The sequence below is a fragment of the Algoriphagus aquatilis genome, from assembly GCF_042657405.1.
GTDB classification, from domain to species: domain Bacteria; phylum Bacteroidota; class Bacteroidia; order Cytophagales; family Cyclobacteriaceae; genus Algoriphagus; species Algoriphagus aquatilis.
In genome coordinates this window covers 176,962-221,881 of the sequence record NZ_JBHSKS010000006.1, presented here as the reverse complement: position 1 = coordinate 221,881, position 44,920 = coordinate 176,962, and the positions used below count along the sequence as shown (strand labels likewise).

The window sequence follows — 44,920 nt, the reverse complement described above, 5'->3', positions numbered from 1 at the left end:
CATTCCACTTGGCAGATCTTATTGCTGGTAAGTTGCTCCTCAGCAGAGCTTACGTCCTCTTCAAACCTGCACGGGATTCTAAGAAATTTTCTAATTAAAGTCACCAACTATTTTTGACCACATTACCCAAATAAAAAAAGGTCTGGAAAAATCCAGACCTTTTTTACCGTATTGAAAATGGTTTTACTTGTAAAGACCATTAAACAGCATCTTGAACGTGCCATGCGACTGTCCGCGGAACGTGATTTCCGGACCGAAAGCATATAGCCTCCCTTTACCCACTTGGGCTTCAAAAGCAGCCACACCATTTTTCAGGTACTGCTGTCCCCAAGCCCAACCGCTTTTCAATGGAGGCTCAGTACCAAACCAAGCCAAAGGTTTCACTCCTTTTAAACCTGCCTCAGGAGCAAGTTTAAAGACTGGGCTGTTGTTGAATAGCACATGCGCTTTTTCGCCCATTCCAAAATTGATCGCAGCAGAATTATCTACCTGCATCTCGAGCACACTTCCGGGAATGTAGTATTTATCTCCGGTAAGGGACTTTTCTTTACCGTCCACGATTTCCACCAAAGCATCGGTCACGGGCAGCTTGAGGTGAGAAGCCAGTGAAGTCGCAGCACCTACGGTGACGATCTGACCGCCATTTTCCAAGAAAGATTTCAATTGAGGAATAGACTTATCCACGGATAGTCTTCCAAGCATGTGATGGTATTCGGCAGGGATATCCTCCTTCTTTGGCTGACTTCCTGCACCATATCCCCCAACTGCACCGGGCATACCGGGGCCGATAAATAAGATCACATCGTATTTAGCATTGAGATTGCCCCCGTCGATTTCCATTGGGAAGATCTGGGTAAACTCAAAGTGAAACTGCTCCAACATCCATCTCACCCAGCCGGAAGGCATAGAACCACCATAATAATCGTACAAGGCGATTCTGGATGGCTTGACTTCTTTGGCGCCAGAAGGCAACCCTTTTGCTGCCACAGGCTTTACGCCGTAGTTCTTTGCTGCTGCTTCGAGTTGCTTTTTACCCGAGGCCGAAATGTAAAATGACCCTGCTGGAAGTCCCGACACCATAGCTTGAGTTCGGTACACTTTTACATTGGCCTTTAGAAGGTCATTTACAGCCAAGAAAGAATCATTCACTCGAGAGTCAAGCAAATAACCGGAAGCAACAGGGAGGGTTGCAGGATCCGGGGTCAGCAGCTGCCCATAGGCCACTCGTTCAAAAGGTCCGTCAAATCCTTCCATGATTCGGTCTACCTCTACTCCCATTTGATACGCCAAGGTCCATCCGGCGGCATCGTAAGGTCTTACCGGAGGGCCTCCCGGATACAAGAAGTCGTTGGGATGATCCTGTGGCTCAAACATATCTAAGACATGTGGCCGGAATGCTTGGGCTGTTTTGACGATGTAAGATCCTTTTGGGTAGGATTTCCCATTCACAGAAAAGTCTGCTGTGGCTTTGTGAACCAAGACTCCGGATTTGATCAATGCATTAAGAAATTTGATGGCCGTAGGAAAGTCGGCTTGATCAGCGGACAAGATATAGCCTCTTGGATCCCTTTTCGCAGGATTCTTATAGACTGAATCATAAAACTGCACCGGGACTCCTGCTCTAAATCCAAAAAAAGCCGCATCCTCATCGTCCGCCTCTTTCTTCTTTTGGGTAGCATCAAAGGATTTTTGAATGTCTGCGGCGTACTTTGGATAGCGAGTCCACGTATCTGTATTTCCTCGATCGATGGACTTTTTACCCATCAGGTAAAAATTATACAGCAACTCATCCCCATGCCGCACTGCATGATTCAAAATCGCATAGTTCATCGATACAGAATAATCAATCGATGTACGGAATGCCCAAGGGCCAGGAGTCACCGGATAGGGAGTACCGTTGTTTGGAATCAGTCGGTCCGGAACCAAAGGGATAGAATACGGAGAAGGATCACCCACAATCTCCGTCAGGATCCCGATCATATTGTGATAATAAGGTGTGGTTCGCAATCCACCATTCCACCACGTGGAAAAGACAGAACCATCGAGTCGGGTATACCCCGGTTTATCCTCCACATGCAGTCGATTGATCATAGCCGCACCCACCGCATCTAAACTGGTGATAATTAGTGGATCAAAGACATGATTAAACGGATCTCGGTAAGGGGGACCTGCTACCACGGTGCCAGCCGGGCCTGCTTGGTGATGGTTGTAGACAATCTGAGGAAGCCACTCTACATATTGCTGCAGGGAAATATTGGTGGATTCCTTCATGTTGTTCATGTAGAAATCCCGGTTATTATCATGACCTACATACTTCTGATAAAGCACAGGGATATTCTTGTTGCGCTTGGCTTTATCCTCATGCATCATGTACCAGTCAGACATGATTTCCATGCCATCGGGATTGACGTGAACCAAAAGAATGATCACTTCATCCAAAATCCTTAACGTTTCCTCATCATTTTTGGAAGCCAACTGATAGAGCGTCTCGATCAACTGCTGAGCCCCTACTACTTCGTTGGCATGGAGTCCGCCATCGATCCAAACGATGGGTTTTCCCTCTCTGGAAAGTGCCTTGGCCTCAGCTTCGGTGATTTCAGCTCTTCCCAGTTTTTGGGATATTTCCTTGTATCGCTCGAGCTGCGCAAAATTCTTGGGAGCTGTAATGATCAACATGGGTTGTTCCCTTCCAAACTCAGTCTTGCCGATGCTGGTATATTTTACCCGATCTGAAGCTGCATCCACTTTTTTGAAATAAGCTTCTGTTTGGGAAAAGTTTGCAAGCATATATGGATCTCCCACATTAAACCCAAAGTGAGATTTAGGGGTGGGCACACTTTGGGCCAATAGCCAAAGCGGAAGAATCAACAGATTCAACAAGAAAAGGGTGGTTTTTTTCATAAGTATTGTCCTTGAAGGGAATACGCTAAAATAAGGCATTGCTCAACTCAATCAGGTGAAAAAGACGTATCCTTTAGAAAATTTACAGGATCGGAAAAATGAATCAATAAGCAGAAAAACCAAATCAACCCATGGTGGAAAAAGAGTTAGGTCATTTTATCATTTTTTACTTGGAGAGATTGCTGATAGATTAGCCCGTCCTCCAAAAATCATTACTTTTGTTTATCTGTCTTTTCAAGCGTTTCCACCACCAATTCCTGCAAAATCTATGTCCGAGGTAAAAATCTTTGCCGGCACAAACAGCCAAGAACTCGCTCAAAAAATTGCCAAAAGCTATGGCAAAAAGCTGGGTGAAATGACCATGTCGAAATTCAGTGATGGCGAGATGTCTCCGAGTTTTGATGAGTCCATCCGAGGCTGTACCGTCTTTATCATACAGAGCACCAATCCCCCCAGCGACAATTTACTGGAGCTCTGCTTGATGATCGATGCTGCGAAAAGAGCAAGTGCTTATAAGGTCTGTGCGGTCATTCCCTATTTTGGATATGCACGTCAAGATAGAAAAGACAGACCACGAGTTTCAATCGCAGCCAAACTTATTGCCAACATGCTTACCTCGGCGGGCGCGGATCGGATCATGACTTGTGACTTACACGCCGGTCAAATCCAGGGATTTTTTGATATCCCATTGGATCATTTGAATGGTTCTGCTATATTTGCGCCCTATTTGAGCACACTTCGGCTGAAAGACATGATCTTCGCAGCCCCGGATGTGGGAGGTGTGGCAAGGGCGAGATCCTTTGCAAAGCACTTCGAGGTAGAAATGGTCGTCTGTGACAAGCACAGAAAAAGAGCCAACGAGGTAGCATCCATGCAAGTCATCGGCGACGTGGAAGGCAAAGACGTGATTCTCGTAGATGATTTGGTAGATACAGCAGGTACGCTTTGCAAGGCTGCTCAGATCATCATGGAAAAAGGAGCAAATTCTGTAAGGGCCATCGTTACGCATGGAGTACTTTCAGGAAAAGCTTATGAAAACATTGAAAATTCTGTTTTGGAAGAACTTGTCGTGACCGACACACTTTCTCTCAAGCAGCAATCTTCGAAAATTAGAGTACTGACCGTTGCTGAGTTGTTTGGCAAAGCCATACACGCCGTCACAGGACACACATCGATCAGTTCATTATTTATTTAAGAACCAATTTTAAATACAAATACATATGAGAACACTAGAGATTATAGGGTTTAAAAGAGCAAATCTCGACAGTGCCGCTTTGAACGAAATCAGAGATTCCGGTAATGTACCCTGTGTAGTTTATGGTCCAGGTATCCCTGAGCAAGTTCATTTCTATTCCCCAGCGATCCTTTTCCGCGACTTGATCTATACCCCAGATGTTCACTTGGTTGAGTTGAACATCGAAGGCAGAATCATCAAAGCCGTATTGAAGGAAGCACAATTCCACCCAGTAAGTGAAACCTTGCTTCACGCAGATTTCATGGCTTACACGGAAGACAAAGCAATCAAATTCGAAATTCCTGTGAAAATCGAAGGTAGCTCTCCAGGTATGGCAAAAGGTGGTAAAATGGAATTTAAGACCAGAAGATTGAAAGTAAAAGGTTTGGCTAAAAACCTTCCTGACTTCATCGTGGCTGATATTTCCAACCTTGATCTTGGAAAATCTTTCAAGGTAGGTGAATTGAAGGCTGAAGGATATGAAATCCTTACTTCTCCAAATGTGTCTATCGTGACTATTGGTATTCCAAGAGCGCTCAGAGGCAAGAAAGGAGAATAATCCTGACTCCGAAATCAACAAATCCTGCCCAGCAATGAGCAGGATTTTTTGTTTAACACTAGATCGAATCCAGACCTGTCAGGTTTTTGAAACCTGACAGGTCTAATCAACCCTTATAGCTTCAGCATGAAATACCTTATTGTAGGATTGGGAAATATAGGTCCGGAGTACGAACTCACCCGCCACAACATCGGCTTTTTGACACTAGACCGCTTGGCTGATAAGGAAGGTGTGACCTGGAAAAGCGAGCGCTTGGCTTTTAAATCCGAAATCAAACATAAAGGCCGATCCCTGCATTTGATCAAGCCAACCACCTACATGAACCTGAGCGGAAAGGCTGTCAACTACTGGATGAAGGAACTCGCTATCCCAAAAGAAAACTTACTTGTCTTGGTGGATGACATGGCCATTCCTTTTGCCAAGCTTCGAATGAGGGCCAAAGGAAGTGCTGCGGGGCACAACGGATTAAAGAATATCGAAGAACTGTGCGGTGGACAAGACTACCCCAGACTTCGGATGGGAATTGGTGACAATTTCCCAAAAGGACGGCAAGTAGAATATGTTTTGGGGAGATTCACTCAGCAGGAATTTGACGAACTGCCTTCCATGATGGATAAAGCCATAGACATGGTTTATGGCTTTTGCACAGCGGGAATCGCACAAACCATGACACAATACAACGACTGAAATGAAGGGAGATTTGGATTTGACCAATTCTCCCTCTTTCTTTGTGACACTTCAGGCAACTGATTTATAAAGAAGAGGCGAGAGACTAGGCTCGATGACCCTCTGGCAACCATCCCTGCCAAGGAGAAAGGTGCCAAGTCCTACCCAAAGCGGGAACTATAAATTGGCGAGATTCAACTCTACCCCACTTTCTGGTTCGGTTTTCTTCTTTGGGGAAATTCTTTTTCAGTTTCCAAGTACCCAATAGCATTCAAACCGACCAAACCCATGTCTCATTTCGAAACCGATGCCATCCGCATCCAGCGCCGATCCGATCTCAAAGAACACTCCTCACCCATTTTCATCACTTCCAGCTTTACCTTTGAATCCGCCGAGGAAGCACGGGCGATGTTTGCAGACGAGATTCAAGGCAATATCTACTCCCGCTATTCCAATCCAAATTCTTCCGATTTGATCGAAAAGGTCTGCCGCGCGGAAGGTACCGAAGACGGAATCGCGACAGCTTCAGGAATGGCTGCCATGTTTGGAAGCATTGCTTCACTCCTACAGCAAGGAGATCACATTTTGGCTTCCCGATCACTTTTTGGATCGACTCATCAATTGCTAACCCGAGTATTTCCAAAGTGGGGTATTACTTCTACTTATGGAGACATTTCGGATTGCCAAAATTGGGACAAGCTGGTGCAGCCTAACACCAAAATGCTATTTTTGGAAACCCCTTCCAATCCGGGCCTGGAAATTATCGATTTGGAATGGGCAGGAAAGTTTGCGGCGGCACACAACCTGATCCTCGTGGTAGACAATTGCTTTGCCACGCCTTACCTGCAGCAACCTGCTAAATGGGGGGCACACATCGTCACCCACAGTGCCACCAAGTATATCGATGGACAAGGCAGAGTTTTGGGCGGCCTGATTTTGGGGAAAAAAGATCTGATCAAAGAGGTGCAGTTTTTCACCCGCCATACTGGACCATCGATCTCACCATTTAATGCCTGGATTTTATCCAAGAGCATGGAAACGCTAGCGGTAAGGATGGACAGACACTGCGAAAATGCCCTAAAAATCGCCCAATATTTTGAAGGAAATCCTGAACTAGATGCAGTTCGCTATCCATTTCTCAAGTCTCATCCACAGCACGACCTGGCTTTGAAACAAATGAAAGCTGGAGGCGGGATAATTACCCTAACACTGAAAGGTGGTTTGGCCCGCGCACAGCGCTTCATCGATCAGCTACAAATGATTTCCATCACTCCAAATTTAGGAGACAGCCGCAGCATCATTACGCATCCTGCATCGACTACTCATAGCAAACTTTCTCCTGAAGAACGTGCACAAGTGGGAATCAGCGACGGACTGGTACGGCTTTCTGTAGGATTGGAGCATTACGAAGACATCTTAAAGGATGTCGAAAGAGCCATCGAAAAATCAAAATAAGCTCGAACCAAAAACGCCCCGAAATTTCGGGGCGTTTTTGGTTTTACCAGGTGGTATGTTTGAGAGAGGGAAAGGCCCGAATTACATCACTGAGACTGATCTGCCCGACCAGTTGCCCATTTTTCAATACAGGAAATCTTCGGATCTGATACTCCAAAAACTTTTGAGCAGCATCAAAAAGTGTCATATCCGGAGACAACGTCATCACATCCCGAGTCATTAACTCATGCACTTTAGCGGGAAAACGGACGGTATTGGTATATTTTCCTTTGATAATCTCCCTAAGGCAATCCACCTCAGAGATAATCCCAATCAATGCTCCACCTTCGTCCACGACAGGTGCACCGGAAATTTTCCGCTTGGTCAAGGCTTCCATCACCTGATCGATCGTATCATCAGGCCCAAAAGTCACCAACTTCGATGTCATGTGGTCTCTCACCAAAATAGGCTGAGCCGGGGTCTTAGGCTCCACCACTTTTACCCCTTGAAAACTTTTTACCATAGTTTTTCCCCTTAGAGATAAAAGAAGCTACTGATTTTCAATGAAAAATGAAAAAATAGAGCCAAATATTCCGAATATTAAATTATTAATTTGGATGAAATAGATAATTACAGAATTTTATTTCAATTGATTCCTCAAAACTACAAAGGGTCTCCATTGTTTGGTAGGTGCCTGATAGAGCTGGTCGAAAGCAAATGTCCCCACAATCAAATCCTCATCTCCATCCTTGTCCAGGTCCCCCTTGGTTAACGTCAGCCAATGATCTTCCAATTGCTCTTTCAAGACAAAAGGGAGGAAGGAATCAGGCTTTTCCTGTTTGAAATAAATCAAGTTTTGATGAGGTTTTTGATTTCGATCGGGAAAAAAAGCAATGGCCACCACATCCATTTTCCCATCCTGGTCAAAATCTCCCACTTCCAATCCAGTCGCTCCATGCATGGGATAAAACCATTTTTCCTCAAATTCACCTGAGTTATCGCGTTCAAAAATTCGGACACCATGGTAATTTTTCAGGATTTGACTCTGATCCGCATTGTCACCATTGACCAATATGAGTTCAGCTTTCCCGTCGCCATTCATGTCTTCAAATCTAAAATCGCTTGATCCAAAGGCAGGCTGAAAACTGACTAATTGCTTTTCCTTAAACTTCCCACCGCCCGTATTTTCAAACAAAACCAATCCCTCTTTTGCTTGAGTCATTAAGACTAGGATATCCAAATCTCCATCCCCATCGTAATCCACTGCCATCGAACGCCTTGCTCCGGGATCCTTTTTGAGAATCACCTCTTGAAAAGCTGTATCCTTGCTCAGATGAAGACTTAATTTACCTAGGTGATTACCAAATTGGGAGATGACATAATCCGGCTTACCATCGCCATTCCAATCAGCCACTTCCACATGGACAGGTCGCATGAGTTTTTCAAATACTGGCTGTGACTTCCAAGCACCATCATTTTTTACAAAAGTAGAAACTGAACCAATCGAATCATTGGCGGGGTCCATCAATCCCATGGTGAGTAACTCAAAAGATTGATCCTCCTTCCAACGGATTTCTACCGGTGCGACTGCAGTGGGGATGGAATCAAGCTGTGAAAATTGATTGGCAGGGTCGAGTTCAAACAATGCCCTAAACCGATGGCCCAACCACAACTTTCCTGTTTTGGGATGGACACGGAGCATGGTCGTCAAGCTTGACCTGACAAAGGGAAAATTAGGCACCTCCAAATTGAACCCCGGAATCCCCACTCGCGGGGCAACCTTGGACTCTTGAGGAAGTGGCATATCCGGAGCATTTTCCAAATAATAAGATTGGAGCTTTTCCCATTTTTCACGGGTTATGAAAGGGATTTTAGAATAAATTCCATCCGGCACCCCTTCATCTTCAGGTAGCGAAGTACCAAAATCCTCCTCCAAGTACAATCCCATGCGCTTGCGCATATCTGGAAGAACTTTTTCCCAGGTGGTTCTATCTAAAACTTCAGGCTCAGGCATCACATGGCACGAAGCACAATAACCCCTCGCCAATTGCTCGCCCGAAAGGTCAAGATCGGATTGAGAAAGCTGATACAAACTTGGTGGAGGCTGCTTTCGCTCTGCGATCTGACCGCAGGCGCTTACCATTAGCATTCCAACCCAAAAACCCCACAATCTTTTCATCTGTATTTACAACACGGTTTTAAATCCTTGTACCAATACAGGATCAATCCCAAAATGTTTGGAATAATCCAAAGGAGCAGAAGAAAATGAAAGATCAGGATTGATAAATTGATTTTCAGAAACCTTGGCCAATTTACAGGAAGCGTGGACTTCCTTCAATAAACCTGTCGCTCTTAGGATAGGCACATGTTCAGCCTTTGTTCCTCCTCCCGGCATGATGATGATCCTATCTTTGGCTTTTGCCAAAAGTTGGGTCACCATGTCCAATCCTTCTGTTAGGGAGTTTTTTCCACCCGAAGTCAAAATCCGATCGAATCCCAAGTCAATGATTTTTTCCAATGAGTCAGACAAATCAGCCGATGCATCAAATGCTCGGTGAAACGTGCAAGGTTTGGCCCCTGTAGCTCTTTTCAGAAATTCATTTGCCTTCTGATCCACATTTCCTTTTTCATCCAATACTCCAAATACAAAACCATCCGCACCCATTTCTCCCAAAATCTGAATGTCCTGTTTCATGACCAACAGCTCTTTTTGGGAATAAACAAAATCTCCTCCTCTTGGACGGATCATCACAAAAACAGGGATATCGACTTCGCTTTTCAAAAAACGAAGCATCCCTGCACTTGGAGTCTCTCCACCCTCAGGAAAATTGGCACAAAGTTCCAATCGATCAATCCCTTGTTCTGCCGCCTCCAAGGCTCCTTGTAGGTTGAAAACCGGCGCTTCCAGTAAAATCTTACTCATGGTTTGAAGTGACTGTTTGCGTCGATGAGGATATTTCCTGACTCAGTGGCTTTGGCAAAGTTAAAACCCGGATGAACGGCATAGGCGCCTACCTCTCCGTATTTGTTGATCGCCAAAAATCCAGCTTGAATGTCTTTTACGTTTTTTGTCTTTGAAACCAATCGCTTGACAGCTTCTTCGCAGGCCTCCTGTGGCGATCTGCCCTGACGCATCAGTTCCACGATCAGGAAGCTACCACAAATCCGGATAATCGTCTCTCCCAAACCGGTGGCAGTCGCCGCACCGACTTCATCATCCACATACAACCCTGCTCCGATGATGGGGCTGTCCCCTACCCTTCCGTGCATTTTATAAGCCAATCCACTGGTAGTACAGCTGCCCGCCAATTTACCATTGGCATCAATACCGATCATACCGATCGTATCGTGATTCTCAATATTGATAATGGGTTTGTATTGACTGGTGACTTTCCATTTGTCGTATTCGATTTGGGCTTTTGGACTGAGCACCTCCTCCTCCAACGGGAAACCCTGAGCAATCGCAAATTGTCTGGCACCCTCTCCCACCAACATGACGTGGGGTGTTTTTTCCATCACCGCCCTTGCCAAAGATATGGGATGCTTAATTTGCCGGACAAAAGCAACCGATCCACAGGACCCATCTCCCGTCATGATGGAAGCGTCAAGTGTGGTAATTCCCTCACGGTCGGGAAGACCCTGAAGACCCACAGAGAGGTTATCCATATCCAATTCGGTATTTCTTACTCCCGCCTCCACTGCATCCAGGATACTGCCCGTTTCCTTCAGCTTGGCCCAAGCGTCTGCATTGGCAGGTACACCGTGATTCCAAGTTGATAGGATTAAAGGCTTCTCTCCGTTCGGTGATTTTTGATCACTTGTCTGAGCGCAGGAAGCTGCCACTCCGGGTAAAAATAAAGCAGATCCGAGGAGGGATTGCTTGATAAACTTTCTTCTTTGAGACATGAAACGTATTTTAGAATCGAGGAGTCAAATTATCAATTTTGGCTAATATAACCCTTCCCGCACGTCCAAATCTCCGAATAAATCCATGAGACCCTATATCCTGAAAGAAGCCAATTGGAAAGATCTGAAAACGTTCCGCTATGAACTCGCCATCTTGCCTTGGGGTGCCACCGAAGCACACAATTACCACATGCCTTACGGTACGGACGTATTTGAAGCTGACGCAATCGCTGCCGAAGGTGCCAGAAAAGCCTGGGAAAAAGGCAGTAAAGTCGTGGTTCTTCCTACCATTCCTTTTGGGGTAAATACGGGACAGTCTGACATCTACTTGGATATGAACATCTATCCGAGCACCCAACTCATCATTCTGAAGGACATCATAGAAGTGCTGAATCGTCAGGGACTGAAAAAACTCTTGATCTTGAATAGCCATGGTGGGAACAACTTCCAACCCATGCTGCGCGAACTAGGTCTAAACTATCCTGACATGATGCTTTTTACCTGCAATTGGTACCAAGCCTTGGACAAGAGTCTTTACTTTGAAGAAGCCGGAGATCATGCCGATGAGATGGAGACTGCCCTGATTCAATACCTGCATCCTGAATTAATCCTACCGGTAGCAGAGGCTGGTGACGGAGAGGAGAAAAAGTCAGTGATCCGAGGTATTCGTGAAAAATGGGCTTGGGCGGAACGAAAATGGTCTCAAGTCACAGAAGACACCGGAATTGGCAATCCGAAAAAAGCAACGCCTGAGAAAGGAAAACGATACTTTGAAGATGTCACTGACAAGGTAGCTGACCTCATCAGTGACATTTGTGATGCTAAACCAGGAGAACTTTACAAGTAATTATTCCATGCTGAAAATGGTGAGTGGAATCATCTCTCCCTTGTAAGTAATCATCAAGGCTGATTTCACCCCTTCTGGCAAATGAATGGATCGGCTGGATTGCGAACCAAAACCTGCCCCAAAGGTCGCATCCACGCGTTGCATTCGTCCATCACTCAGTTCCAACAAAATGGCCATCGCCTCAGTAGGAGGTGTGATGGACTTAAGCTTTGTTCTTTGAGGCTGAAACGCCAAGAGTTTCCCGCGATTTTGGGAAGCCAAATAAATCGCCGAACCATCAAAGGCCGTCACTTTGACCAATGCTTTTGCATCACCAGGCACCATGAAGCCGCTTTCTCGAGTGCTTATGGGTTTAAAATTACCTTTTCCATCCCCCAAGAGCATCCAACCTATAGCTGCATCCAATCGGCCAATGAAGATCTCATTGCCGTAATCATTGCCAACCATCATCACATCCGTGAATCCATCCCCATTAAAATCGTCAGCTACCATGCCATTCATCGGTGCTATCTGAGCGATGGTGGGAAGCTCGTGAACTTTAAATTTGGCATCCCCAAGATTCTCGACCCAAACCGAACGGTCAAAATTTCCGGTCAGGATTTGTGCACCTTGTTTTTCCTCTTCGGTGAAAAAAGTAGCCTCCGTACTTTGTGCAAAGTATTTATAGCGATCAAATTTCCTTCTGAACATCGGACTTTGTCCGGTAAGGTCATCCCAAAAATGACTTGGAAAAGATTGGAAATTACCTCCGATTTTCTCCTTGTAGTAGGCAAAAGTTACCGGATCAATGGAGCCATTGGCATCAAAATCCTTGGCATAAATTTTCAAAGGACGATCAAAAGACGGATGGTGAGGGTTATTTGCCCCCATATTTCCTACCATCCAATCTGTATCTCCATCCTGATCGAAGTCTGCAGTCACTATTGAGTTCCACCAACCCAGGTAATTTTCCAAACCGGTGTTCTGAGCTTTTTCAAAGCGATCTCCCCTATTCAGAAAAACAGTCACCGGCATCAATTCACCAACTACCACCAAGTCGACCTTTCCGTCGGTATTGACATCAGACCACACCGCGTCGGTAATCATTCCCAGATTTTCAATTTCAGGAAGCCATTGCTTGGTACCATCGGCCAAGTTTCCCTGATTATTTTTCAGGAAAAAGCTTTTCTCAGGAAGAGGGAATTTTCCTACCGGTGTACGACCACCTACAAAAAGATCCATAAATCCATCTCCGTCCACATCCGCCCCTCGCACCACGCTTCCATTGGCTTGAACCAAAGAGAAATTCTTATCCAAGGTGAAATTGCCTTTTCCATCATTTAGGTAAATTCTATCCTGATATTCAGGAGCATCAGGCGCAAACTCGGCACTTCCACTCACCAGATAGAGGTCCAAATCCCCATCATTTTCAAGATCAAAAGACAGAATACCCACTTCCTCAAAGGCTGAATTTTCTCCTGGCAACAACTCTTTTTGGGTAAACGAGCCATCTTGATTTTGAGAAAACCAAACTGGGGAAAACCCAGCTGCAGAACCGATGATTACATCTTCCCTTCCATCCCCGTTAATATCTCCAACTGAGAGTACTGGGCCATATTGGGAGAGTTTGTGAGGTAAGGTTCGCTGGATATTGTAGTCAATTTTGTCCGTTTCCTGATGAATGTATTGAATACCCAAGGAGTCAGACACCTCGGCTAATAAAGGAGCAATTACATCCTGATTCCAGACAGCCAAATTACCGGCACCTACTTTTGCATCTTGGTAGGCAACCTCTATCACTTGGTTCACGGCTACTTTGGACAACTTTTGCTCTTTCCCATCCGGCCAAATAACATGAAGCTCTTCCACGGCACTCAGGGAATCCAAACCAAAATGAATGATGGATTCGGTGGAAGACATGTACCCCCTCACCACCTGCATTTCTTGAAACAGAAACTCACCTGTTGGAGTCTTAGCCCAGACTTTAGCGCCTAATCCCTCCGGATTTAGCTTGGGACCTTTAAGTTTGATCCTTAAAAATGCGGGAGCTTTTTTATTTTCATTCAACTTATTTTCAAAGACAAAAGCTGGATCATTGATATTATTGACCACATAATCCAAATCCCCATCTAAGTCCAAATCAGCCAATACTGCACCGTTGGAAAAAGAAGGTTGATTTAATCCCCAGGCATCCCCGGAGTCTTCAAACTTCAAATCACCTAGATTTCGGTAAGAGTAATTGGGAATTTTCACAATCGGAATAGAATCCAAAAGCTGCCTTACCGAAGCGATACTTCCTACATCTGCCCGGTAATTGGCAAAATCTTTATCGGTGATATCACGTGGAAAACCATTGGTAATCAACAGGTCCCTTTTCCCATCATTATCCACATCGGCAAATAAGGGAGCCCAACTCCAGTCTGTCTGATAAACTCCAGCCACCATACCTACTTCACTAAAAGGAACACCTGGTCCATTGTTGAGATGGACCATGTTTCTCACATGCTGATACTCGTATCCAAACTGCTCATTGTTGATATACGTCTGATAGACATTTTTACCGATTGTGGTCTTTTTCCGATAACTATCTTCTCCAAGCATGTCAATGGTAATCAGATCCGGCATTCCATCATTGTTGAAATCTGCCAAATCGGATCCCATAGAAAACTGGCTTTGGTGCTTTAGGAATTCCTTGGTCTTATTCGAAAAAGTACCGTTTTGATTATTGATGTAGAGGATATCATTAGTGATGTAATCATTGCTCACATGGATATCAGGCCAGCCGTCATTGTTTACATCACCGATGGCAAGACCAAGTCCGAATCCTTCGTAGGTAATACCTGCCTCCAGGGTCACATTGGTAAAGGTGCCGTCCCCATTGTTTCTGTAGAACGCATCATTATTCACCGCAGAACCATCCGAGATTTTTGTTCGGAAATTGGTAGGCTTAGCGATGACTTGCTCATTATTCAAGACATATAAATCCAAGTCTCCGTCCAAGTCATAATCCAAAAAGGCAGCCCCCATAGAATTTCCCGGATCTGCGATGCCATATTGATCAGCCATTTCTTGGAAAGTCACATTGCCATCAGCATCCTTCCCCTGATTTACAAAAAGAAGATTATTGCGCTCCCCAGGGCCCTTTTTCATAGCAGTGGCCACATAAATATCAGGAAGTCCATCCAAATTGATATCCACAATCACGCTTCCTGTACACCATTTATCAGGAGCCATTACACCAGCTACTTCAGAGGCATCCTTAAATTTAAATTCTCCCTGATTGAGATAAAGACGATTGGGAACTTGGTTACCTGTGAAGAAAAGGTCCTGAAAGCCATTTTGGTCAAAATCAGCAACTGCTACTCCGCCGCCATTAAAAATGTATTCATCCGTAAGGATGTTGAAACTATCAGACTCTGTAATCAAATTATTAAAATCTATTCCTGTATCCTCAGGTGATTTTAATTCAAAAAGAGTATCACTTTTTTGGCAACTAATCAACACTAAAAGAGATACAATAATCAGGAAATTAAATGGGGTCTTCATAGGAAAATGAATGGATTTTGGGTGAAGAAAATTAGCACTTTCCACCATCCAAATGAAAGAAAACATGGAATAAAAAGCCCCAAAACAAAAAAGAGAAGGCCTTTCGACCTTCTCTTAATAATTAATTCGGTTTAGATTAGAAACCTGGGTTTTGAATCAAAATATCCTTACCCACTAGGTCAATCTGATCCTGAGGAATTGGAACCCACTTATATTTTTCTGTGTACTTAGCACCACCAAGGGCAGAAGCCAATTTCACACCATCATAAGCGAAATAGTAATCCAATTCAGCCTGAGCAGTACCCCAACGCTGAAGATCGTAGAATCTGTGACCTTCCATACCCAACTCAAGAAGACGTTCCATACGTACAGCTGCCTGTGCAGTAGCTTTTACGGTCCAAGGAGCATCATACGTCTTGATGTCGTAGTTAGCAGCGTTAGAACCGTCTCCTCTCTTTACTGGAGAATTGATTGCTCTAGTTCTGATTCTGTTCACATATTCTCTAGCTTTTTCCAAGCTACCTACTTCGATTTCAGCTTCAGCTGCCAACAATAAGATGTCTGCAAAACGGATAATCATGAAATTGATACCGGTATAGCCAGGAGTCCAAGAAGAGTTATCTTGGAAAGTTCCTGCTTCTGATTTAGCATACACATACTTCTTAGGAGAGTAAGGACCTGCATTAGGCTGGTTACGGATCCAAGCTTGACCTGGGTGATCCATCCAATCCAAATAAGGGATACCTCTACGACCTACAGTGTGATCCAAACGAGGATCAAGTGGACCTGCATCCGGTGTGAAAGCCGCACCTGAAGCAATTCCCATATCATTCTTCACTTCATTAGCAGCACTGTTGTAAGTTCTGTCAAGTAGTGGAAGACCGTCTTTTGTACGGAAGGCATTTACGAATGTGAAGCTTGGCTGGAAGAATCCGCAACAGTTACCAGGACCAGCAGGACCGGTATTGTATGGGAAGTTCAAGTCAAATTCCGGGTTAGCATTGTTCACAGAACCCGTATTTGCTGCTGCTTGGTAAGCCCAAACAGACTCCTGATGGTTGTCATTCTTACCACGGAACATGTCGTCATAGTAAGGAACCAAACCATACTTCAAACCATTGGAAGTAACACCATTTGCAATTACGTCATCAAACAAGGCTTTTGCTTTAGCAAACTCTTTGGTGTACATATACACCTTGCCTAAGTAAGCTTTAGCAGCCCAAGCGTTAACACGGCCTACCTGTGGCTGTGTAGCAGGAAGATTTTTGACAGCATAGTCAAGGTCAGCAATGATAAAAGGCCATAGGTCTTTGTCATTCTTCACTGCCTCTAATCCACTACCATAATCCACTGTCTCGTCCACATAAGGAGTTCTGTTGTAATCACGAGCCAACTCAAAGTAGAAATGCGCTCTTAGGAATCTTGCCTGAGAAGTAAGTCTGATCTTATCAGCTGGCGTAACATCTGCACCAGCCTTTGTTAAAAGCCTCAAGACATTGTTTGCTCTTGCAATACCTTCGTAACAAACGTTATACTTGGAACCCATTTCACCACCAGCAGCATCATTTTCGAATCGCTGGATAGGGTTAATGGTCGTGAAGTCACCGGGGTCAGTACCTTTATTTGCCTCTCCCCCTCTGATGCTCCCCCAAACCCAGTTGGAAGGAGACCCTAATCTGTTTCCGCGACCGTTTACCTGAGAATACGCCGCGATCAAAGAGGCATCAATACCAGCCAATGAAGAAAGCTGATTTTCTGACAACTGACCAACCGGCGGAATTTCCAAGAATTCATCGCTACAACTCACTGCTACCATCATCGCTGTAGATGCTAGTAGGGCACCGATTTTTAATTTAAAATTGTTCATTTGTTTAATCTATTATAGTGTCTATAACTCGATTCAAATTATGTTGTTTGGCTTAGAAGCTCAAATTTAGACCGAAAGTCCAACCTCTAGTAACCGGATAGTTACCTACGTCGATACCGAAAGTCAAGTCGGCATCACCACCTACCGCAGGATCTAGACCTTCATACTTGGTCAATGTAAACAGGTTGTTTACAGATGCAAATACTCTGGCTCTCTCCATTTTCAACTTCTGAAGAACACTTGCAGGAGCAGAATAGCCTAAAGTCAAGTTCTGAAGTCTCAAATAAGAACCATCTTCCACATAGAAAGAGTTTGCTACGTTAGAAGTTGAGAAGTTGGAAACTCTTTCAACAACTGGGATTTTAGCATCCAAATTTTGAGGAGTCCAAGCATCATATAGTCTTCTTGAGATTGCAGCACCTTCAAAGGTCTGGAAGAAATCAGTAAACCAACGAGACTGGTTCCAGATTTCGTTACCGATAGAAGTGTACAAATAAGCTGACAAATCAAAGCCTTTGTAACCCAAAGTGAAGTTCATACCTCCGGTAAAATCAGGAACTGGATTACCCAAGAACACACGGTCATCTGGAGTAATTCTTCCATCACCATTTACATCTTCAAACTTGAAACGGCCAGGAGCTGCTCCGTCTTGAACTGCATGAGATCTTACATCTTCTGCACTGCTAAATAGACCCAAGGTCTTAAAGCCGAAGAATGAAGAAAGAGGTTGACCTACTGCATTTCGGATAGGCTGGATACCACGGTAAGATGGGTTAACGGAAGTAATAAAGCTCAAACCAGGAGAAAGGGCAACAATTTCATTCTTCAAAGTAGAACCTGTTACGGTCAACTCATAAGTCAAATCGCTAGTAAAATTACCTCTTGTAGTTACCAAAAGGTCCAAACCTCTATTCAACATTTCACCAATGTTTACTGCAGGAGCAGCAGCATTAGAACCAGCTGTCAAAGGAATTGGAACGGTGAACAACAAGTCTTTGGTGTCTTTTCTCCACCAGTCAAAGATCACATCCAAGCGACCATTAAAGAAAGTACCGTCAAAACCTACGTTTTGGGTTACAGCAGTTTCCCAACGGGCGTTAGGGTTACCGATACGTGATCTTCTGAAACCAATTACAGCACCAGAGTTAGAACCGGTGATGTCGTAAGATGAAGCACCGATGTTACCTGCAAATAGAGAGTACTGGTTCAATGGATCAACGTTGTTTGAGTTACCCATTTCACCGTAACCACCTCGGATTTTCAAATCGTCAATCCAAGTCTGGCTCTGCAAGAATGATTCAGATGAAATTCTCCAAGCTGCAGAGAACGCAGGGAATACACCATATCTTGAGTTTTCACCAAATCGAGAAGAACCGTCACGACGAACTACAGCACTTACGATGTACTTGTCATTGAAGGTATACTTCAATTGACCAAAGTAAGAGTTGAAGTTAACCCCTTTGAATAAAGAGGAGTTTACTTGACGAGTACTTACTGGAAGGTTTGTGATTGTAATGAAATCAGGGTCTGTTGAGAATGGATTTTGACCAACTGCGTTGATATTTCTACCCACACCTGAGTTCAAAGCTTCCTGACCACCCAAGAAGTTGAAATCATGCTTACCGATTTTCTTCTTGTAATTGACAGTATTGGTAAATGTCCAACCGAAGCTAAATCCAGCACCTTCACCGTAACCAAACGCTGAGTTGTTTTCAGAGTTTTCGTACTGCAATCTTGAATAATCCCAGAAATAGAAGTTGTTGTATTGTCCACCAATTGAGGTTCTGAAGGTCAAATCATCAATGATGTCCCACTCACCATATACGTTACCAAACGCGTTAGCATTAAAGTTTCTGTTGTTCAATTGACCGTCACGGCTCGCTACAGGGTTTCTTGGGTTGTTGAAACCTCTAGATGCTGTACCTGCATAGCCACCAAACTCGTCATATACTGGAATGATGGATGGCATACGGAATGCCTGAAGGATGTCGTTTTCGTCATCAGATACACCTCTACCGCCTGTACCACCTTGCTGACCCAATACTTGTCTGTAAGTAGCCTGGAAGTTTTGACCGATTCTGATTCTTTTGGTTACATCAAATTCAGAGTTAGCTCTTAATGAATATCTTCTGAATTGGTTACCAATCATAATACCTGCTTGCTCTTGCATACCAAGACCGATGTAGAATCTTGAAGTTTCAGAACCACCGTTGAATCCGATTGAATGTCTGTGCAATGGAGCTGTTCTAGTCAAGGCAGCATACCAATCCGTACCTTCTCCGGTCATTGCTCTGGTCAATTGACGTACTGTACCTCTTGTAGGGTCAACATTGTACCATTCTCTTTGCTGATCGATCTGAGCCTGAGTCAAAGGCCCTGGCTGACCTGAAGCCACACCAAAAGCACCTGTCTGTGGATTTCTGGTGATCAAGCTTAGGTAATAAGGCATCACAGGAGTTGCACCAGTTCCGAATTGTGGGTGACCATAGGATGGAGCGCGGTTTTGAAGGGCAGCTGTATTTTTCTCAGCCAACCAAGTCAAGTCAGCATACTCCTGAGGATTGGTCATATCCAAACCTGTTCCAGGATCTGTAAAACCATACATACCGTTGTAATCCACTCTCATCTTCTTGTCACGTGCACCACGCTTGGTTGTATAAACGATTACACCGTTAGCTGCACGAGCACCGTAGATAGAAGCAGCAGCCGCATCTTTCAATACAGTGGTAGACTCGATATCATCCGGGTTCAAGAAGTCGGTCGAAGCAGTTGGCAAACCGTCCACGATGTACAAAGGTTCGTTACCGCCGAAGGCACCGAAACCACGAACACGAATAATGGAAGATGTACCTGGCTGACCGTTGGTAATTACAGTAACACCAGAAACACGACCCTGAAGGGTTTGCTCTACGTTACCGGTAGGAATTACAGTCAAATCTTTAGGGTTTACTGTGGCGATCGCACCGGTAGTTTCTCTTCTAGAGTCGATAGAGTAACCGGTTACAACCAATTCAGTAAGGGTTCTTTCATCCGGCTTCATGGAAACGTTGATCACGCTTCTAGGACCTACTACTTGTTCAACAGCAGCATAGCCAATGAAAGAGAAGACCAAAGTAGCTTGGTCATTTGGGACACTGAGGGAATACTTTCCATCAATATCGGTGGCAGTACCGGTAGTGGTTCCCTTCACAAGGATAGACACACCCGGAAGGCCCAAACCGAACTCATCCAGAACCGTACCTGTTACCGTTTTCTGCGCATAGGCAGACGAAACAGATAGGACTAAGAGCGTAAGGCACACACTTAGAATTTTGTAAACATTTTTCATATACATAGATAGATTGGGTAACAAGATTAATCTCAAAAACTTGTTTGTTAATTGATTATGCAATCGTTTGCGATTATTCTTAAAATAATTGCAATAGGGAAGAGCTTCAATTTTACACTTTCTATTGCGACTATACCTGGTCAGACTGACCTGCGAACTAAATAACCTGTAGGCTTGAGTGCATCGGATGATGCTAGGAGAGAGTAGGAATTGACTTAGTCAAGTTTAATCATAGGCTAGAATTTTGGGTTTAATTGTCGTTTCTCAACCGTCAATGTTAAATAATCTAAAAGAAAAATCAAATTTTCTCCGATAAATAAAATTTTGAGATCGGCACCTTTCTGCAAAATAAATGTCCAGAAATACCTCAAAAAGGCTTAATAATTAAGGTTTCATGGTTTTTCTTGGAATTTTAATGAATTGATCCTCTGCGAAAAATTGAATTTTTTTAGCATTTTTTTAATAATTCTCTAATAGAAATCTAATTTGATTTCAATTCATTGAAAAAGCTTGGATCCTTCATCAATTCATCAAAAATTGGATCATTTACTAGTTTTTCAAGCAGGGAGGAATTGTAAGAAATGGCTTTTTTCAGCTGTATAACCGCTATTTCTGCTTGTCCAGATTGAACTGCGATCATTGCCAATCCATAATACCCAAATCCAAATTCTCTTCCTTGAATAACTGATTCTTCAAAAAATTGTGTGGCTTTTATGTAATCATTTAGCATATAATAAGCTAAGCCTTTATTGAATAAGTCTTTTGGATCTTTGGTAGGAAAATCAAATCTCAAAGTTGCCAGTTTATAATCTCCGCGCTGCACGTCCAAAGCTCCTCTCAGCATTTCATTTGAATGGATAAAATCCGGATTTTTAGAGAGCACAGAAGCTTCGGACAATTTCTTGTAGGCTTCCCAATACTCACCTTTCAATGCCAAAATCTGCCCTAAATTATGGAGTGAATAGGCATTGGACTCTATTCGGTAGGCTTGATTCAAAAGTCGCTCTGCTTCTTCCCAAAGTATTTCCTTGGATCCAATATCCAATGTACGCTGTGCTTGCCGCATCCTAACCACCGCCATATTATTATAAGGTATAGCAGATCTGTAAAACTCTGTCATTTTAGAATAGATCAATGCTTTTTCATCCAGACTTTGACTTGATTCCGCTGCCAAAGCCCACTCTGCAAATGTCAGTCTATTCACACCAGAATTTCCTGACATTGCTTCCCTTAACCGATTTGTTTGTTCTAGGTTGAGACCTTGAGCCGGTTTAGCAGTTATCTCTACCTTTGCTGCACGTAATTTTGGAAACAGGTCGCCGGCAAGTTGATTGTATCCTGGAAGTTTTTTTATCCTTTCTCCCTTTTCCAAGAAAGACTCATTATTGAGCAAAATCTCATATAACTCATCTTTCCTCTGCGTGGATATTCCTTGATATTCTTTCAGCAAAAGCCTCAAGTCAAACCAGTCATTCCATCTCGATTCTATTTTCATCACACTGGAAGGAATCTCAGGAAATCTTTGGAGCAAATTCTTTTGAGCTACTTGAGCTCTCATGTTTCCCAGCTGACTATTTCTTCCTTCCGCTTGTTCGGGTGATTGAATTCCGGTGATTTTTACTTGAAGGATAGTGGGATTCTTCTTGATAAAATCTCCGATCCGTTTAAAAGTATCGAGATTTTCTGCACCCGCCTTCAATACAGAAGTACCTGGATTAAAAATCAATTCGAATTCCTGTCTATTTTCAAGCTCACGGTCTATCCCACCTGTCAGTTGGTATAATCCTACTTGAGGAATGGGTTCATTGGGATAAACTTCTCCGAATTTGACCATCAACTGAGGTGAAATGATTCCCTTTCCTAAAATTTTTGATTCAGTAGGAGTAGTTGTTCCTTTTTTTCCTTGGAAAAATTCAAGCTCTAAGAATGCACCTTGCATCCAAGATTCATATTTCACCGAAAATTTCTTCTCGTAAGTAAAATTGGCAACCTGTTTGACAATGGGTAATTCTCCAAACTCAATAGCACCTCCACTTGAATATAGCGTAAGTGTCAATCTTGGGTTTCTAGGTATCAAAACAGATTCTACCGGAATAGAGCCTTTGATGGTGAATCGAATTGAATCACCTTCCAACTTGAGTTTTGTTGGAATCATGTTAGCATCGGATAAAAATCGATTGGTAGAGCCAGTTCGATTTTCCTGACCGTAACCAGCTAGGGATAGCATTAGAAAGAATGATATCCCGTAAAACATTCTGAGGATCAAAGCGATTATAGAATTCAAACTCTTTTTTTTATAATTTCGAAACGACTTAATCACCACAAATCATGGAAAAACTTAAACTATTCTTCGAAGAAAGAGCATTCGGTGTTTGTTCCCGACTTGGAGAAAAGCTCAATTTCCCGATTGACAGCATTAGACTATTCTTTATATATACTTCATTTATCACCATGGGATCACCTATCGTACTCTATGTATCCATGGCAATGATGATGAAAATCCGAAAGTATTTCAGAAAGATGAATAATCCTGTGCTTTTTGATTAAAGGTCAGAGAATTTCCTTTTTCCCAAGACCTTGACGTTAAAAAATAGAAGATTGCAAGGTCCTGATCCAATAGGAACTTGAACTTCAAGACTTTTTTGAGCATACCTCAACCCTATCGACTTAAAAAAATCAAAGTACCCTTTCCAAACAGCGGCAGCAAAGTCATACTTCCCTGACAATAAGTATCCCACGCTCGCCAATGATTCCAAAAAAAGCTTTACGAGGAAAACCCATAAAAATCTAGCTAGACTAGTATTTTTGAAAATCATGCTTAAGCTGTTTCGAATATTCAGGTAGAGTTTTTTTCCACTTCCTCTATCCAGAGTAGCTCCCCCCTGATGATACACGGTGACCTCACCGAGGTAACCAATCTTTCTTCTTGCTCTCCTCAGCCTCCAGCATAAATCGATCTCCTCCATGTGAGCAAAAAAATGCCCGTCAAATCCCTCTTGATCAAAAAAGTCATTTGCATCTATTGCCATACATGCGCCCGAAGCCCAGTCTACAGGAATAGAATCATTATATTGACCTTGATCTCTTTCAAGAATATCCCACATTCTTCCCCTACAATAAGGATAGGCGAATGCGTCTAAAAATCCTCCTCCCGCACCTGCATAATCAAACAAGCTTTTGTCTTTCCATGATAAAATCTTGGGCTGAACAGCAGCATAATCGGTGTTTTTATTCAAAAAACCGATCAGTTTCGAATCCCATCCTTGAGTCACCTCCACATCGGAATTTAATAGGATAAAATACGAATACTTGCCCCTCAGCTCCTCCAATCCCCAATTGTAACCTCCGGTAAATCCAAAGTTTGCCTTCAATTTGATTAGCGAAACTTGAGGATAATTAACCTCCAAAAATTCCAATGAAGAATCTGTACTGGCATTGTCAATAACCCAAATGTCATACACACTGAATGCTATGACCGATGGCAAAAAGGTAGATAAAACCTTTTCGCCATTATAATTAAGTATGACTATGGCACAGGATTTCATAGATAATGGATCTCAATTTTGGATTTGGCAAGTCAACACAAGTATTCTAGCTGCATTGACTATTTTCAAATCATAGGATTACCCGAAAAGATTGCCTAAATCCATGCCAGGAATCGAAGGAATCATACCTTCAGTAGCTGCCTTCATTTCTGTTTTGATCTTTTGCTCAATAGCCTCCATAGCCTTGTTGGTAGCAGCTGCAATCAAGTCTGTCAACATCTCTTTATCCTGAGGATTGAGCAAGGAATCATCCATCTGAATCTTTAGGATCTTTCGTTCTCCATTGACAAACACTTTTACCAAGCCTGCACCGGACTCGCCCTCAGCTGTTAGATGAACTAGCTTGGCTTGCGCTTCTTTTATTTTTGCTTGGGCCTCTTTGACTTTGCCCATCATTCCCATGAAATCAAACATACCTTTCGATTTTTATTACTGACAAATATATCACGATAAATAGAGTCTGTAGGAGGTTACAAACAATACTTTATTTTGCTATTGAAAAATTTTCAACCAAAAAATTCACCCTAATAGTTTTCATAGAAATATTTTAGGCAACTCTCAGAATACTTATTCTGTATAAAAGATTAATAAACCTAATTGCCATGAAAACTATCACACAGCTTGAAAAGGAACAAATTGCTCAGTTGACCTTTGGGAAAAGGGAGGTTTTGGAAAATCCGGATGAAAGAAAAGCAAGAATGGCTGACCTACACCGAGCTCAAACTTTAGGGAATTTACTTCAAACCAAAGTAAAGCTGATTTTTGAAACAGCCGATAGACAAGTATTCCAAGTTGAGACTACAGTTTGGGCGGTAGGTCAAGAGTTCGTGTCCCTCAAAGGAGGAATTTACCTTCCTATCCAATCCATTCTTCAAGTTGATTAACCCAAAAGCGCCAAAGCTTCTTCAATAGTCAAAGTCTCTTGAGTTCCAGTCGCTAGGTTTTTGACAGAAAGCGTTCCCGTACTGATTTCATTATCACCGCAAATCCCCACAAAGGGGATTTCTTTTTTAGAAGCAAATTCAAGTTGCTTTTTGATTTTGGCCACTTCAGGATAGACTTCTGATTTGATGCCGGTCTTTCGAAAACTGTTTAGGACCGAAAGGGCATAATCGAGTCCCTTTTGATCGAAATGAGCCAATAGCAATTTTGTCCCGTTGACCCTGTCGCCAGGAAAAAGATTCAACTCGTCCATCACATCATACAAGCGATCTACCCCAAAAGAAAATCCAACACCCGATACTCCAGGTAATCCAAAAACACCTGTAAGATTATCATATCGACCTCCACCGCTCACCGAACCAATAGAGACTCCATAAACTTTGACTTCAAAAATGGCTCCGGTATAATATGATAGCCCTCTTGCCAGCATGATATCGAACTCTACATGTGCAAGGTCTTCACCCATTTTTTCCAATAGTGAAAAAACTTCCTCCAACTCCTCTACTCCCTTCAAACCTGTCGGAGAATCTTTGAGAAATACCTTTAGAAATTCAATTTTTCCCTTAAGGTCTGTTTCCAGATTGACCAGTGGAGACAGGTTCTGAATGGAAGCCGCCTCGAAACCCCTTTGGATCAGTTCTTCTTGCACTTTTTCCCATCCAACCTTATCGAGCTTGTCAATTGCTACACAGAGTGGGCCTTCTTTGCCGGGTTCGCCGATTGCTTCAGCTATCCCGGTAAGAATCTTTCGATTATTGATTTTAATGCCATAGGAAGTCAAACCCAATTTGGAAAATACCCTACGGATCATCAGGATAATCTCTGACTCACACACGAGACTATCCGTCCCAACCACATCTGCGTCGCATTGATAAAATTCTCGGTACCTGCCTTTTTGAGGTCGATCAGCTCTCCACACCGGCTGTATTTGGTAGCGCTTAAAAGGAAAGGTGAGTTCGTTTCGGTTCATCACCACGTATCGTGCAAATGGTACCGTAAGGTCATAGCGCAAGCCTTTTTCTGACACTTTGGACAAAACCCCTGATGGGCCTTTTTCCAAATCGCCAGGGGTTACATCCTTTGTAAATTCACCGCTATTGAGGATTTTGAATAAGAGCTGATCTCCTTCTTCCCCGTATTTACCAGTCAATGTGCTTAGATTTTCCATTGCAGGAGTCTCCAATTGCTGGTATCCAAAAAGTTGAAAGGTATCTCTGATTGTATCGAGAATGTAATTCCTTCGGAACATCTGAACCGGTCCAAAATCACGGGTACCTTTGGGAAGACTAGGCTTTTGCATGGGGTTTTGAATAAATGGATGGCCAAATTTATCCAAAAATCCCAGAACCACGGGTTTCAACTCGCATTACCCTCAGAATAAAGTCTCAAGATTAGTAGGCAGAAAAGAAATGTTTACTTACTTTTGCGACTCGTTTCGAATTTAAAAATTTAAACATATAAGGCCATGGGCGTAACTACTCTTAAAAGAAAGCTGAAAAGAAAAAGACAAGGTCAAACTGAGCGCGTGATCAAAATCAAGCAGTTGAGCGCTAAGCCTGTGATCAAAAATATAGATGTGGAAGCTATCAAAGCTTCTTTCTCTAAATAATCCAGATTAAGAAAACTAATGGATAGCGGCCCAAAGCCGCTATTTTTTTGAATTATCCTAAGTAAGAAATAAACTCTTTTTGATTAAGCGCCGATTGCCCCTCTTTTGCCCAACTCCACTACCCTGAGATTAGTGACTTTACCCTCACTCAAATCAAAAAGTAACAGGGTACGAATCGGGTGAAAGCCCTGCTGTCCTACAGCTCCGGGATTCATGTAAAGACAATGAAGCTCCCGATCTAATTCTACCTTGCAGATGTGCGAATGGCCGCATACAAATACCTGAGCCTTGCTGCTTTTGATACGCTCTTTGACTCCCTTGGCATACCGGGGTGGTTTTCCTCCGATGTGGGTCATGAGTATTTTAACCCCTTCTACTTCAAATTCAAGCCACTCCGGCAGAATCTCCTGCACCGCAGCATCATCAATATTCCCATAAACCCCCCGCAACATTTTACCCTTCGGTAAAAGATCCAAAATTGAAACGTCCCCAACATCACCCGCATGCCATACTTCATCCACTTCTTTGAGGTGCTCTATCGTTTTGTGATCTAAGTAACTGTGTGAATCCGAAATCAATCCGATTTTTAGAGGCATTTTGAGTTGAAAGCTTGTAAATTTTGGACTCAATTAGCCGTTAGTTTATCCAAAAACCAAATACTTCATGAAAATCAAGATTTCTCTTTTCCTAGCCATGGTATTGATCAGCTTGGGCAGCTTTGCTCAAACCGTAAAGAAGGACTCCATTCAAGTACTGACCATCCAACAGTTTGAAAAAATGTCAGGCAAGAAGAAAACCATGGTGGTCGATGTACGCACCCCTGAGGAAGTCGCTGAGGGGCACCTTGCAGGGGCATTAAACATCAATTTCCTAGGGGAAAATTTCGCTAAAGAGATCCAAAACCTCGATAAGAAAAAAACCTATCTACTCTATTGCCGTTCGGGCAGCAGAACAAGAAGAGCTGCTGACTTGATGCAAAAGTCGGGTTTCAAGAATGTGTACATGCTCGAAGGAGGCATAACTGCTTGGAAAGAAGCCGGAAAACCCACTGAAAAATGAGTACAATCCAATCCATCAATCCTTGGACTGGAGAACTTTTAAAAGAATTGTCGCCCACCAGCCCTAAGGAACTTGAACAGAAACTGAATACGGCCCAAAAGACATTTGAAGACTGGAAGTGGGTATCCCTAGCTGAAAAAGCGGCATTGATGCATGTCGCAGCTAGGATTTTGCGTGAAAAAAAAGAAGATTTTTCCCGAATCATTTCCCTAGAAATGGGAAAAGTAATCAAAGAATCAAGAGCGGAAGTAGAAAAGTGCGCTTGGGTATGCGACTTCTATGCTGGAAAAGCCGCTGAATTTTTAATCCCAGAAGAGCTAAATCTACCGGATGGAAAAAAGGCAAAAGTTATTTACCAGCCACTTGGGGCAATTTTAGCCATCATGCCTTGGAATTTTCCTTTTTGGCAGGTGTTCAGATTTGCAGCACCTACCCTGATGGCTGGCAATGTTGGGCTACTTAAGCACGCTTCCAATGTCCCCCAATGCGCATTAGCCATTGAATCGGTATTTGAAGAAGCAGGTTTTCCAATAGGAACCTTTCAGAGTTTACTGATTGATTCACCTACTACGCTTGAACTCTTAAAGGATGATCGGGTGAAAGCTGTTTCACTGACTGGCAGCGAAAAAGCAGGTGCTGCTGTGGCATCAGTAGCAGGAGCTCAGATCAAAAAATCCCTATTGGAATTGGGAGGAAGCGACCCATTTATTGTCCTGCGCGATGCAGATGTGCCTACTGCGGCAGAAACTGCTGCCAAAGCGAGGATGATCAATTTTGGCCAAAGCTGCATAGCTGCCAAGCGATTTATCGTGGAAGAGCATGTCTACGAGGAGTTTTTGGAGATTTTTACCCAAAAAATCATGGGGATGAAACAAGGGAACCCTTTGGACGAATCCTCGGATTATGCCTGTATGGCACGACCCGATCTGGCTCAAGAGCTTTATAATCAAGTAGAAAAGTCTAAATTGATGGGAGCCAAGGTGATTTTGGGTGGAATGAAGCCAAATTCCGAATCAGCTCAATTTTCACCAACGATTTTGACGGACATCCCGGCCTCAGCCCCAGCATTTTCTGAGGAAACATTCGGACCTGTTGCATCTATCTTCAAAGTCAAAAATGAAGAGGAAGCACTATCTCTTGCCAATGCTACCGAATTTGGGCTTGGAGCCTCACTCTGGACAAGTGATCTCGAAAAGGGAGAGAAATTGGCTTCACGCATCGAAAGTGGCGCTGTATTTCTCAATGCCATGGTGGCATCGCACCCAGCTCTTCCCTTTGGAGGGATCAAAAAATCAGGGTTTGGGAGGGAATTGAGCCGTCAAGGAATCTTGGAGTTTGTCAACCACAAAACCGTTTACTTGGGATAAACACCTTCTGGGACAAAGAACACGGTAATCTTTGCAAATGCCCGATTCCTTTCTATTTTTACGAGCCAAAATTTTGTCTTAAAGCAATGAGAGAAATACAATTCCGGGAAGCCTTGAGAGAGGCCATGTCCGAGGAAATGAGACGCGATAAAAACGTCTTTTTGATGGGTGAAGAAGTGGCCGAATACAATGGCGCCTACAAAGTATCCCAAGGAATGCTGGATGAGTTCGGACCTGAAAGAGTGTACGACACCCCAATTGCCGAATTAGGTTTTGCTGGATTGGGAGTGGGTGCCGCGATGAACGGGCTCAAGCCAATCATTGAATTCATGACCTTCAATTTCTCTCTGGTTGCGATCGATCAGATCATTAACTCAGCAGCCAAAATGTATGCGATGTCGGGCGGAGCTTATTCTGTGCCGATCGTTTTCCGTGGACCCACTGGAAATGCTGGTCAATTGGGAGCCACCCACTCTTCCAACTTTGAAAACTGGTTTGCAAACACTCCAGGACTAAAAGTAATCGTTCCATCAAACCCTTACGACGCAAAAGGCCTGCTTAAATCAGCTATCCGTGACCCAGATCCTGTTATTTTCATGGAGTCTGAATTGATGTATTCTGACAAAGGCCCAGTACCGGAAGGTGAATATTTATTACCTATAGGCGTAGCCGATATCAAGCGAAAAGGAACTGACGTGACCGTGATCTCCTTCGGAAAAATGATGAAAGTAGCTCTCGAAGCTGCCGAAGAAATGGCTAAGCAAGGAGTATCCTGCGAAGTCATTGACTTGAGAACGGTAAGACCTATTGACTATGCCACCTGCGTGGAATCCTTGAAAAAAACCAATCGAGTGGTAGTGGTTGAAGAAGCAAACCCAATCGCGGGCATTTCTTCAGAACTTGCCTACCACTTCCAAAGGCATGCATTTGACTACCTCGATGCACCTGTCATCCGTGTAAACTCCATGGATATCCCATTGAGCTATGCTCCTTCCTACATAGATGTGACTATCCCAAATGTCAGCAGGACAGTAAAGGCAATTAAAAAAGTAATGTATAAGTCTTAATTGACGGACCAAAAAAAAGCCTGGCCACAAGCCAGGCTTTTTTTATGGTAACCCCTAATCTATTTGCAGCTTTGACTTTTTCATAGACATTAGGTTTAAAGCGGTAAGCTTTTTTTTTACGTTTTAATACAAAAAACCCGAACTCATTAAGTCCGGGTTTTTCGTCACCCAATCTATCTAATTAAAATTTCTTTCAAGTATTGGAAGAAGTAGGCTTTTCAAAAATTATCTGTTTCGGACAGGCCCACCACCCTGTTGGTTTTCACCTTGTCCGCCGTTTTCACCTTCCTTCAAATCATCGTTATTGATTGATTTTCTTCTCCTTGGGGCTTGATCCAAACTCATTTTTCCAATTCTATAGGTAAAGTTTATTTTGAAATTCATGTTTTGGATTCTATTCGTGCTGTTTTGCATGATGGTAGGAGTCACGATTTCATTTCTGATCACAAATTCTTTCATCAGGAAGTTTTCAGCACCAAATCCCAATGATCCTCTTTTCTCTTTCAGCTGCTTGTTGAAGTTCAACCCATAGGCTGCAAAGCCGCCGGAAGTTCCCTGAAGCTGAACCTGTCTACCTCTTGCGAAAGAGAAAACCTGAATTTGCCAATCTTTGGGAAGCGTGTAATTGCCGAACATTCTTCCACTGACTACCCAACCTTCATTCTGTGCAGCAAATTGAGGGTTAGTCAATCCATTGTCCAACATAGAGTAGTATAAATCCATGCCTCCATTAAGAGAAAGCTTGTTGTTGATGTTTACATTGAAAAACAGGTTGGTACCCAATGCCTGCTCTCGGCCGATGTTTTCGAAACTGGTAAAAATGATCCCATCATTTCTTACATCTCGGATTGCCTGGATGGAACCTGTGGTGTTCCTGTAGAATCCGGTGAAATTCAAGGTCGTTCCTTTGATAAAGGTGCTGTAACCCAATTCATAATTGTCTGTCAACTCAGGATCCAAAGTCGGATTACCTTGAGAAAGCTGCTGTGGATTGGATGCCTCAATGTTGGGATTCAAGAATCTCAAAGAAGGTCTTTGAATCCTTCTGTTGTAAGCAGCTTTGATCATGTTGCCGTTTTTGAGCTTTCTACTGGCATTCAAACTTGGCACCAAGGTTCCATAAGAAGGGATTTCAGCTTCAAACTCAGTTTTGAAATCCGCATTGATCGTGGTGTATTCGTATCTCAATCCCGGCTTCAAGGTATAGTTTTTCAAAAACTGAAGGGTGTATGATAAATATCCCGCAGTCACATTTTGATCGTAGCTAAACTCATTGCTCAAGGTAGGATCTTCCAATTCTACAAAAGCACCATTTGCACCTTGCGCTTGGAAATAGGCAAAATCAGAGTAGGCTTTTCTAAGGATATTTTTCGCACCATATTCGATGATTTGAGTTCCCTTTTGATCTACTGGAGTCACATAATCCACCTGAACCGTAAATTCTTCGTTCTTGCTTGGGTTAATGTTTTTCAATCTGGAGAGAATATCCTCCATGTCATCTTCAAACAAGGTATTGGTAAATGAATTCTCTCTGTTATTTAGGGAGTAAAGGGTAAGGAAGCTCAATTCTTTTCCTCGCTTTTCAAAGGTCTTGGTGTAGTTCAAGCTTACATCTACCGAATTGGAATTATCAAGTGTATTGATTTCACGATTCTGCTGAGCTCTTAATACATCGTTAAGGAAACTTTGAGTCATGAAGTTCTCCTGCCAGTTTTGGGAGTTACGGATACCAAAGTTTACCGCACCGGTGATGAAATTGTACTTGTCAATCTCGTAATCTACGCCGAAGTTGTATCGACCGAAGATCTCTTGACGCTTGGTATCTGCCGATTGTACGGTTCGTGTAATAGTACCATTAGCACTATTGGTGATCTGCTGGTTTTCAAAACTTCCAAGAATATTGTATCCGGATCTGCCGAATCCTCCCAAAGAAAAGCCCATTTTGCCTTTTCTGGCACTTCCCTGCAATCCAAGGTTAGAACCTCTAAGTCCAGCCCCTGAGTTGATATTCAAGGTCATACCCTGAAGATTGTTTTTCTTAGTCACGATATTGATCACGCCGGAAGTACCCTCCGCATCAAATCGTGCAGATGGAGAAGTAATCACTTCCACTGCTTTGATTTCATCAGCAGGAATCTGTCTTAAAGCATCTGCAATCGAAGATGCTGCAATCGCAGACGGTCTGTTGTCGATGAGCACCAGGATATTGGCACTCCCTCTCATGGACACATTTCCATCCAGATCCACCGATAGCATTGGCACCCTTCTCAAGACATCCGTGGCGTCACCACCGGCAGTGGTTTTATCATTTTCTGCTTTGTAGATGGTACGGTCCACACGTTCTTCGATGAGTTCACGCTGTCCCTGTACCGTCACTTCCTGCAACGCAACCCCTTCATCTGACATAGCGATCTCCCCAAGATTGATATCAGACTCTACAGAATTCACATTTACCGTTCTTTTTACAGTTTCATAGCCAAGAAAGGAAAGTTGTAATTCGTATGTCCCAGTGGTAAATCCAGTGATATAAAACACTCCTTCACCATCTGCCACGGCTCCTGCTGTGGAAACATCTGAACCCGCCTTATAGAGTGCTGCTGTAGCATATCCTACCGGTTGACCGGTTTTGAGATCTTTGGCCACCCCGATGATACGGGTGGGTTCTTTTTTCTCTGGAGTTTGTTGAGCTTGGGAAACACCAAAGCTAAAAAAGCTGAAGAGCGTTACTAGATAAATTAATTTTTTCATGGTTTAGTTTTCAAATGAGGGCACTTGCCTATTCGATACCCCAAAGTTGACCGCATTGTTGCGCCATAAAAAATGTAATAGACCAGTAAGGTGCATTCATCGACAAATACCCCAAATGCAGGGGTCAAGAAGTCTATTCTTCTAATTATCTGCCTTTATAGGCCAAATCATCCTTTTCATGGATGGGATCAGATTATTGGTAGATTTGATTTGAGGCGAAAAAGTAAATTCGCTTAGTTTGGTCATTGTAAATCAAGCGCATGCCCTCACTCACCCCCAAAAAGAACCTTTCTATATTGGTACACATCCTTGGCTGGATCATGCTTTGCGTGGTGTTACTGATCCTTTCTCCCCTTTCCTGGCGAATGGGAGAGGTTGCCCTGCCGGTGCAATTTTGGTGGAAGCAAATTTTCTTGATCTCACTTCTGATCACCATTTTTTACACCAATTCTGGAGTAATTGTCCCTCGTATTCTGCTAAAAGGAAAAAACTACCTATACATCTTAGTCATTCTGGCCGGTGCAGTACTGTTCTATTTGATGATCGTGTACTTCGAACAGTTTTCACTCTATTCGGAAAAAATGCATCAGGTATTTAATCCCGATCGGCCTTTCAACCCAAACAAGCGATGGGTTCCAGGAGATGTATTTCAGCTGTTGCTTTACCTGATTTCGATCGGTCTCAGTACTTCCGTTTCCTTGGTTGAAAAATGGCAAAAAGATGAAGCTATCCGTCGCGAGCTGGACCGTCAGCGGATCGATACCGAACTTTCGTACCTCAAAGCCCAAATCAATCCACACTTTTTCTTTAACACCCTGAATAACATCTACGCACTCACCAATCTGGATGTTAGCAAAGCCCAGGAAGCCTTGCTCAAACTCTCCCGGATGATGCGCTATGTACTCTATGAAAACCAGAAAAATGAAACACTTCTGAGCAAAGAGGTAAAGTTTATTGAGGATTACATGGAGCTGATGAAAATGCGACTTTCGCACAAAGTCAAACTCAACATCCAGATCGATGAACCAAAAGACGATTTGGTTATTGCTCCGATGCTGTTTTTACCATTTTTGGAAAACTGCTTCAAGCATGGTATTAGCTCTCAGCAGGAAAGCGAAATCCTGATCAAAATGGAAATCATGGGGGAAACAGTGTTTTTTGAAACCAAGAACCACATCTTCCCCATCAATCCGGACAGCCCCGAAGCCAAAGAAAACGGAATCGGACTGGTCAACACCAAACGAAGACTCAGTCTCCTCTACCCTGAAAAACACCGGCTAAAATTTGGTAAAGACGAATCCACTAACCAGTATTGGGTAAATCTTACCATCAATCTGGCATGAAAATCAAATGTGTCGCCATCGATGATGAGCCTCTCGCGCTCGAGCTGCTGACCAAATTTATCCAGCAAACCGCCTTCCTTGAGTTGGTAGGTAAATTCTCCAATGCCATCGAAGCCCTTGGATTTATCAATCAAAACGAGGTTCAGCTGGTCTTCATGGATATCCAAATGCCTGATCTCTCGGGGATGGAACTGGCAAGAATCCTAGACGGAAAAAAAAACTCGGACAAGACCCGTATCATCTTTTGTACCGCCTACCATCAGTTTGCGATCGAAGGATACAAAGTGGATGCCTTGGATTACCTGCTCAAGCCCTACAGCTACGAGGACTTCCTCAATGCAGCTACCAAGGCTTACCAGTATTTTGACCGGATCCTCAATCAGGAAAGCGCCAAACCAGTACTTGAATCCAGCACGCAGCCGGAATATATTTTTCTAAAAGTCGAGTACCAACTCGTCAAAGTGATGCTGCGGGACATTACCCATGTGGAAGCCTACAAGGACTACGTGAAAGTGCACCTCAAATCAAAGCCCAACCCACTATTGTCCTTGACGAGTATGAAAAACATGGAGGAATTGCTTCCATCAGACAAATTCATGCGCGTGCATCGCTCCTTTATCGTGGCGCTCGACCATATTGACTCCGTATCCAAAAACGTGATCCAAATCGGCAACCATCAGATCGCCGTCGGTGACAATTACAAAGATCCTTTCTTGGAGTTTTTGAGTAGGTGGATAAGTTGAGTCAGTAGGAAGTTGGAAGTGGTCAGTCTCAGTGGGCAGGTCGTTAAAAGTATGAACGCTGAATTGAGAAGGCTAAAAAACAGATCTACTCCGAATTTTAATTCCCAACCTTTTAGCTTTCAGAATTTAATGTGAAGTGCAAAAGATCGCTTCATCTCAGGTGTGCCCTCCAAAAAAAACTTTGGCTTTGAGTTTTGCTCCTCTCGATGACGATAGATTCGACCACTGTGACTGATCACTGCTTACTTTTTCGGCTTTCTCACTTTATCTTTCTGACTTCCAATGCTGCACTGCGACTGAACACTGAACACTTTCTACTGATCACTACCTTTATCCTATGACCAATTCCCAAAAAACCTTTATGCGCCAAGCCATCGACTTGGCAAAAAACGGGATGCTCGCCGGCAATGGTGGCCCATTTGGCTGTGTGATCGTCAAAGACGGAGCGATCATCGGTCAAGGCTCCAACATGGTCCTAAGAACAAACGATCCCACCGCCCACGCCGAAGTCGTCGCCATTCGGGAGGCCTGCAAAAATCTGAACCACTTCCAACTCGAAGGCTGCGAAGTTTACACTTCCTGCGAACCCTGTCCCATGTGTTTGGGGGCAATTTTTTGGGCAAGACCAGCCAAAGTATACTACGCTTGCACCAAAGAAGACGCTGCCGATGCGGGATTTGACGATGAGTTTATCTATCAGGAAATTGAAATCACACCTGAAAAGCGGCAGATTCCGATGATTGCTTTGATGCGGGAGGAAAGTTTAAAAGCTTTCGAGCTGTGGAAAGAAAAGGGAGATAAGACGCTGTATTGAAGTTGGGGAGTAAGGAAGTTGGGGAGTGGATAAAAAAGTCAGAAAGCTAAAATACCAAAGGAGTCCTGACAAAACCCTCACTTTCTTACTGCTTCGATGAAAAAAGAAAAAAAACCAGCCATTTCTGACTGGTTTTTTTAGACAGAAGCCCACAGCAAAATAGCCTTACTTCAGCGTACAAATAAGCAACAAAGGCGTATTTTGATTTATTGGGGTTTTAAGTTTTTTAGACAGGGCCTGGATTTGAGAAACCGACATCCGCTCAAGCTTTTCTTGGTTTATAGTGAAAATCAATTCTTCTCCTTTCCCCTTTCCAATTAGTAAAAGATCTACCCCCACATCACCAATTTTTATGGTATGGAAGGTCTTGGTTTCCCCTGTACTTTTTTCAATAATGGATTTCAAAAAATCTCCCTTACGAAACGAGCCTAAATAGTACGATAAAACATAGAATTTACTTGTTTCCTCCAAAAGGAATGAATGAACCTTTTTATTCTCGTCATTCTGGATCAAATCAAACATTCGATTTTGATCGTTTGCGACTTGTTTTAATTCCGACTCGGTAATCGAAAAACCCTGAAAATCAACAAACAAATCCTCTTTTCTGGTTAAAAATCTGTCATAGCGTTCTATTTTATTACCAAGAGGATAAACCACAGAAATCTGCTCGTTCAAAACAGACATGGATCGATCATTCCCAAATCCAAGATCCTCAAACTCTTTTTCAATTGGGACTTTAAATTCAAATTCATTAGATAAAATATCATAGGTTAAAAACTTATACCCCGAGCTCCCACTGGTTTGAAAAAGTATTTCATTCCCACTTAAAAACGAAAAGGAAAGCAACGTAAACGCAACTTCTTTTTTAATTGGAATCTCCCTCGAAAAGGCAAAAGATTCGGAATACACGATCATCTTCCTTGATTTCCTATCCAAAATAAAAATCTCATTGCTTTCAGGGTTTACCTTGAAGTCCCAGATTTCCAGATACTCACCCGGACCTTCTCCCAGCGAATGAATTACAGGCTTAAAAACTCCTTTGGAACTTACCAATCCAACCTGCTGTCTTTTGCCATCCAAGATTAAATAACCTTCTTCATATGGGATGAATCTGTAGACTGCCAATGGTAATTCTTCTCCGGAAAGATTCAAGGGCTTTGCCTTTGAAAAGACATCTTCAAATCTGATTGTTTGAGATTTGGGCAAAACTGTTATCGTATTGGCCTTTATGCTTGGGTCGATTGATTTGCATCCCAAAGAAAAAAGGAGGACAAAAAAGACTAAGTTTCTCATTTACGATCTAAAATAATTTCTTGCCAAAAACCATCACCTAAAAACTTCTCAAAATGTAAAATTTATGGCAAAAAAACAACCCAGTCATTTCTAACTGGGCCCTTTAAATCCGAAATCGAAAATCCAAAATCGAAAATCGACTTACCTTCTTCCCATTCCCGGAGGCACCATTCGGCCCAAAGCCTGCTTGGCGCCACCCATCTTGTTCATCTGCTTCATTAGCTTGCGCATGTCGTCAAACTGCTTCATGAGGTTGTTGACTTCGGTGATCGTCCTGCCCGAACCGTCAGCAATGCGCTTTCTTCGACGTCCATCGATGATGTCCGGATTCTGACGCTCCTTTGGAGTCATACTGCGGATGATCGCTTCGATTGGCTTGAACGAGTCATCATCAATATCCAAGCCTTTCATCGCTTTGCCCATTCCAGGAATCATTCCGATCAGGTCCTTGATGTTACCCATCTTTTTCACCTGCTCGAGCTGAGAAAGGAAATCGTCAAAGTTGAAGTTGTTCTGACGGATTTTGGCGTTGATTCGCTTCGCTTCGTCCTCATCAAAAGACTGCTGGGCTCGCTCCACGAGGGAGATCACGTCACCCATGCCGAGGATCCGCTGCGCCATACGATCTGGATGGAAGACGTCCAGATTTTCCATCTTTTCACCTGTGGAGATGAATTTGATCGGCTTGTTGACTACGTGACGGATAGAAATCGCCGCACCACCACGCGTATCACCGTCTAATTTGGTCAGGACTACCCCATCAAAATCCAAACGCTCGTCGAAAGTCTTGGCCGTATTCACCGCATCCTGACCCGTCATCGAGTCTACGACAAAAAGTGTCTCGGAGGGATTAAGTGCTTTTTTCAGCTCCTCAATCTCCTTCATCATTTGCTCGTCCACCGCCAAACGACCCGCAGTATCGACTACCACAGTCTTTTTGCCGGTCTTCTTCGCATAGGCTATCGCATTGTTGGCGATCTGAAGCGCATTTTTATTTTCAGGTTCGGCATAGACCTCTACACCGATCTGCTCCCCGAGCACTTTCAGCTGATCAATCGCCGCAGGACGGTAGATATCACAGGCCACCAATAGCACCTGTCTTCCCTGTCTTTTCAAAAAACTACCGAGCTTTCCGGTGAACGTCGTCTTACCCGAACCCTGCAAACCCGAGATCAGGATCACAGCAGGATCTCCACTGAGTTTGATGTCCACTTTGGAACCTCCCATGAGTTTGGTCAGCTCCTCTTGGGTGATTTTTACCAAGAGTTGACCCGGAGAAACGGAGATCAAAACGTCCCGGCCCATGGCCTCGTCTTTGATCTTGTCGGTGACTTCCTTGGCTACTTTATAGTTGACGTCGGCATCGATCAGGGCTCTTCTGATCTCCTTTACGGTAGATGCGACGTTGATTTCGGTGATTTTTCCGGTTCCTTTCAGGGTTTTGAAAGCCCGGTCCAGCTTCAAACTTAAATTATCAAACATGCTGCTTTTCGGCTATTTGGTGCAAAAGTAATCAATTTGGGCGTTTGGGAAGGAAAATATGTGGGAAATAAGCGGGAAGATGGGAGACCGAAGACGGAAGGAGTTTGGAGTCCGATGGTTCGACTCCGCTCACCACAGTTGTCGGATGACCGATGACCGATGCTGGAAGACGGGAGACCGAAGACGGAAGGAGTGTGCTGGGCTGTCCGATTGTCGACTCCGCTCACCACAGGTGTCGGATGACCGATGACCGATGAATTCTAATCACTCAGATAGTGGTCAGGCTGAGCGAAGTCGAAGCCAACTCGATTAAAAAATCTGCGCTAATCAGCGAGTTTTTCTGCGTTGATTTGCGGGAGAAAGCGGGAAGACGGGAGACCGAAGACGGAAGGAGTTTGGAGTCCGATGATTCGACTCCGCTCATCAGAGGTGTCGAATGATCGATAACCAATGCTGGAAGACCGAAGACCGAAGACGGAAGGAGTACCTGGCTGAGCACCTGAGAGACAAGAGTCTCGAAGTCGAAGCCAACTCGAGTAAAAAATCTGCGCTAATCAGCGAGTTTTTCAGCGAAGATCTGCGGGAGAAAGCTGGAAGACGGGAGACCCAGCCACGGCGGGCAGGCGAAGACCGAAGGAGTGAAAATTCTGTGTCAATCTGTGATTTTTTATCTGTGAGAATCTGTGGGAAAAATATCTGTGCATCTGTGCCTGTACTACTTCTCGCTCTTTCCCCCGAAATCCCTAATTTGCACCCCGAACGTATCTCACGGCCTGCATGAAACTCCAATTTCAGAAAGACATTCTCCCCCACTTGCTCGGGGTCATCCTCTTTTACCTCATCGTTGTCCTATACTTTTCTCCGATGGTATTCGATGGGAAAATTATCTTCCAAGGCGACATCCTCCAATGGGAAGGTTCGGCCAAAGAAGTCCTGGACTACCGTGCAGCGACAGGCGAACAAGCCCTGTGGACCAACCGCATGTTTGGCGGGATGCCCACTTACTTCATCTCCCTTGAGTTCGCCGGAGACATCACCAATCTCCTGATCTCAGTTCTGACTGTAGGCCTTCCCCACCCGATCAACGGACTCTTTTTCGGAATGCTTGGAATGTATGTTTTGCTGCTGAGCTTCCAAGTCAGACCGATTTTCTCTATCGCTGGTGCGATCGCTTTTTCTTTCAATACCTACAACCTGCTTTCTCTGGAAGCCGGTCACAATGCAAAAATCTGGGCAGTTTGCCTGATTCCATTGATTCTGGCCGGTATTCACTTGGCTTTTGATCGAAAGAGAATCCTCGGAGCTGCCCTTCTGGCACTAGGACTTTTGCTTCAACTCAAATTCAACCACCTCCAAATCACCTACTACACACTGATCATTTCTGTGATATATGTGATCGTTCGGCTGGTGTTTGATTGGAAAAAAGAAGGTGTCGGTGGGCTATCCAAAACCATCGGATTTTTGGTTATCGGAGCTATTTTGGCCGTGGGGGGAAACCTAGGAAGACTGGCCACTGCCCTCGAATACAGCCCTTACTCTACCCGAGGAAAAGCAACCTTGGAAACAGCCTCAGCTGGCTTGGACAAGGACTATGCCTTTGGTTGGTCAAACGGCATAATAGAAACCCTGACTTTGGTCGTACCTGACTTTTACGGAGGAGGCAGCAATACCCCGCTTCCCAAAGATTCCGCATCCGAAAAAGCGCTACGGGCTCAAGGAATCGATGCAGCACAAATCAATGGATTTGTCAAAGGCGCTCCCACGTATTGGGGCGATCAGCCTTTTACCGGCGGACCGATTTATGGCAGCGTGATTTTGATTTTCTTGGCTGTTTTGGGGATTTGGGCTGCGCCAAAAGAAAGTCTGATCACCTTTGGCACCATCATCGTGCTCTCCCTGATGCTGAGTTGGGGAAAAAATCTGGCTTGGTTCAACTACTTGTTATTTGACATTTTACCGGGATACAACAAGTTTCGGGCAGTCTCAATGGCCTTGGGCATGACGCTTTTTGCGGTTCCTGTTTTGGGAATGATCGCCTTGGAAAGACTTGCCAAAACCAAGGAGCTCAAGCCACTGCTGATTTCCGGAGGAATTGTAGCCGGATTGACCTTGATTTTGGCTGTTGCAGCAGGAGCATTTTTCCGATTTGAAGGAGCTGCTGACGGTAATTTCCCGGATTGGTTAGTCACTGCGCTGAAGACCGACCGAAAGAATATGCTTTCTGACTCGGCTTGGAAAAGCTTTGCCTTTGTAGCCCTTTCCATCGGGCTGATTTATTTTTACCTGAAAGGAAAAATCTCCGAACTCATTCTCGGAGCCGGACTGATCGCACTGATCACGATCGACGTGTGGACGATCAACCGTCGCTACCTAAATGAAGAGTCTTTCCAAGGAAACCCATCCAGACAGTTTTTCGCAGAGACTCCAGCCGAGCAATCCATTGCCCAAGACAAGGGTTATTTCCGAGTTCTTCCCCTCACCGAAGGGCTGACCCAAGGCGCCCGCACCAGCTACCGATTCAACAGCTTGGGAGGATATCACGGTGCTAAGCTGCGTCGCTACCAGGATTTGGTGGACAATCGACTTCAGTTTGAATTGCAGGAGTTTGTGAAAAAAGCTCAAGAAGGCACTTTTGACTGGCAGGCAACCGGCACGATGAATATGCTCAACACCAAGTACCTGATTGCAGGAAACGAGGCAAACGGAGTATTTGAAAATCCCGAAGCCAATGGACCTGCTTGGGTACCGACTGAAATTATCCCTGTCTCCACCAATCAGGAAGAGATGGACCAACTGGCAAAATTGAACACCAAAACCCAAGCTACCCTGAATGCTTCCGAATTTGGTTCGGTGAAGGCGGGTTCTGGACAGGTAAATCTCACCGCAAACAGCCCCAACGAACTGAAATACCAAGCTGAAATGACTCAGGGAGGATTGGCTGTTTTCTCAGAAATCCACTATCCGACGGGTTGGACTGCCACCATCGACGGTCAAGAAGCCAAAATCCTTCGGGTCAATTACCTGCTAAGAGGATTGGAAATTCCTCAGGGTTCCCATGAAATTGTCTTTACCTTTGCTCCCAAGAGCTATTATGCGACCAAGATGCCAATGGTTATTTTCCAATACCTGATCGTCTTGGCCTTGGTTGGAGGAATATTCATCACTTACAAAAAATCCGATGCAGCAGTCTGAGGGTAAAGAAAAAGTCGTCAGCTTTTACGATCAATTTGTCGAAAAGCAGGCAAAAACAGGAATCAATTCCCGCCACCTGAGCATTTTGGATAAGGTGAAAAAGGCTGGCCTTCAAGCCAATCACCGGATTTTGGAAGTGGGTTGTGGTATCGGTACCGTTTCTCATCTTTTAGCTACTCAAGTTCCCCAAGGAAAAGTTTTGGCAGTGGATATTTCTCCGGAAAGTATTGAAAAAGCCAAGGTCCTTTGGAAAGATCAGAAGAACCTCGGTTTTGAGGTTTCTGACATGTCCGATTTTGACAAGAAGGGAGAAACCTTCGATTTCTTCGTGTTTCCCGATGTACTGGAGCACATTCCGGTAGATCAGCATTTTCGTCTTTTCCAGAATATCCAAAAGCATTCCCACGCCGATTCGGTCATTTTCATCCACATCCCTGCACCGAGATATTTGCAATGGATGATTGACAATGAACCAGAAAAGCTTCAAGTGATCGACCAGCCTTTGGACTCGGGAGACCTGATCAAAAATATCACGGCCAATGGTTTTTATCTAGAAAGGATGGAAACCTACGATCTTTTCTTTGAAGAAAAAGACTACCAATACTTTGTCTTTCGCTCTGCAAAGCCTTTGCGCAGCTCTACCCCCAAAAGCAAATGGGACGTGCTCAAAGAAAGACTCCGAATCCGCCTGAAATACGGCCTTACCAAGTAAACCATCTCACTTATGAAAATTAATACCAATACTGTGGTAGGCTTGACCTACGAACTCAAGGTCAGCAAAGAGGAGGACGATATTGAGTCAGCACCCTTCAGCGTGGAGGTCCGCGATGAGGAAGATCCATTTTATTTCCTGTTCGGAATGAGCGGCCTCCCTGAGAAATTTGAAGAGCTGCTGGCAGGGAAGGAAGAAGGCGAAGACTTTTCATTCACCTTGACTATGGCGGATGCCTATGGCGAAGCAGACGATGAGTTGATAATTACCTTGCCAAAAGAGCAGTTTTCAGGCGAGCGTGGATTTTCTCCGGAAATGCTCGAAGAAGGAAATTTTCTTCCTCTGATGGACGAAAACGGTTACAGCATGCAGGCTAAAATCCTAAAAGATTTGGGTGATCAGTTACTCTTGGATTTCAATCATCCTTTGGTAGGTTTTGATCTGCATTTCGAAGGGAATATCCTTGAGGTACGCGAAGCTACGAAAGAAGAAATCAAGCATGGCCATGTCCATGGAGAGCATGGGGCGCATGATTGAGTGATCAGTAAACAGTCGCAGTAGGCAGTTTTTAACCTCCAAGGGCACAAAGTTTTTAAAGAGTTCGCAAAGAAAATTAACAGTGGTCAGTTTCAAAGAGGACTGCTTACTGAACACTGATCACTTAAAAATCTCTTTGTGTCCTCATTTTTTCTCTTTGTGACCTTTGCGGCTACCTAAGATTTAAGCACCAAGACTTTTTCCTCATCGAAGTGCAAGTAGACCCGATCGCCAACTTGGTATCTTCTCATCGAATCATCCACTTCCCAGATATGCCCACCATCTCGTAGGCGGATCAAAAGGGAATTATAATGAACCAAATATCTCAGATCTACCACATGACCGATTAGTTCGCCACGGGTGCGAAGCCGCACATCCGAAGGTCGAACATAACTGTTGAATCGATCGGGAATTTGATTGATTGGGGAAAAAAGTCTGGCCACATAGCGGGATTTGGGATGCTCGCAAAGGACTTTGGAGTTCCCTTTTTGGACCACTTTTCCCTTTTGCAAAATCAAGAGTGAATCTGTCAATCTCAAAGCATCATCTAAATCATGGGTCACAAAAATGACCGTGGTCCCCATTTCCTTGAGTAATTCTTTTAGTTCAAAAATCAGCTTTCGCTTCTGAATGGCATCTAGGTGACTGAAAGGTTCATCTAAAAGCAACACCTCGGGCTCCACAGCCAAAGCCTGAGCAATGGCCACTTTTTGCTGCTGTCCACCACTGAGTTGACGAGGGAGACGGTCCTTGTAACTTTCCAAACCCAACTGACTCATAAGTCGGTTGACACGCTGCGCTCGATACTTGGCATCGTATTGAAGTAGGGGGCGACTGATATTTTCCTCCACGGTAGAGTTGGGAAAAAGCTGGTAATCCTGGTGGATGAGTTTAATTTCATCATAGCCAGGCACAAGTTTTTGGGATGGATTTTCAATGAGTTTCTCTTCCAAAAGCACTTCTCCTCCACTTTGGGTCATCAATCCCGCAATCATCCGCAGCAGGGTGCTTTTCCCCGAACCACTTTCTCCCACAATAGACAAAAATTCACCTCGAGCCAATTCCAATGAAAAATCATGCAAAGCCACATAGGAATCGTAGGATTTGGACAGGTGACGGATAGAAAGGAAGGTCATGGATTTAATTCAGTTTGAATTTTCTTCGGCAAAGATGAATAAACCAAGTCATAACTGTGCCGGGTTAATTCAAGAATCAGAGGATCGGGTACATTGCCACGAACGCTGACTGAATTCCACCACTTTTTATTCATGTGGTATCCTGGAGTGATTCCCGGGTATTGTTCCCTAAGTTCAATGGAGCGTTCGGGATCGCATTTCAGATTGGCATAATCGAATACTTCCATATCAATAATGGCAAAAATCTTTCCTCCAATCCGAAAACAAAGCGTATTGGCATCAAAGGGAGTATCCTCGGTCACATGGGGCAAGGAGAGACAATAGTCTCTGAGGTATTCTAATGTCATGAAGCATAGAATTTGGAGCCAAGCATTTAGCTCCAAATTACCAAAATAGCTGACTTAATACGCCAACCAACCTCCATCTGCCACAATTACCTCACCATTGACAAAGGAAGAATCATCCGAGGCAAGGAACAAAGCGACATTGGCAATCTCATCCGATTCTCCCATTCGAGGCATGGAACCAGCCCCACTACTGCAAAGCGCTGCCCCTTCGGGATCTGGCTGGGCATCGCGCATGATGTTGGTATTGACTCCTCCGGGCGCGATGACATTGCAGCGGATTCCCTTTTTGGCATACATGAACCCAATATTTTTACTCATGCCGATTAGGGCATGCTTGGAAGTGGTGTAAGCCAAACCTGCCCTTGCACCAGATATACCGCCAACCGAGGCAATATTGATGATTACGCCCTTTCCTTGTTTGAGCATTTGGGTAATCGCCAATCGGCTGGCGTAGAAAGGGCCATTTACATTCACTGCCATGACTTTTTCCCAAAGCTGGTCTGTAACTTTTTCCAAAGGCATGAAATTGTCCATGATACCTGCATTATTGACGAGGATATCTAGGCTTCCAAACTCATGAATCGCGCCATGCACCATCCGTTTCACTTGCTCCTCATCAGATACGTCGCATTTCAAGCCTAGGGCATGACCGCCTGCATGACGGATCTGATCGGCGACTTCTTCCGCATCGGCAGCAGTCAAATCTGCAACGATCAC

Annotated in this window: 37 protein-coding genes and 1 riboswitch (1 of these 38 cut by a window edge); of the genes, 18 read left to right on the top strand and 19 right to left on the bottom strand. The window is 43.9% G+C overall.

Annotated features, from left to right (window positions below; genetic code table 11):
- Nucleotides 1–183: 183 nt before the first annotated feature.
- On the bottom strand, nucleotides 184–2,901 hold the full coding sequence (locus ACFPIK_RS10150) for a M14 family metallopeptidase (protein ID WP_377914843.1): 2,718 nt from the start codon (nucleotides 2,899–2,901) through the stop codon (nucleotides 184–186).
- A 268-nt stretch (nucleotides 2,902–3,169) separates the two neighbouring features.
- On the opposite strand from ACFPIK_RS10150, the gene ACFPIK_RS10145 reads away from it, so the two are divergent.
- The 4 genes from ACFPIK_RS10145 (at nucleotide 3,170) to ACFPIK_RS10130 (ending at nucleotide 6,815) form a co-directional block, all read left to right on the top strand.
- Complete coding sequence (locus ACFPIK_RS10145; protein WP_377914841.1) at nucleotides 3,170–4,096, top strand: ribose-phosphate pyrophosphokinase; 927 nt, start codon at nucleotides 3,170–3,172, stop codon at nucleotides 4,094–4,096.
- Nucleotides 4,097–4,121: 25 nt separating this feature from the next.
- Entirely contained in the window at nucleotides 4,122–4,694 is a 573-nt protein-coding gene (locus tag ACFPIK_RS10140) for a 50S ribosomal protein L25/general stress protein Ctc (RefSeq protein ID WP_377914839.1), read from the top strand.
- Between the two features lie 126 nt (nucleotides 4,695–4,820).
- Nucleotides 4,821–5,381 (top strand): aminoacyl-tRNA hydrolase, encoded by a 561-nt coding sequence (gene pth / locus ACFPIK_RS10135; RefSeq protein ID WP_377914837.1) that lies wholly within the window; start codon nucleotides 4,821–4,823, stop codon nucleotides 5,379–5,381.
- A gap of 61 nt (nucleotides 5,382–5,442) precedes the next feature.
- A riboswitch (SAM riboswitch) is annotated at nucleotides 5,443–5,546 on the top strand.
- Nucleotides 5,547–5,648: 102 nt separating this feature from the next.
- Entirely contained in the window at nucleotides 5,649–6,815 is a 1,167-nt protein-coding gene (locus ACFPIK_RS10130) for a trans-sulfuration enzyme family protein (protein ID WP_377914835.1), read from the top strand.
- A 43-nt stretch (nucleotides 6,816–6,858) separates the two neighbouring features.
- Here the strand turns inward: ACFPIK_RS10130 and ACFPIK_RS10125 are convergent, their stop codons facing one another.
- From ACFPIK_RS10125 to ACFPIK_RS10110, 4 genes are all read right to left on the bottom strand, one after another.
- Entirely contained in the window at nucleotides 6,859–7,317 is a 459-nt protein-coding gene (locus ACFPIK_RS10125; protein ID WP_377914833.1) for a CBS domain-containing protein, read from the bottom strand.
- 117 nt (nucleotides 7,318–7,434) lie between these two features.
- Nucleotides 7,435–8,973: an FG-GAP repeat domain-containing protein gene (locus ACFPIK_RS10120; RefSeq protein ID WP_377914831.1), complete on the bottom strand. Its 1,539-nt coding sequence runs from the start codon at nucleotides 8,971–8,973 to the stop codon at nucleotides 7,435–7,437.
- A 6-nt stretch (nucleotides 8,974–8,979) separates the two neighbouring features.
- The gene (locus tag ACFPIK_RS10115) at nucleotides 8,980–9,717 is read right to left on the bottom strand and encodes a copper homeostasis protein CutC (RefSeq protein ID WP_377914829.1); all 738 of its coding nucleotides are present in this window, start codon (nucleotides 9,715–9,717) and stop codon (nucleotides 8,980–8,982) included.
- On the bottom strand, nucleotides 9,714–10,700 hold the full coding sequence (locus tag ACFPIK_RS10110; RefSeq protein WP_377914827.1) for an isoaspartyl peptidase/L-asparaginase family protein: 987 nt from the start codon (nucleotides 10,698–10,700) through the stop codon (nucleotides 9,714–9,716). Before ACFPIK_RS10110 ends, ACFPIK_RS10115 begins: the two co-directional genes overlap by 4 nt.
- 85 nt (nucleotides 10,701–10,785) lie before the next feature.
- Here ACFPIK_RS10110 and ACFPIK_RS10105 point away from each other — a divergent pair, with 85 nt between their 5' ends.
- Entirely contained in the window at nucleotides 10,786–11,547 is a 762-nt protein-coding gene (locus ACFPIK_RS10105) for a creatininase family protein (RefSeq protein ID WP_377914825.1), read from the top strand.
- On the opposite strand, the gene ACFPIK_RS10100 is transcribed toward ACFPIK_RS10105, so the two are convergent.
- From ACFPIK_RS10100 to ACFPIK_RS10085, 4 genes are all read right to left on the bottom strand, one after another.
- Nucleotides 11,548–15,072, bottom strand: coding sequence for a VCBS repeat-containing protein (locus ACFPIK_RS10100; RefSeq protein ID WP_377914823.1), 3,525 nt, complete (start codon nucleotides 15,070–15,072; stop codon nucleotides 11,548–11,550).
- Between the two features lie 136 nt (nucleotides 15,073–15,208).
- Nucleotides 15,209–16,939, bottom strand: a complete 1,731-nt coding sequence (locus ACFPIK_RS10095) for a RagB/SusD family nutrient uptake outer membrane protein (protein WP_377914821.1) — start codon at nucleotides 16,937–16,939, stop codon at nucleotides 15,209–15,211.
- 52 nt (nucleotides 16,940–16,991) lie between these two features.
- Nucleotides 16,992–20,273 carry a SusC/RagA family TonB-linked outer membrane protein gene (locus ACFPIK_RS10090; RefSeq protein WP_377914819.1) on the bottom strand — a complete coding sequence of 1,094 codons (3,282 nt, stop codon included), beginning with the start codon at nucleotides 20,271–20,273 and terminating at the stop codon, nucleotides 16,992–16,994.
- A gap of 475 nt (nucleotides 20,274–20,748) precedes the next feature.
- Complete coding sequence (locus ACFPIK_RS10085) at nucleotides 20,749–22,494, bottom strand: tetratricopeptide repeat protein (protein ID WP_377914817.1); 1,746 nt, start codon at nucleotides 22,492–22,494, stop codon at nucleotides 20,749–20,751.
- Between the two features lie 101 nt (nucleotides 22,495–22,595).
- On the opposite strand from ACFPIK_RS10085, the gene ACFPIK_RS10080 reads away from it, so the two are divergent.
- Nucleotides 22,596–22,814, top strand: coding sequence for a PspC domain-containing protein (locus ACFPIK_RS10080; protein ID WP_377914815.1), 219 nt, complete (start codon nucleotides 22,596–22,598; stop codon nucleotides 22,812–22,814).
- Here the strand turns inward: ACFPIK_RS10080 and ACFPIK_RS10075 are convergent.
- Together ACFPIK_RS10075 and ACFPIK_RS10070 are read right to left on the bottom strand one after the other, a co-directional pair.
- Entirely contained in the window at nucleotides 22,811–23,812 is a 1,002-nt protein-coding gene (locus ACFPIK_RS10075) for a glycosyltransferase family 2 protein (protein WP_377914813.1), read from the bottom strand. The genes ACFPIK_RS10080 and ACFPIK_RS10075 overlap by 4 nt on opposite strands.
- Before the next feature lie 78 nt (nucleotides 23,813–23,890).
- Entirely contained in the window at nucleotides 23,891–24,226 is a 336-nt protein-coding gene (locus tag ACFPIK_RS10070) for a YbaB/EbfC family nucleoid-associated protein (RefSeq protein ID WP_377914811.1), read from the bottom strand.
- Nucleotides 24,227–24,414: 188 nt separating this feature from the next.
- Here ACFPIK_RS10070 and ACFPIK_RS10065 point away from each other — a divergent pair, with 188 nt between their 5' ends.
- Nucleotides 24,415–24,696 (top strand): hypothetical protein, encoded by a 282-nt coding sequence (locus ACFPIK_RS10065; RefSeq protein WP_377914809.1) that lies wholly within the window; start codon nucleotides 24,415–24,417, stop codon nucleotides 24,694–24,696.
- On the opposite strand, the gene hisS is transcribed toward ACFPIK_RS10065, so the two are convergent.
- Complete coding sequence (hisS, locus tag ACFPIK_RS10060; RefSeq protein WP_377914807.1) at nucleotides 24,693–26,054, bottom strand: histidine--tRNA ligase; 1,362 nt, start codon at nucleotides 26,052–26,054, stop codon at nucleotides 24,693–24,695. The two genes, ACFPIK_RS10065 and hisS, sit on opposite strands and share 4 nt — an antisense overlap.
- Before the next feature lie 165 nt (nucleotides 26,055–26,219).
- Here hisS and ACFPIK_RS10055 point away from each other — a divergent pair, with 165 nt between their 5' ends.
- Nucleotides 26,220–26,363 (top strand): hypothetical protein, encoded by a 144-nt coding sequence (locus tag ACFPIK_RS10055; protein WP_377914805.1) that lies wholly within the window; start codon nucleotides 26,220–26,222, stop codon nucleotides 26,361–26,363.
- 83 nt (nucleotides 26,364–26,446) lie between these two features.
- Here ACFPIK_RS10055 and ACFPIK_RS10050 read toward each other — a convergent pair whose 3' ends face one another.
- Entirely contained in the window at nucleotides 26,447–26,959 is a 513-nt protein-coding gene (locus ACFPIK_RS10050; protein ID WP_377914803.1) for a metallophosphoesterase family protein, read from the bottom strand.
- Between the two features lie 67 nt (nucleotides 26,960–27,026).
- Between ACFPIK_RS10050 and ACFPIK_RS10045 the strand changes: the two genes are divergently transcribed.
- The 3 genes from ACFPIK_RS10045 to ACFPIK_RS10035 all read left to right on the top strand — a co-directional run bounded on the left by ACFPIK_RS10045 (nucleotide 27,027) and on the right by ACFPIK_RS10035 (nucleotide 29,856).
- Nucleotides 27,027–27,422 (top strand): rhodanese-like domain-containing protein, encoded by a 396-nt coding sequence (locus ACFPIK_RS10045; protein WP_377914801.1) that lies wholly within the window; start codon nucleotides 27,027–27,029, stop codon nucleotides 27,420–27,422.
- Nucleotides 27,419–28,789: an NAD-dependent succinate-semialdehyde dehydrogenase gene (locus ACFPIK_RS10040; protein WP_377914799.1), complete on the top strand. Its 1,371-nt coding sequence runs from the start codon at nucleotides 27,419–27,421 to the stop codon at nucleotides 28,787–28,789. Before ACFPIK_RS10045 ends, ACFPIK_RS10040 begins: the two co-directional genes overlap by 4 nt.
- A gap of 86 nt (nucleotides 28,790–28,875) precedes the next feature.
- Nucleotides 28,876–29,856: a pyruvate dehydrogenase complex E1 component subunit beta gene (locus ACFPIK_RS10035; RefSeq protein ID WP_377914797.1), complete on the top strand. Its 981-nt coding sequence runs from the start codon at nucleotides 28,876–28,878 to the stop codon at nucleotides 29,854–29,856.
- Nucleotides 29,857–30,081: 225 nt separating this feature from the next.
- On the opposite strand, the gene ACFPIK_RS10030 is transcribed toward ACFPIK_RS10035, so the two are convergent.
- On the bottom strand, nucleotides 30,082–32,604 hold the full coding sequence (locus ACFPIK_RS10030; RefSeq protein WP_377914795.1) for a TonB-dependent receptor domain-containing protein: 2,523 nt from the start codon (nucleotides 32,602–32,604) through the stop codon (nucleotides 30,082–30,084).
- A gap of 260 nt (nucleotides 32,605–32,864) precedes the next feature.
- Here ACFPIK_RS10030 and ACFPIK_RS10025 point away from each other — a divergent pair, with 260 nt between their 5' ends.
- The 3 genes from ACFPIK_RS10025 to ACFPIK_RS10015 all read left to right on the top strand — a co-directional run bounded on the left by ACFPIK_RS10025 (nucleotide 32,865) and on the right by ACFPIK_RS10015 (nucleotide 35,504).
- Nucleotides 32,865–33,947, top strand: coding sequence for a sensor histidine kinase (locus ACFPIK_RS10025; protein WP_377914793.1), 1,083 nt, complete (start codon nucleotides 32,865–32,867; stop codon nucleotides 33,945–33,947).
- Nucleotides 33,944–34,690, top strand: coding sequence for a LytR/AlgR family response regulator transcription factor (locus tag ACFPIK_RS10020; protein WP_377914791.1), 747 nt, complete (start codon nucleotides 33,944–33,946; stop codon nucleotides 34,688–34,690). The genes ACFPIK_RS10025 and ACFPIK_RS10020 overlap by 4 nt, the downstream gene beginning before the upstream one ends.
- A 337-nt stretch (nucleotides 34,691–35,027) precedes the next feature.
- Entirely contained in the window at nucleotides 35,028–35,504 is a 477-nt protein-coding gene (locus ACFPIK_RS10015; RefSeq protein ID WP_377914789.1) for a nucleoside deaminase, read from the top strand.
- A gap of 165 nt (nucleotides 35,505–35,669) precedes the next feature.
- Here the strand turns inward: ACFPIK_RS10015 and ACFPIK_RS10010 are convergent, their stop codons facing one another.
- Entirely contained in the window at nucleotides 35,670–36,797 is a 1,128-nt protein-coding gene (locus tag ACFPIK_RS10010) for a 6-bladed beta-propeller (protein WP_377914787.1), read from the bottom strand.
- Between the two features lie 141 nt (nucleotides 36,798–36,938).
- Entirely contained in the window at nucleotides 36,939–38,279 is a 1,341-nt protein-coding gene (gene ffh / locus ACFPIK_RS10005; RefSeq protein ID WP_377914785.1) for a signal recognition particle protein, read from the bottom strand.
- 436 nt (nucleotides 38,280–38,715) lie between these two features.
- Here ffh and ACFPIK_RS10000 point away from each other — a divergent pair, with 436 nt between their 5' ends.
- Genes ACFPIK_RS10000 through ACFPIK_RS09985 form a run of 4 tightly spaced genes read left to right on the top strand, consistent with a single transcriptional unit; the run spans nucleotide 38,716 to nucleotide 42,720 of the window.
- The gene (locus tag ACFPIK_RS10000) at nucleotides 38,716–39,060 is read left to right on the top strand and encodes a hypothetical protein (RefSeq protein WP_377914783.1); all 345 of its coding nucleotides are present in this window, start codon (nucleotides 38,716–38,718) and stop codon (nucleotides 39,058–39,060) included.
- The gene (locus ACFPIK_RS09995) at nucleotides 39,057–41,471 is read left to right on the top strand and encodes a YfhO family protein (protein ID WP_377914781.1); all 2,415 of its coding nucleotides are present in this window, start codon (nucleotides 39,057–39,059) and stop codon (nucleotides 41,469–41,471) included. Before ACFPIK_RS10000 ends, ACFPIK_RS09995 begins: the two co-directional genes overlap by 4 nt.
- Nucleotides 41,458–42,183 (top strand): class I SAM-dependent methyltransferase, encoded by a 726-nt coding sequence (locus ACFPIK_RS09990; RefSeq protein WP_377914779.1) that lies wholly within the window; start codon nucleotides 41,458–41,460, stop codon nucleotides 42,181–42,183. The genes ACFPIK_RS09995 and ACFPIK_RS09990 overlap by 14 nt, the downstream gene beginning before the upstream one ends.
- A 12-nt stretch (nucleotides 42,184–42,195) precedes the next feature.
- A complete protein-coding gene (locus tag ACFPIK_RS09985) occupies nucleotides 42,196–42,720 on the top strand; it encodes an FKBP-type peptidyl-prolyl cis-trans isomerase (RefSeq protein ID WP_377914777.1) in 525 nt (174 codons plus the stop codon).
- A 176-nt stretch (nucleotides 42,721–42,896) separates the two neighbouring features.
- On the opposite strand, the gene ACFPIK_RS09980 is transcribed toward ACFPIK_RS09985, so the two are convergent.
- The 3 genes in view from ACFPIK_RS09980 to ACFPIK_RS09970 are tightly spaced (at most 54 nt apart) and all read right to left on the bottom strand, a layout consistent with a single transcriptional unit that may run on beyond the window.
- On the bottom strand, nucleotides 42,897–43,856 hold the full coding sequence (locus ACFPIK_RS09980) for an ABC transporter ATP-binding protein (RefSeq protein ID WP_377914775.1): 960 nt from the start codon (nucleotides 43,854–43,856) through the stop codon (nucleotides 42,897–42,899).
- Entirely contained in the window at nucleotides 43,853–44,203 is a 351-nt protein-coding gene (locus tag ACFPIK_RS09975) for an MmcQ/YjbR family DNA-binding protein (protein WP_377914773.1), read from the bottom strand. Before ACFPIK_RS09975 ends, ACFPIK_RS09980 begins: the two co-directional genes overlap by 4 nt.
- 54 nt (nucleotides 44,204–44,257) lie before the next feature.
- Nucleotides 44,258–44,920, bottom strand: the 3' portion of a protein-coding gene (locus ACFPIK_RS09970) for a glucose 1-dehydrogenase (protein WP_377914771.1). The gene runs 96 nt beyond the window's last position; 663 of the gene's 759 nt are visible here — the last part of the coding sequence; its start codon lies beyond the right edge, outside the window; the stop codon is at nucleotides 44,258–44,260.

Excerpts from the sequence above, each read along its gene's own strand:
- ACFPIK_RS10150 (WP_377914843.1), bottom strand. The coding sequence starts at position 2,901 with ATGAAAAAAACCACCCTTTTCTTGTTGAATCTGTTGATTCTTCCGCTT.
- ACFPIK_RS10145 (WP_377914841.1), top strand. The coding sequence starts at position 3,170 with ATGTCCGAGGTAAAAATCTTTGCCGGCACAAACAGCCAAGAACTCGCT.
- ACFPIK_RS10140 (WP_377914839.1), top strand. The coding sequence starts at position 4,122 with ATGAGAACACTAGAGATTATAGGGTTTAAAAGAGCAAATCTCGACAGT.
- pth (WP_377914837.1), top strand. The coding sequence starts at position 4,821 with ATGAAATACCTTATTGTAGGATTGGGAAATATAGGTCCGGAGTACGAA.
- ACFPIK_RS10130 (WP_377914835.1), top strand. The coding sequence starts at position 5,649 with ATGTCTCATTTCGAAACCGATGCCATCCGCATCCAGCGCCGATCCGAT.
- ACFPIK_RS10125 (WP_377914833.1), bottom strand. The coding sequence starts at position 7,317 with ATGGTAAAAAGTTTTCAAGGGGTAAAAGTGGTGGAGCCTAAGACCCCG.
- ACFPIK_RS10120 (WP_377914831.1), bottom strand. The coding sequence starts at position 8,973 with ATGAAAAGATTGTGGGGTTTTTGGGTTGGAATGCTAATGGTAAGCGCC.
- ACFPIK_RS10115 (WP_377914829.1), bottom strand. The coding sequence starts at position 9,717 with ATGAGTAAGATTTTACTGGAAGCGCCGGTTTTCAACCTACAAGGAGCC.
- ACFPIK_RS10110 (WP_377914827.1), bottom strand. The coding sequence starts at position 10,700 with ATGTCTCAAAGAAGAAAGTTTATCAAGCAATCCCTCCTCGGATCTGCT.
- ACFPIK_RS10105 (WP_377914825.1), top strand. The coding sequence starts at position 10,786 with ATGAGACCCTATATCCTGAAAGAAGCCAATTGGAAAGATCTGAAAACG.
- ACFPIK_RS10100 (WP_377914823.1), bottom strand. The coding sequence starts at position 15,072 with ATGAAGACCCCATTTAATTTCCTGATTATTGTATCTCTTTTAGTGTTG.
- ACFPIK_RS10095 (WP_377914821.1), bottom strand. The coding sequence starts at position 16,939 with ATGAACAATTTTAAATTAAAAATCGGTGCCCTACTAGCATCTACAGCG.
- ACFPIK_RS10090 (WP_377914819.1), bottom strand. The coding sequence starts at position 20,273 with ATGTATATGAAAAATGTTTACAAAATTCTAAGTGTGTGCCTTACGCTC.
- ACFPIK_RS10085 (WP_377914817.1), bottom strand. The coding sequence starts at position 22,494 with ATGCTATCCCTAGCTGGTTACGGTCAGGAAAATCGAACTGGCTCTACC.
- ACFPIK_RS10080 (WP_377914815.1), top strand. The coding sequence starts at position 22,596 with ATGGAAAAACTTAAACTATTCTTCGAAGAAAGAGCATTCGGTGTTTGT.
- ACFPIK_RS10075 (WP_377914813.1), bottom strand. The coding sequence starts at position 23,812 with ATGAAATCCTGTGCCATAGTCATACTTAATTATAATGGCGAAAAGGTT.
- ACFPIK_RS10070 (WP_377914811.1), bottom strand. The coding sequence starts at position 24,226 with ATGTTTGATTTCATGGGAATGATGGGCAAAGTCAAAGAGGCCCAAGCA.
- ACFPIK_RS10065 (WP_377914809.1), top strand. The coding sequence starts at position 24,415 with ATGAAAACTATCACACAGCTTGAAAAGGAACAAATTGCTCAGTTGACC.
- hisS (WP_377914807.1), bottom strand. The coding sequence starts at position 26,054 with ATGCAAAAGCCTAGTCTTCCCAAAGGTACCCGTGATTTTGGACCGGTT.
- ACFPIK_RS10055 (WP_377914805.1), top strand. The coding sequence starts at position 26,220 with ATGGGCGTAACTACTCTTAAAAGAAAGCTGAAAAGAAAAAGACAAGGT.
- ACFPIK_RS10050 (WP_377914803.1), bottom strand. The coding sequence starts at position 26,959 with ATGCCTCTAAAAATCGGATTGATTTCGGATTCACACAGTTACTTAGAT.
- ACFPIK_RS10045 (WP_377914801.1), top strand. The coding sequence starts at position 27,027 with ATGAAAATCAAGATTTCTCTTTTCCTAGCCATGGTATTGATCAGCTTG.
- ACFPIK_RS10040 (WP_377914799.1), top strand. The coding sequence starts at position 27,419 with ATGAGTACAATCCAATCCATCAATCCTTGGACTGGAGAACTTTTAAAA.
- ACFPIK_RS10035 (WP_377914797.1), top strand. The coding sequence starts at position 28,876 with ATGAGAGAAATACAATTCCGGGAAGCCTTGAGAGAGGCCATGTCCGAG.
- ACFPIK_RS10030 (WP_377914795.1), bottom strand. The coding sequence starts at position 32,604 with ATGAAAAAATTAATTTATCTAGTAACGCTCTTCAGCTTTTTTAGCTTT.
- ACFPIK_RS10025 (WP_377914793.1), top strand. The coding sequence starts at position 32,865 with ATGCCCTCACTCACCCCCAAAAAGAACCTTTCTATATTGGTACACATC.
- ACFPIK_RS10020 (WP_377914791.1), top strand. The coding sequence starts at position 33,944 with ATGAAAATCAAATGTGTCGCCATCGATGATGAGCCTCTCGCGCTCGAG.
- ACFPIK_RS10015 (WP_377914789.1), top strand. The coding sequence starts at position 35,028 with ATGACCAATTCCCAAAAAACCTTTATGCGCCAAGCCATCGACTTGGCA.
- ACFPIK_RS10010 (WP_377914787.1), bottom strand. The coding sequence starts at position 36,797 with ATGAGAAACTTAGTCTTTTTTGTCCTCCTTTTTTCTTTGGGATGCAAA.
- ffh (WP_377914785.1), bottom strand. The coding sequence starts at position 38,279 with ATGTTTGATAATTTAAGTTTGAAGCTGGACCGGGCTTTCAAAACCCTG.
- ACFPIK_RS10000 (WP_377914783.1), top strand. The coding sequence starts at position 38,716 with ATGATCGATAACCAATGCTGGAAGACCGAAGACCGAAGACGGAAGGAG.
- ACFPIK_RS09995 (WP_377914781.1), top strand. The coding sequence starts at position 39,057 with ATGAAACTCCAATTTCAGAAAGACATTCTCCCCCACTTGCTCGGGGTC.
- ACFPIK_RS09990 (WP_377914779.1), top strand. The coding sequence starts at position 41,458 with ATGCAGCAGTCTGAGGGTAAAGAAAAAGTCGTCAGCTTTTACGATCAA.
- ACFPIK_RS09985 (WP_377914777.1), top strand. The coding sequence starts at position 42,196 with ATGAAAATTAATACCAATACTGTGGTAGGCTTGACCTACGAACTCAAG.
- ACFPIK_RS09980 (WP_377914775.1), bottom strand. The coding sequence starts at position 43,856 with ATGACCTTCCTTTCTATCCGTCACCTGTCCAAATCCTACGATTCCTAT.
- ACFPIK_RS09975 (WP_377914773.1), bottom strand. The coding sequence starts at position 44,203 with ATGACATTAGAATACCTCAGAGACTATTGTCTCTCCTTGCCCCATGTG.